This is a genomic window from Aeromonas sp. R7-5 (genome assembly GCF_040908015.1).
Lineage (GTDB): Bacteria > Pseudomonadota > Gammaproteobacteria > Enterobacterales > Aeromonadaceae > Aeromonas > Aeromonas caviae.
Window position 1 is genome coordinate 1 of sequence record NZ_JBFOCZ010000019.1, and the last position, 53060, is coordinate 53060.

Below are 53060 nucleotides of genomic sequence, written 5' to 3' on the forward strand. Positions count from 1 at the left end.
ATATGGATATTGAGGGTGCCAAGGTTGCTCTTGTCCCCGTCAAAGTCGGTGCCCTGTACTTGCAGCCCCAGGTTGACGCTGTTGGTGCTGACCGGCTGATCCAGCACGCCGTCGAGCACCACCTGGTACTTGCCATCCAGCCCCAGGGTCACGGTCAGAATGGTCTTGCCGCCCGCATCCAGCAGGGTGATGACGTTGCCATTGACCTGATAGTGGGTCGGCTGGCCGCCGCTGGTGAGGCCATTCAGGCCGGGCTGGTTCGCCTCGAAGTTGAGCGACACCAGGCGATCACTGCCCACGCTCACTGGCAGCTGGCCATCCAGGGTCTGGCCAGAAGCCCCTTCCTGCAAGGTGACCCCGCTGTCGATGCCAAGGCGGGGATCCACACCGTCACTGATGGAGACAACCAGGTCGGCGCGGGTCTCGTCGCCGTCTATCTCCTTGGCGGAAACGGTGAGCCCGAGGGAGAGCTGGTCGCTGCCCTGATGATCCAGAGGCCCATTGAGGGAGACGGTGACATTGCCGCCGATATCACTGCCCTGTTGGCTGGCGGTCAGCTCGGCCTTCAGCACCTCGACCCGCTTGCCATTGCCATCCAGGTAATACCCCGTCAGCAGGCGATCGCCGGTGAATTCGAAGGTCAAGGCGTGGCCGTCGCTGCTGATGCCGCTGCCGTTGAGACGGGCCAGGGTTGCACTCTGATCCGCGAAGACGGCACTTGTTGCCACCAAGGGATCGGACTGATGGCCCACCACGAACTGGCTCTGTCCCACCACCGCCGCCGGATTGGTGAAATCATCCTCCGTGAGGCTGATGGGGGCGATGGTGAAGTCCGGTGGTGTGCTGTCCACCAGGTTGACGGTGAGATTGGCGCTCACCCGATCCCCGTCGCTGTCGCGGTACTCCAGGGCAAAGGGCAGGCTCAGGCTATCCTGGCCGTGATCCAGGCTCTGGTTCCAGACGATGCGATAGCTGCCGTCGTTGGCCAGGGTCAGGGTGAAGACGGTCACGCCCCCCGCGCTGGCGGTGAGGGTCTGGCCGCTGACCTGGTAGGCGAGCGCCGTCCCGTGGCTGGTCAGGCCAAGCTGATTGAGGGCACCTTGATCGGCGGCAAAACTCACCTGCAGGTTGCCATCAAGCCCGGCTCCGGTGTGCAGGGATCCGGTGGCACTCACCGGCCCCTTGGCGAGATCCGCCTCGGAGAGGGTCAGGGTATCGCTCTGACCGATGAGGGGAGCCCCGTCAATAACCCGGTTGCCCGCCAGATCCGTCACCTCGGCGCGTACCTCGTAGGGGCCCTGGATGCTGGAGAGATCCAGGCCTCCCAGTTGCCAGCGGCCGTCACTGCCCACCAGGGCACTGCCGCTGAAGAGGGTCTGGCCATTCTGGCCAACCAGGGTGATGGTCACCCGCTGCCCCGCCTCCACGTCCGTGGTACTGCCGCTCAGGGTGACCTTGTCATGGCCGAGAATGCTGTCGGTATCGAGATCGTCGATGTCGATGGCGGCACGGGTATCCACCGTCACCGTCAGGGTGTCACTGGCCCGGTTGCCCGCGATGTCCAACGCATCGACGCGAAAATCATGGGCGCCATCGGCCAGGGTATCGGGGATCTGATATTGCCAGTTGCCGTTGCCATCCACGGTGAGCACGGCCATCACCTTGCCTTCCAGGGTCAGGGTAACGGTAGCGCCAGGCTCCCCCTTCCCTTGCAGAAGTGGTGTGGTGTCGCGGGTCAGATCATCGGTCTGGCTGGTGCCGGTGTCGCTCTCGTCCGCCAAATCCAGGGTAATGGTGGTGATGGTGTCGAGCAGGGTCTGGCCGGTGTCGCTGGCCCGGTTGCCGGCTGCATCTTGGGTATCGGCCTGGATGGTCAGGGGGCCGTCCACCAGCTTGCCAGTGACGTCGCCGAAGTTTGCCTCCCAGACGAAGCCGGGCAGCACCACTGTGGTGGTGGTCAGGCGATTGCCATCTTGGTCTATCAGGGTGACGGTGACGGTCTGGCCGACTTCCACGTCCTCGACAAAGCCGCGAATGATGACGCCGGTCGCCTCGTCGGCATTGATGATGTTGTCGTCGGTCTGGGGCTCTGTGATGGTGATGGCGGCCAGCAGATCCTGATCTTCGGCATAGAGCAACTCGTCGCCCGGCTGGCGCGCCTCATGGCCGGTGTCAAATCCCGCCTCGGCCAGGGTCGCATCATTGATACGATCCACCACCACGAAACCGCCGGCGCTGGAGCCGGCCACACCGCCAACCGTAGCGGCCGCCGCGTTACCGGCCGCCGTCTCTTCAAACAATTTGGTCGGGTCTGCCCCCTGGCGGATCGCCTCCTGGAGGCTCGCCAGCTCGGCATCGGCACCGGCGGGCAGTGCCGCCTCGGGCTGGGTGGGCTCGGGGCGTTCGCTGCCAGCCTCCGCCAGCTCCACCTGTCCGTCGGATTCGGTGAGCAGGCGCATCCCGGGCTCCAGTTGCATGCCAGGGGTCGCACGGCGCAAAGAGCCGTCCGCATCCATCACAAACACGGCGCCCTCCACCTTGGCAATAAGAGTCGGTTTATCGATTCGCAGCTCGGCCATATATCCTCCAACGGGTAAACACAGACTTCCCAGCACATGAAGCGTAAAGGGAAAGTCTCCGTGACAGGCTGCTATTTTACCGTCAATCACCCCCTATAACCCTTCGTCATTTTCGATAATATCGAAAGTAAATGCCGCCAACCGTCCTATTAAATTCAATAAGACGCTACCAGGCCGCGAATATGCTGGAATAAAGCCCTTAATTTCTCTTTTATAAAAATAGATGGCTCTCTTGGCACCCATTTCTACGACAGCTTCTGTCACAGAGCCCCTTGACAGGGGCCATGGGGATGGAAAACCGAAGCATCGCCCCTCCTTTTTCAAGCCAAAAATTGAATTTAAATTCAATAAAATCGGTTCGCTCTCTCCCGTCATGCGCTGTATCTGCCCGCAGCCTCTTGCCCTGCTCCCCTCGCCAGCATGATGAACATCGTTTTTACCTATTTTCATCAAAAGAGAACGGGTGGAAATAACCCTCGGATGAGGTTCAATAATTCCACCTGGATCGCACTTTTGGCATCCCTCACCCCCCTCAATTGATCTAGCGCAACTCCCACGGGGATAAATGATTATCCATTTTACCCATTTGGTATTATTCCCCCGAGCAATTGCATAAATACCAATTTATATGCAGCCATAACAATGGATCGGCCTGCCATGCCCGTCGATGATGAGCACAGATGTCCACACCAAGATGGAACGGTCAGGCCCGACATGGACTTTTTATCTGGGAGTGATGACCGTGGGTTCATATGACAAGCTATTTCGACCAGGGCTGGCGGCCCTGCTGCTGACCGTCCTGCTGGGTGCAGGCAGTCTGGCACAGGCAGACGACAATGCCCCCAAAGGGAAGATTGAGGCGCGCAGCGAGCTGTTCGCCAAGGATCACGCCGATCAGTTCACCAGCTGGAAAGGCACCAGCGAGAACCGCGAGCGCACCGATGCCCTGGCGGAAGATCCGCAGATGGTGGTGCTCTGGGCCGGCTACCCCTTCTCCAAGGATTACAACAAGCCGCGCGGCCACTTCTATGCGCTGACCGACGTGCGGGAAACCCTGCGCACCGGCGCCCCCAAGACTGCCGAAGACGGTCCGCTGCCCATGGCCTGCTGGAGCTGCAAAGGCCCGGACGTGGCCCGCGTCATCGACGAGAAGGGTGAGGATGGCTACTTCAAGGGGATGTGGGCAAAAGGCGGCCCCGAGATCGTCAACACCATCGGCTGCGCCGACTGCCACGACACCGCCTCGAAAGAGTTCAAGGAAGGGAAACCCGCCCTGCACCTCTCCCGTCCCTATGCCGACCGGGCCATGACCGCCATCGGCAAGCCGTTCAAGGAGCAGGGGCGCTTCGATCAGCAGTCTCAGGTGTGCGGCCAGTGCCACGTGGAGTACTACTTCAGCGGCCCCACCAAGGCGGTGAAATTCCCCTGGGACAAGGGTACGACTGTTGAGCAGATGGAGCAGTATTACGATGAAATCGGCTTTGCCGACTGGACCCATGCCCTCTCCAAGACCCCCATGCTCAAAGCCCAGCACCCCGAGTACGAGACCTGGCGCGCCGGCATTCACGGCCAGAACAACGTCGCCTGCGTCGACTGCCACATGCCCAAGGTGCAGAACGAACAGGGCAAGGTCTACACCGATCATAAGGTAGGCAACCCCTTCGATCGCTTCGATCAGACCTGCCGCAACTGCCACACCCAGAGCAAAGAGATGCTGCAAGGGGTGGTCAAGCAGCGCAAGGATGCCGTCACCGAGATCAAGCTCAAAGTCGAGAAGCAGCTGGTGCACGCCCACTTTGAAGCCAAGGCCGCCTGGGATGCCGGCGCCACCGAGGCCGAGATGAAGGACATTCTGCAGGACATCCGTCACGCCCAATGGCGCTGGGACTTCTCCATCGCCTCCCACGGGGTGCAGATGCACGCCCCGGAAGTGGCGCTGCGCATGCTGGGAACCGCCCTGGACAAGGCCGCCGACGCCCGCACCAAGCTGGCACGCCTGCTGGCCGCCAAGGGGATCAGCCACGAGATCGCCATTCCTGACATCTCCAGCAAGGAGAAGGCCCAGGCCGCTCTTGGCATGGACATGAAGCAGATGAACAGCGACAAGGCCCAGTTCCTCAAGACCACAGTCCCCGCCTGGGATGCCGAGGCCAAAGCGGCCGGACGGCTCGCACAATGACGAGGCATGCGGGCCTGCAGTGTCGGGCCCGCAGCCGGATGGAGGCTTCCTATGGGTGATTTAACAATGGATTTCTTACGACTGATGCTGATGGCAGCCATGCTGCTGACCAGCCTGCAGGGTCAGGCCGCCGATGCGGCGAACGCCCCTGCGGCCCTCTCTGCCACACTTGTCTCTGCCACACATGAAGTGGAATTTCTGCGCAGTGCCGACAAGGCTTGCACCGACTGCCACAAGGAGCAGGTCGAAGGCATGCACGGCAAGCACGGCCAGGCGACCAACCCCAACAACCTGGCGCCGGTCACCTGCACCAACTGTCATGGTCAGCCCTCCCCCCAGCACCGGGAAGGGGTCAAGGACGTGATGCGCTTTAGCGACAGCTTCAATAACAAACAGAGCACCGAGCGCTACCCCATCGCCGAGCAGAACGGGGTCTGCATGAGCTGTCACGAGCCCAAAGTGCTTCGCGAGGCGCTCTGGGCCCACGACGTGCACGCCACCAAGCTCACCTGCACCAGCTGCCACCAGCTGCACCCGGCCAAGGAGCCCATGGTGGCGATCCCGGAGAAGTCCCGCATCAAGCTCTGCGTCGACTGCCACAGCAAGCAGCATGAGGTCGTCAAGGCGGCCAAGGCGAACACCACCTCGGGCAAGGAGGCACAATGAGCTGCTCTCGCCGTCACTTCATGGCGGGGATGAGTGCGGGGGCCCTCATCATGATGACAGGGCCGACTCGCTCCCTTGCCACCCCCCTCGCCCACAGCCAGACCGTCGACGGGGTACGCTATGGCATGATCCACGACGAGACGGCCTGCATCGGCTGTACCGCCTGCATGGATGCCTGCCGGGAGGTGAATCAGGTGCCAGAGGGGGTCTCGCGCCTCGAGATCATCCGCTCCGGCCCCATCGGCACCTTCCCCGATGCCGAGTACCACTTCTTTCGCAAGTCCTGCCAGCACTGCGACAACGCTCCCTGCGTGCACGTCTGCCCGACCGGTGCCTCCCATATCCGCAAGGAGGATGGCATCGTCGACGTCAACCCGGATCTCTGCGTCGGCTGCATGTACTGTCTGGCCGCCTGCCCCTATCAGGTGCGCTTTATCAACCCTGTGACCAAGGTTGCCGACAAGTGCGACTTTTGCCGCAAGACCAACCTGGCGGCGGGCAAGGAGCCGGCCTGCGTGGAATCCTGCCCCACCAAGGCGCTGGTGTTCGGCAATCTGGATGACCCGGACAGCCACATCTCCAAACGGCTGGTAAAGGAGACCACCTATCGCTACAAGCAGGCACTCGGCACCTCGCCCAAGATGTACCGCGTGCCCAAAGGGGAGATAAAGTCATGACGATGCAAGAGGCATTTCACTTCCCTTCCCTTGTGTGGGGATTTGTCCGATCGCCATCTACCGCAGTAACAGAAGGAGGAATGGATCATGTTGCATGATGCATTTCACTTCCCTTCACTTGTCTGGGACTGGCCGATCGCCATCTATCTCTTTCTGCTCGGCATCTCCGCCGGGGCCACCACCCTCTCGGTGCTGCTGCGCCGCAAGGGGGCCGGCAGCGAGAGCGGCATCATCAAGGCGACCGCCATTCTGGCGCCGGTGAGCGTGGTGCTGGGGTTACTGATCCTCATCTTCCACTTGGCCCGCCCCTGGACCTTCTGGAAGCTGATGTTCCACTACCAGTTCGACTCCGTGATGTCGATGGGGGTCATGCTGTTTCAGGTCTACATGGCGGTGCTGTTCGCCTGGCTGGCGGTGGTGTTTCGGGCCGAGATCGAGACATTGCGCAGTCACCTGCTGCAAGAGAAGTTCGCCTTTGTGGATGATCTCATCGCTTGGCTTGCCCGCATCGAGCGGCTGCTGGCGCCGCTCTTGCTGCTGCTTGCCGTGCTCTTGGGGGCCTACACCGGCTTTCTGCTCTCCGCGCTCAAGACCTATCCGCTGTTGAACAACCCGGTGCTGCCGGTGCTGTTTCTCATCTCCGGCGTCAGCTCCGGCATCGCCTCCACCATCTTGCTGGCGGTGACGCTCTTCAAGGAGAACCATCACAGCCAAGGGGTGAGCTTCGTGCATCGCTTCGAGCGGCCGGTGCTGGCGGTGGAGGTGTTGCTGCTGGTCTGCTTCTTTACCGGCCTCTACTTCGGTGGCGGCCAGAAGGAGGCTGCCATGTGGGCCGCCATCGGCAGCGGCTTCTGGGCTCAGGTGTTCTGGCTCGGGGTGGTGGGCATCGGCATGCTGCTGCCCCAGTTGCTGGCTCTGCTGGCCCCCGCGCCGCTGCGGGCCAAAAACGGCTATCTGGTGCTGGTCTGCAGCCTGACCCTGGTGGGGATCCTGCTGCTGCGCTACTTCGTGCTCTATGCCGGCCAGATGACGGTAGTTTAAAGGTATGATCACCAGCGCCAGCCACCCTCGGGTGACTGGCGCTGGTTTGTTGCTGGCCCAATGGATTTCTGGTGATGCCACACCCGTTGCTTGGCAATGTGTTCCCCCAAAGGGAGACGACGCGGCGTGTGTGGCATGACATGAATGACATCAAAGATTGATCCTGGAGGTTGTGTGCTGGCGGAGCTCGGCTATCTCTCACTGTTGCTGGCGACCGGGCTCGCCCTGCTGCAAGGGCTGCTGCCCTGGCTGGGATTGCGGCTCGCCTCACGGCCGCTGCTGGGCTGCGCAAAGCCGCTGGCCATCCTGGTCGCGCTCCTGCTCGGGGCCGCCCTGCTGCTGCTCGCCAGCTGTTTTGGCCAGGATGACTTCACCCTGGTCTATGTGGCCCAGCACGCCAACAGCGCCCTGCCCCTTGGCTTCAAGCTGGCGGCCGTGTGGGGCGGCCACGAGGGCTCCATGCTGTTCTTCGTCTTTGCGCTGGGGCTGTGGGGCGCTTTGGTAGCTCTTTGCTCCAGGCGGGTCGATCCGCTGATCACAACCCGGGTATTGGCCATCATGGGGCTGATCGTCGGGCTGTTCGGTCTCTATACCCTGATCTTCTCCAGCCCGTTTGACCGCCAGTTCCCGGGGCCGCTGGAGGGGCGCGATCTCAACCCCATGCTGCAGGATATCGGCCTCATCATCCACCCGCCCCTGCTCTATCTCGGCTACGTCGGCTTTGCGGTCAACTTCGCCTTCGCCATGGCGGCGCTGCACTCCGGTCGGCTCGATGGCGCCGTGGCCCACTGGAGCCGCCCCTGGGCGCTCGGATCCTGGGTGTTTCTCACCGCCGGCATCGTGCTGGGCTCCTGGTGGGCCTACTACGAGCTCGGCTGGGGCGGCTGGTGGTTCTGGGATCCGGTGGAAAATGCCTCCCTCTTGCCCTGGCTGCTTGGCACCGCACTGCTGCACGCCCTGGTGGTGTGCGAGAAGCGCGGCGCTTACGGCCACGCCGTGCTGCTGCTATCCATCTTCACCTTTTCACTGAGCCTGCTCGGCACCTTCGTGGTGCGCTCCGGGGTGCTTACCTCGGTGCACGCCTTTGCGGTGGACCCCAGCCGCGGCCTCACCCTCTTGTTGCTGCTCGGCTTGCTATTGACCTGCGCCCTCACCCTGTTTGCCCTGCGCGCAGACATTCGCGCCCCCTACGCCCGCTTCGGCTTGCTGTCAAAAGAGGGGCTGCTCGGTGCCACCATCCTGCTGCTTTGCGTGGCCTGCGCCAGCGTGCTGCTCGGCACCTTCTACCCCATGGTGTTCCAGTCGCTCCATCTGGGCTCGCTCTCGGTGGGCGCCCCCTATTTCAATACCATCTTCGTGCCGCTGGCCCTCTGCCTGATGGCGCTGATGACCCAGCTGCCACGCCTGCGCTGGCAGCATCTGGCAGCCCAGCGCCGCATCAAGGTGCTGCTCCCATGCCTGTTCGGCCTGCTGGGGGGTACCTTGCTGAGCCTCGCCTATCCAGAGCAGCTGCGGGCAAGCTGGCTCGGGCTTGCGGCCAACGCGCTGAGCCTCTGGCTGATGGCCAGCCTGCTGCTCCCGCTCTTGCAACCGGTCGCCCTGCGCGAGCTCACCCTCAATCGGCTTGGCAGCCTGCTGGCCCACCTCGGGGTGGCGGTGTGCGCCCTCGGCATTGCGCAGGTGAGTCACCACAGTCAGGAGGGGGGCGCCGTGCTCGCCGCAGGCCAACCCTATCGGCTCGGCGCCTTCGAGTTTCGCTATGAGGGGAGCGAGCCCATCATCGGCCCCAACTACACCGCCGAGCACATCACGCTCAGCGTGCACAAGGACGGTAAAGAGGTGGCGCGGCTGACGCCGGAGCGGCGTCACTACAGCGTGCGCACCATGAACATGAACGAACCCGGCATTGCGTGGGGAATGCTCGGCGATCTCTACGTGGTGCTTGGTGAGAAGATGGGGCCCGGCGCCTATGCCATGCGGCTGCACTACAAGCCGCTGGTGCGCTGGATCTGGCTCGGTGGCCTGTTGATGATGACGGGCGGTGCCCTGCGTTTGCTGGGGCGCAAGCCATTGCTGGCAGCCCAACCGCAGACCTCTGCACATCAAGTCGCGGGCTTGCTCCCCAAGGAGGCACCATGAGAGCCCGTCTGCGCCTGTTCGTGCCACTCGTGCTCACCCTGGGGCTCGGTGCCCTGCTCTGGCTCAGCCTTGGCAACAACCCCTACAGCCAGGATGAGGCCGTCGCAGGGCGCACCCTGCCCGCGTGGCAGAGTGACGATCTGTTTGGTGGCCCCCCCATCCACACCGCGGCGCTCAAGGGGGACCCCTTCGTGCTCAACGTCTGGGCCAGCTGGTGCCCCAACTGCCGCGCCGAGCATCCGCTGCTGGGTGAGCTGGCCAGCGCCGTGCCCCTCTATGGCCTCAGCTACCGGGACAAGGGGGATGCCGCCCGCGCCTGGCTCACCGAGGCGGGCAACCCCTATCGCGCCGTGCTGGCCGACCCCGACGGTCGACTCGCACTGGAGCTAGGCGTCTACGGCACGCCGGAGACCTATCTCTTCGCCGGCGACGGCACCCTGCTGACCCGCCATACCGGCCTGCTCACCCGGGACATCTGGCAACGCCAGTTTGCCCCCTTGCTTGCAAAGGCCCGCAGCAACACCACCGGCCAGCCCGAAGTGGAAAGAGAAGTGGAGAGACAAGTGCAGGAGAGCAAGCCATGAGCCGCTTCGACCACGCCCTGATCGCGCCGCTCTTGCTGGCCTTGAGCCTCGGGACCCTTGCCAGCGGGGTCGACACCTATGAGTTTCGCCACCCCGAGCGGCAGACCCGCGCTCAGGAGCTGGCCCGCGCCCTGCGCTGCCCCCAGTGCCAGAACCAGAACCTGGTGGAGTCCAACTCCCCCATCGCCCGAGATCTGCGGCTCGAGGTCTACCGCTGGGTGGACGAGGGGCAGTCTGATGAGCAGGTGATCGCCCGCATGACGGAGCGCTTTGGCGATTTCGTGCGCTACGATCCCCCCTTCAAGCGCAGCACGGCGCTGCTGTGGGGCGGCCCCGCCCTCTTGCTGTTGCTGGCGCTCAGTCGCCTGCGCAGGAGCCTGCATCGCCGGCAACCGGCGCGGGTGCCGCTTATCGGCGACAGAGCCGAGGGGGCGCTCGCCCACGACCCCAGGGCCGAGCTGAACCGGCTGATCATGGCCGAGCAGCAGGCGGGGCTTGCCCCCCACAGCCGCCTCTACCGGGAGCTGGAACTGGCCCGCCTCGCCAACGCCACCCCACCTGCCGAGCAGGCCCTGCGCGAGCGGCTGGTAAGAGATCGCACCGCTCGTCCGCAGCTCTGGCTGCGCACCTGGATACTGCTTGGAGGCCTGCTGCTGGCGATGATGGCCGGTATTTATGCCGGCACCGGCCGCTATCAGGCGTGGCTGGCTTATCAGTCGCGCCCCGATCCGCTGGCGGGATTGAGCCCGCGGGATCTGCAGGACAAGGAGCTGGGCGCCTTGCACCAGCGCCTGCAAGCCAACCCCGCCGATCTCGACGGCTGGGCGGCGCTCGGCCAGCTCTATCTCTATCGGGACGAGTACGAGAACGCCCTGCTCGCCTACCAGCGTCTCGCCCTGCAAGAAGGGGGTGCCAGCGCCGCGACTCAAGCAGCTCAGGCTACCGTGCTCTACTACCAAGCGGGCCAGCAGCTCACCCCGGAGGCGCTGCGTCTGCTTGATAGCGCGCTCAAGCAGGACAAGGGCGAGGTGAGCGCCCTGATGCTGCTCGCCTCCGATCACTTCCTGCACGGCCGCTACTCCCAGGCCATCGCCCTCTGGCAGCAGTTGCTGGACGAGGAGCGCCCCCGCATCAATCGGGCCGCGCTGATCCAGGCCATTCAGACCGCAAGGATGATGGGAGGATGAAGCGGGGCAAAACGGCGATAATGCAGCGGGCCATCTTCCCTGCCGGGCGCCGTTTTAATCGCCATGGTCGCCATTAACGACCCCTTCATCATCCCAAGGCGCCGAAAGGTGCAAAAAGAGTCGTCATCCCGCCCCTCGCCAGCATATAGTGCGCCACCGTGGTGGCGTGTCTGGCATGGCCTGACAGGCCTATATGACTCCCTTTGTCGGGCCTAATAGCCCCGATGCGGGGGATTTCAAGGTGCGCTGGCCCATAAAATGGAAATATCCGGCCACCAGACGTTGTGAAGCGTCAATTACCGTCATATAACTTAGCCAAATGTCCCTGTGAGTCGTAGTAGAGTCAAACCATGAACCTTCGTCCTTTTCTTCCCTTGCTGCTCGGCGCCTTCCTCCTTCCCGCCAGCATGGAAAGCGCCCATGCCAACCCGTTTTCTGCGACCTCTTCTTCCACCAACAGCCTGCTCGAACCCCGCAGCAACCTGCCGCTGAGATCCGATGCCTACGTGGTCGTCAACCCGAAAACCGGCGAGACCCTGGCAGAGCGCAACGCCAACAGGGTGATGTCCATCGCCTCCATCACCAAGCTGATGACAGCGCTGGTGGTACTGGACGGCAATCAGCGCCTCAACGAGCCCCTCACCGTCACCATGGATGACGTGGACAGACTCAAGGGCACGGGGTCGCGCCTCGCGGTGGGCTCTCGCCTGAGTCGCGCCGACATGCTGCACATCGCACTGATGTCCTCTGAAAATCGCGCCGCCTCCGCCTTGGGACGGCACTACCCGGGTGGTCGCAAAGCCTTTATCGAGGCAATGAATGCCAAGGCCCGCATGCTCGGCATGTGGAGCACCCATTTCGCCGACAGCACCGGGCTCAACCCCCGCAACGTCTCCACCGCACACGATCTCGCCAAACTGGCTGCTGCCGCATCCACCTACCCGCTGATCCGCCAGTACACCGCCTCCGAGCAGCGTCTGGTACGCAACGGCAAGCGCCAGCTACACTACCTCAACTCCAACCGCCTGGTACGGGAAGGAAGCTGGCCCATTCTGGTCTCCAAGACCGGTTATATACGCGAGGCGGGGCGCTGCCTGGTGATGGGAACCCGGGTCAACAACGAGCCCGTGGTCATGGTACTGCTTCACGCCAACACCACGGATGAACGGGTCGCCGATGCCAGAAAGATCAAGAGCTGGCTGGAAACCTCGGGCCGCATGACCCTGACGGCGCAGTCTACTCCCCAGCCCAGGCTCTTCAGCAGCCAGTAACGGCTACGAGAACAAGGGCCCCCGAACCGGCAGGTGCGGGGGCCTTTTTCATGAGTGGCAATCACCGCCTGCTGCCTCTTTCTGCTCCCCCGGTGATCCCGACCGTATGGTGCTTCGTTAAGGAGGCAGAGAGAAACCAAGGGCATCAACAGGGCCGCCACATGCACCTCAAACCCCATCTACCCGAGAAGATCTGTCTCGTCTGCCTTCGTCCTTTTGCCTGGCGGCGCAAGTGGGCCCGCTGCTGGCAGGAAGTGCGCTATTGCAGCGAACGCTGCCGTCGTCGGAAGGAGCACCCCTGATGGAGCTGCGCCTCATTCTCGGGGATCAACTGAACGCAGGTCACAGCTGGTTTCGCACGCAGGATCCCGCTGTCTGCTACCTGATGGCGGAGCTGCGCCAGGAGACCGACTACTGCCGCCACCATCGCCAGAAGGTGCTCGCCTTCTTTGCCGCCATGCGCGCCTTCGCCGCCGCCCTCACCAAGGCGGGCCACCGGGTCTGCTACCTGACTCTCGATGAGAGCGCCCCCTGGCCCGATTTGCCGAGCTTGCTGGCGGCCCAGCTACAAGCGCATCAGGCCGAGCGCTTCGCCTGGCAGAGCCCGGACGAGTGGCGCCTTGCAAGCCAGCTGACCCAGTGGGCCTCAGGCCTTGCCATCCCGACCGCTGAGGTGGACAGCGAACATTTTCTCACCCCCCGCGATGGCTGGCGACGCTACCCCCACAGCCGGATGGAGTTCTTCTACCGCGCCCTGCGAAAGCAGTACCGGGTGTTGCTCGATGAGCGCGGCCAGCCCCTTGGGGGGCGCTGGAACTTCGATGCCGAGAATCGCGCCAAATTGCCGGCGAGCCAACCCATCCCGGCGCCCCTCACCTTTGCCAACGAGGTGAGCGACATCGATGCCATGCTGACCCGCCACGGCGTTGCCACCATCGGCAGTGCCGATGCCGACGCCCTGCCCTGGCCCGTCACCCGGCGCCAGAGCCGCGCACTGCTTGAACACTTCCTTGCACACTGCCTGCCCCACTTCGGTCGCTATCAGGATGCCCTGAGCGAGCGGGGCTGGAGCCTGTTCCACAGCCGCTTGTCGTTTTCCATGAACAGCAAGATGCTCCATCCCCTCGAGGTGATCCGCGCTGCGCAAGCTCACTGGCAGGCCAATCAGGCCACCATTTCCCTGGCGCAGGTGGAGGGGTTCATCCGCCAGATCCTCGGCTGGCGCGAGTTTGTCCGCGCCCTCTACTGGGAAAAGATGCCCGAGTATCGGTGCACCAACTTTCTCGGGGCCGAACGACCCCTGCCCGGTTTTTTCTGGAATGGAGAAACCAGCATGGCCTGCGTGCGTCACGCCATTCGACAATCTCTGGAGCACGCCTATGCCCACCATATCCAGCGGCTGATGGTGACCGGCAACTTCGCCTTGCTGGCGGGGCTCCACCCTGACGAGGTGGATACCTGGTATCTGGGCATCTATGTGGACGCCATTGAGTGGGTGGAGCTGCCCAACACCCGCGGCATGAGCCAGTTTGCCGATGGCGGTCTGATGGGCAGCAAGCCCTACGCCAGCAGCGGCGCCTATCTCGAGCGGATGGGCCACTACTGCAAGGGGTGTCACTATCAGGTGAAGGCCCGCAGCGGGCCGGACAGCTGCCCCTTCAACAGCCTCTATTGGCACTTTCTCTGGCGCAACCGGGACAAACTTGGCAACAACCCTCGCCTCGCCCTGCCCTATGCCAACTGGGATGGCCAAACCACAGAACAGCAGCAAGCCATCCTGACGACGGCAGAGCATCATCTGCTCCACCTGGAACGGCTCTGAATCGACCGGATTTCATGCCAGAAAGTGAGCAAATGACAACATTGAGAGCCAGTTAACAAAATGTGAATAGCGATAACCACCAATGACATCGACACCAGTTGAATATCCTGTGGCGGCTGATTAAGGTGGAGGCCCCAGTCAAGGAGAGACAAGATGGACATAGTGGTACTCGGTGGTGGCGTGGTCGGTGTGACCAGCGCCTGGTATCTGGCCAAGGCCGGTCACAAGGTGACCCTGCTGGAGCGGCGTGACGGGGTGGCCCTTGAAACCAGCCATGCCAACGCGGGTCAGATCTCCCCGGGTTATGCTTCCCCCTGGGCTGCCCCCGGCATTCCCCTCAAGGCCGCCAAATGGCTGCTGCAAAAGCACGCCCCCTTCACGGTGCGGCCCACCTCGGACCCCTTCCAGCTGCGCTGGATGCTGAAGATGTTCGCCAACTGCACGCCGGCGGCCTATGCGGTCAACAAGGGGCGCATGGTGCGGCTGGCCGAATACAGCCGCGACTGCATGAAGCAGTTGCGGGGCGAGCTCGCACTCGACTACGAAGGGCGCCAGCTCGGCACCCTGCAACTGTTTCGCAGTCAGGCGCAGCTCGATGCCAGCCAGCGCGACATCGCCGTGCTCGAGGAGTACGGCGTCCCCTATCAGTCTCTGAATGCCGACGGCTGCGAGGAGGTCGAGCCCGCCCTGGCAAGGGTACGTGGCAAGGTGGTGGGGGGCCTGCGCCTGCCGGGGGACGAGACGGGGGATTGCTTCCGCTTCACCCAGGCCCTGGCGGACGAGGCCCGCAAGCTCGGGGTGAGCTTCGTCTTCAACTGCGCCATCGACGAGGTCGAGATCGCGAAGGGACGCGCCGTGGCGGTCCGTGCCGGCGAGCAGCGCTTCCAGGCCGACGCCATCGTCTGTGCCCTCGGCAGTTATGGCACCGGCTTCCTGCGCCCCCTCGGAATTGAGCTCCCCGTCTACCCGGTCAAGGGGTACTCCCTCACCCTGCCGATGACGGATGCCGAGGGCGCCCCGCGCAGCACTGTGCTGGACGAGACCTACAAGGTCGCCATCACCCGCTTCGACGAACGGATCCGGGTGGGCGGCATGGCCGAACTCTCGGGCTTCAACCTGGCGCTCAACCCCAGACGCCACGATACCCTGGCCATGGTGGTGAGGGATCTCTTCCCCCAGGGGGGAAATCTGGAGCAGGCCACCTTCTGGACCGGGCTGCGCCCCATGACGCCGGACGGCACCCCCCTGGTGGGGCCCAGCCCCATCCCCGGGCTCTGGCTCAATACTGGCCACGGCACTCTGGGCTGGACCATGGCGGCAGGCTCTGGCCGGTTGCTCAGCGATCTCATCTCGGGCAATACCCCGGATATCAGCGACGAGGGGCTCACCCTGGCCCGCTACGGCTAGGCGTTGGCCACCCGTCTGTGCAAGTCTGCGAAAAAAGAGGGCGTGCCTGGCACGCCCTCTTTTTTCTTGCCCCCTGGCTACGACGACACCGGGGTCGCCTCCTCGCTCGTCAGTCCGGGTTTCAGGGCCAGCGTGAAGAGCGCCGCCACCATGTCGGACTGGGTGATGATGCCCACCAGCTGCTCCCCCTCCACCACCGGCATGTGGTGCAGCCCCCCGTCGGAGAAGGCCTCTACCAGATCGTAGAGAGGCTGGTAGCGCCGCGCCGTCTGCACCTCCCGGGTCATCAGATCCGCCACCTGCTGCTGCTCAAGGGCCTCCTTCGCCCTCGGCTGGTGACCCGCCCGGTCGATCATCAGGTCGTGCAGGGTGATGATGCCGACCAGCCTCTCCCCCTCATCCACCACCGGCAGCGCCTTGATCTGGTGGTGGGAGAGCAGATGCCACGCTTCCATGGCGAGCGCCTGTGGCGTCGTCACGACGAGATCCCGCGACATCACATCCTGGCAACGCACCGTCCCCACTCGCCCCCGCAGGGCGTGAAGCTGGGCCTCCTGCAGCAGCTCTTGCAGATCCTGGCGGCTGATGTCCAGCAGCTCCCCGTGTTTTTGCAGGGCAAAGTCGATGTCCTGGGTGGCGAGTCGGGCACTCGGCTGAGGATCCGCCGTCTGGTGGCGATTGGGCGCCGCCTTGCCGCCATGGGGATAACGACGCCCCAGAGCGCGGTTGTAGAGGAGCCCCAGACTCAGCAGCAACAGGGAGTTGAGCAGCACCGGCAGCAGCACGTAGCCGACCCCGAGCGCCCGGATCCCCTCGCCGCCGATGACGGCGGTCAGGGCCACGGCGCCGCCGGGCGGGTGCAGGCTGCGGGTGAGGAACATGGCGGCGATGGCCAGCATCACCGCCAGGGCCGAAGCGATAGCCATGTCCGGCACCAGGCTCGCACTCAATACCCCCATCAGGGCCGACACCCCGTTGCCCACAAGGATGGACCAGGGCTGGGCCAGGGGGCTGGCGGGCGCGGCAAACAGTAGCACGGCGGAGGCCCCCATGGGGGCGATGAGCCAGTGCACCTCGAGCCCCAGCCCCCAGCGGCACAGCAAGGCGGTGCCGAGCAAGCCGATGAGGGCGCCAAGGGCGCCGTAACAACTCTCTTTGACGCTGGTATTGGTCGATACCGGCAAAAAATCCCTGAACTGCATGGTGCTCCCGCTGGCGATAACATTTATTTCAAATGCGCAATTCTAGCCACTTTCCCCCGTCCCGCACCAGCACCCCGCTCCGCCATGGCCATCATCCGCACGCTTTTTCCCTTCTTAACATTGTCTTAAGAGTCCGCTGGCACCCTTTACGCTATCCCAACACTGGAGCCCAACGGTATGACTCACCTCAACGATGCCCTGCGCCGCTTCGACGGCCAACGCCGGGTCTGGACGGCGGGACTGGAGCGAACCCTGCTCGGCTGGCTTGCCAGTCGCAGCGCATTGCCGCCCTCTTCGCAGGCACCCCGCCGGATCCTGGTCATTCGCAGCACCCACCGCATCGGCAACAACCTCTTCCTGCTGCCCTTCCTGCACCAGCTTCATCGCGCCCATCCCCACGCCGAGCTGGAGCTGGTGTGCAGCCCCACCACCCTGCTCCCCTTCCTGGCCGATCTGCCCCTGCGGCACATTCATCAGATCCGGTTGCAGGGCAGACACCTGCCGGGCGCCCTCTCGGCACTCTCGCGTCTGCGCCGCCAACACTACGACAGGGTCTACGTCCCCTTCGCCTCCAGTACGGATCACTTCATCGCCGCCTGGGTACAGGCCCGTGAGAAATGCGGCTTCGACGATGGCCACGGGGATCTCATCTTCCCGCGTCCGCAGGCTCCGGACAGTGAGTGCCACTACGCCCACCAGCCCCTGCAACTGCTCGGCATATCGGGCAATCCGGCCGACCCCATCCCCCTTGGCAGCCTGTTGCAGGGGCCAAGCCCGACCTTGAGTGCGCTGCGACGAGCCCATCCTGGCCGTCCTCTGATCGGCTTTTTCACCGGCGCCCGCAAGGGCAAGGGGCTCTCCCTTCCCCAGTGGCAACGGTTGCTTGGGGATCTGCGCCGTCACAGCCCGGATGCCCTGCTGATCCAGCTCGCGGATCCCGCCGCCCCCCAACACCAGCTCGGGGACGTGCACGTTTCCCTTGGCAACATGGGGGAGCTGGCCCGCTTCACGGGCGGCCTCTCCCTCTTCGTCAGCGCCGACACCGGTCCCCTGCACCTGGCTGCCGCCAGCGGTGTGTCCTGTCTTGGCCTCTTTACCCAGACCGACCCCGCCCGCTACGGGTGCCTGGGTGCCCAGCACCTCAATCTGGTGATCGAGGATCGCAATGCCATCCCCCTCGACCAACAGTGGCTGGCCGAGGCGCTCGCAAGCGCCCCTCACCCGGTGACGATGTCGGTTTCCCCCACCCGCTACCAGCCCGCCTCCCGCCCCGCCCTGCTCCCCCTCTAGGGAGCGGCCATGCAAAAAAGAGGGAAGGCTGTCGCCTTCCCTCTCTCGTCTTGGTGACACTCACCGGGCGCTCGTCCGGGTGAATGGAAGCCCTCAGGCCAGCTCGGCGCGCAGCGCCCGGGTTGCATCGACCATCACCTTCAGGGCAGCGGTGGTCTCTTCCCAGCCGCGGGTCTTGAGGCCGCAGTCCGGGTTCACCCAGAGCCGGTCTGCCGGGATTTGTTGTGCAGCCTTGCGGATGAGGTCTTCAATCCAGCCCTGGCTCGGTACGTTCGGCGAGTGGATGTCGTAGACGCCCGGGCCGATCTCGTTGGGGTAGTTGAAGCGCTCGAACGCTTCGAGCAACTGCATCTGGCTGCGGCTCGTCTCGATGGTGATCACATCCGCGTCCAGCGCCGCCACCGCCTCGATGATGAGGTTGAAGTCGCTGTAACACATGTGGGTGTGGATCTGGGTGCTGTCCACCACCGGGCTTGCGCTCAGGCGGAAGGCGCGCACCGCCCAGTCGAGATAGGCCTGGTGATCCTGCTTGCGCAGGGGCAGCCCTTCGCGGATCGCCGGCTCGTCGATCTGGATGATCTTGATGCCGGCGGCTTCCAGGTCGGCCACCTCGTCGCGAATGGCCAGGCCAATCTGCAGGGCGGACTGCTCGCGGCTCACGTCTTCCCGCGGGAAGGACCAGCAGAGAATGGTCACGGGGCCGGTCAGCATGCCCTTCACCGGCTTGTCGGTCAGGCTCTGGGCAAACTTCGTCCACTCAAGGGTCATGGGGGTCGGACGGTCGATGTCACGGGTGATCACCGGCGGCTTGACGCAGCGGGAGCCATAGCTCTGTACCCAGCCAAAGCGGGTGATGGCAAAGCCGTCCAGCAGCTCCCCGAAATACTCCACCATGTCGTTGCGCTCGGCCTCGCCGTGCACCAGCACGTCCAGCCCGATGGCCTCCTGGCGCTCAATCGCATCCTTGATCTGGGCCTGGATGCCCGCCTCGTAGGCCTGGTCATCGATGCGCCCGGCACGCCAATCCTGACGCAGCACCCGGATTTCAGAGGTCTGCGGGAAGGAGCCGATGGTGGTGGTGGGCAGGAGCGGCAGCTTCAGATCCGAGCGCTGCGCGTCGGCACGCACCGGGTAGGCGCTCTGGCGATCGAAGTCACTGTTGGTCAGGCTGGCGAGTCGTGACTGCACCGCTTTCTTGTGAACCCGGCTGTCGGACTCCCGATCCACGATGGGCTGGCTGTAAGCCTCGATTTTGTCCAGGGCGCCACCGTCCAGGTAGTCGGACAGCAGCCCCAGCTCATAGCACTTTTGCAGGGCGAAGGCGAACCAGCTGCGAGTCTGGGGCTCCAGCTCGTGCTCCAGGGTCAAATCCACCGGGCTGTGCAGCAAGGAACAGGAGGAGGCCACCCAGAGGCGCTCGCCAAGCTTTTCTTTCAAGGCCTTGAGGGTCGGCGCCAGCTTGGCCAGGTTGGCACGCCAGACGTTGCGGCCGTTGATGACACCCGCCGAGAGTACCCACTGGGCCGGCAGGTGCGGGACCAGGGTCTCGAGCTGCTCGGGGGCAGCCACCAGATCCAGGTGCAGGCCGTCCACCTTCAGACTGGTGATGATGTCTCGCTGATGGGCCACGGACCCGAAGTAGGTGGTGAGCAGCAGCTTGCAGGGGCCGCTCAGGCGCTCATATGCCTTGAGGTAGGCTAGGCGCCACTCGTCCGGCAGGTCCAGCGCCAGGGCTGGCTCGTCGATTTGCACCCACTCCACCCCCTGGGCCGCCAGTTTGGCCAGGATCTCCTGGTAGACGATCAGCAGGCGATCCAGCAGTTCGAGGCGGGAGAAGCCGCTCTCTTTCTCCTTGCCAAGCCAGAGGTAGGAGACAGGGCCCAGCAACACCGCCTTGACCGGCAGCCCAAGGGCCTTGGCCTCTTCCACCTCGTCAAAGAGCTGGCTCCAGCCCAGCTTGAAGCGCTGGTCACGGTAAAATTCCGGCACCAGGTAGTGGTAGTTGGTGTTGAACCACTTGGTCATCTCGGCAGCGGCCGCCGCCGGGCCGGTCGGCGCACGGCCACGGGCCACCCGGAACAGGGTGTCGAGGTCGGTGTCGCCGTGGCGGTGACGGGCAGGCACGGCGTCCACCAGCAGGCTGGTACCCAGCACCTGATCGTACCAGGCAAAATCCCCCACCGGCAGCAGGTTGACCCCGGCGGTACGCTGGGCCTGCCAGTGGCGCTCACGCAGGCTCTTGCCCACGGCGACCAGCTCGGCCTGGGTGGTTTCGCCACGCCAGTAGGATTCGAGGGCAAATTTCAGTTCGCGCTTGGCGCCGATACGGGGAAAGCCCAGGGTGTGTGCGAAGGTCATAGGTTCCATTCCTTATGCTCGTTTATCTGATGAGGATCTGGATTGTTTGGCCATCCAGATGTTTACACATCCAAAATGACAAGATAAGGTGACCTTGGCTATTGAATCCTCTTCAACTGGCTCTCAAGAATTTCTCAACTGACGCACAAAGGAGCAGTGCCATGGTCGCGCCCACCCCATCCAGCCCCCCTCAGAGCAGCAATCTGGGCATCGATCTCAAACACCTGAAGACCATCAGCGCCCTGGCCGAGCAAGGGTCCCTGGCCGGGGCCGCGCTCACCCTCAACCTCACCCAGTCCGCCCTCTCCCACCAGCTCAAGGAGCTGGAGACCCGCCTCAATCTGGAGCTGTTTCTTCGAAAAAGCCGCCCTCTGGTGCTGACGGCGGCAGGCCAGCATCTGCTGGCCCTGGCCCGTCAGGTGCTGCCCGCCCTGGCCCAGACCGAGCGCCAGCTGGTCGCCCTGCACAGCGGCGAGGCGGGCAGGCTGCATCTGGCCCTCGATTGCCACAGCTGCATCCAGTGGTTGCTCCCGCTGTTGCCGGACTTTCGCCGCCAGTGGCCCGGCGTGGATCTGGAGGTGGAGTCGGTGCCGGGTTTCGATGCCATCAGTGCCCTGCTTGGCGGCCAGCTCGACCTGCTGCTCACCTCGGATGTGCAGGCCCGCGGGGATCTTCATTTCGAGCCGCTGTTCGCCTTCGATCTCACCCTGGTGATGGCGCCGGATCACCCCCTCTGCCAGCAGCTGCGCATCGCACCGGACGATCTGCGACCGGAGGTGCTGCTGGTCTACCCGGTGGAGCGGGCGCGGATGGACGTGTTCAGCCGTTTCCTGCAACCGGCCGGGGTGGAGCCCGCCCGCTGCAAACCGGTGGACAACACCTCGGTCATGCTGCAGATGGCCGCCGCCGGGCTCGGGCTCGCCGCCCTGCCCCGCTGGGCCAGCGAGGAGTTCGTGCGCCAGGGCCTGCTTGAGGCGCGCCCTCTCGGGGAGGGCATTCGCCGCCACATGTATGGCGCCGTGCGAGCCGCCGACAAAGATCAGGCCTGCCTGCAGAGCCTGTTCGAGCGCATCCGCACCCGGATGGCGGCCCAGTAAGCCGGACACAAAAAAGCCGCCAGGATCAGGCGGCTTTCATCACGGGTTGCCCGCGAAGACGAAGAGTCGGGCATCAGCACTCGTCACCCCTCGCCCCACCCAGCCTTCGCGGGCAGTTGCCACAAAGCTCCCCATCCCGGCGCTTGTAATGCAGGCAGCAGCGCTGGCGCACATAGCCCGGGAAGGCCTCGTCCCGGGGCAGGCCCGCCTCGCGCCAACCCGCCAGATGTGCCGACGGCAGGCCACAGGATTCAAGCCAGAGGGGGGCATGGGCCCTCACCTCCTCCCGACTCACTTCCCCGAAGAAATCGGGCACCCGCACCAGGGCCGCCAGCAGATCGTCCGCCAGGAGCGGGCGCACGAAACCGGGGCGCAGCCGCTGCGCCGTCCCAAGGAGGGTGAACAGCCCCTGCCAGTGCGCCTGGAGTCGCTCCCCGGCCGTCTTGATCAACACGCCGGCCTCCCCTCTGATCATGGGCTCGGCCGGCAGGGTAAAGCCCGACACCACGCCGGCCTCATGCACCTGTCCCAGCCTGTCGAGGGCAGGCACGGCCTGATGGCGGTAGACGGCCACCATGGCGAGATAGATGGACTGCCAGCAGAGCATGCCCCAGCTGCGGGTGAGCCAGTAGGCGGGCCCCGCCTCCGGGTGTGCCTGCTGCCAGTGCTCATGGAGGGCTGCGGCCACCGCGGCCGACGTCGCCCCGGCGGCATCCGTCAGTGGCGGGCGCACGTCACCGGCCGCCACCAGGTTCCCCTTGAGGGACGGGATCAGGCTGGCCGCCGCCGCGAACAGGGCCTGGTGATCCGAGACGAGGGCGCGTTCCGCGTCCGCTTTCTCCCGGCCAAGGCCGCGCTCCCGACTAAGGCTGTGCGGCACACCGCGCCCCCTCTCCTCGCCCATTCGTTGAAAGGGCCCCGGGCGCGTGCCGGGGCGCAAGGTCAGAATGCGTATTTGAGTCGCGCCTCCACGCTTCGTTCGGCCCCGAACCAGCAGTTGTTCTGGTCGTAGCAGGAGTAGTAGGTCTTGTTGAACAGGTTGCTGGCGCCAAGCGATACCCCCACCCCCTTCAGGCTTGCGCTGAGGGCGGCGAGATCGTAGGAGGCGGACATGTCCATCAGGAGGTAGTCCGGTACCTTGTCGGTGTTGGCGGCATCCATCTCGGCCTCTCCCACGTAGCGCAGGCCGGCGCCCACTCGCATCCCCTCGAGGTTGCCGCCGGGGTAGTAGTTGCTCCACAGCGACGCCATCTGTCTGGGGACCCAGACCGGCGTCTTGCCCTGCAGCGTGGTGGTGTCACGCGTGATCTCCATGTCCATCAGGGTGTAGTTGAGGGCCAGATCCAGCTGGCTGGTGAGATCGGCTCTCCCCTCAAGCTCGATGCCCCTGGAGACCGTCTCCCCGGTCTGCAGCTTGGGCCCGTAGACATTGTCCGGATCCGTCACCAGGGCGTTCTTCTTGGTGATGTGGAACGCCGACAGGGTCGCCGTCTTGCTCATGTCGTCGGAGAGAAACTTGACGCCCCCTTCCCACTGATGACCAGTCGCTGGTTTGAACGCCTGGCCCTGCTTGTCCGCCCCCGGCACCGGCTCGAAACTCTCGGCATAGCTCGCATAGGGGGAGAAGCCGCCATCCAGCTCATAGAGGGCGCCGACACGGAAGGAGAGGTTGTCCTGATCGATGTGGGCCAGGGACTGGCTGTCCGCCCCCTGATAGAGGGTCCGGCTGTCGGTGTCCATCCGGTAGCGGTCGTAGCGGGCGCCCCCGATGGCCACCAGCCGATCGAGGCGCACCTGATCCTGCAGATAGACGCCGGTCTGGGACTGACGGATCACCTTTTTATCCTGGTAGTTGAAAGTGAGTGCCTCTGGGACTATCTGGCTATGGTTCGGGTTGAAAATGTCGATGCTGGGCGCCGAGTAGTCGAGGGTATCCCGGTAGAGGATATGGGCATCCAGGTACTGGTAATCGACCCCGAGCAGCAGGTTGTGCTGGGCAGAGCCCGTCTGCACCTTGCCCGCCAGCTGGTTGTCGATGACAACGCCGCGAGAGTCTTCATCGGTGAGATAGGCGTTGCGGGCCAGGGTGCGGTTGTCCGCCGCCAGGGCCGCGTTGTAGGTGTTGCGCTGATAGGCGGACGCATCCATGTAGCGGGCATTTTGCAGCACCTGCCAGCGCTCGTTGAAGTCGTGGCTCAGCTTGTAGCCCAACAGGGTCACATCCCGGTTGTACTCGTTCCAGTTCTCGTCGCCAAGGAAGGTGTCGCTGCCAAGCTGCCCCAGGGGGTTGGACTTGGCCGAGCCGCTGGCGGGCACAGTGGTGTAGATGCCGGCCTCGGGATCCTTCTGGTAGTAAAGGTTGAGGTTCAGCAGGGTACGCTCGCCGAGCTGCCAGTCCAGGGACGGCGCAAAGACATAGCGCTCCTCCTTCGAGGTCACCGCCTGGCCATCCTTCTCCCGGGCCAGTCCCACCAGCCGATAGGCGAGCTGCTCGTTGATGGCACCGGTGCTGTCGAGGGTCATCTCCTTGAGGGTGCCCGTGCCGGTCGCCACGCTCACGTTGTGCTTGCTCTCCCGCTGGGGGCGCTTGGCGATGAGGTTGACCATGCCGCCGGGGGGCATGCTGCCATAGAGCACCGATGTCGGCCCCTTGAACACCTCCAGCTGCTCGATGGCCACCGGATCTATCTGGGGTTGCAGGTTCCAGTCGTTGTACTGGAGCAGCAGGCCGTCATAGAAGTTCTGGTAGTTGTCAAAGCCACGGATGTTGAACAGATCCAGCCGGTTGACCGCCCCGCCCCGCAGCTCGGTGTTGACGCCGGGCACGTAGCGCAACGCCTCGCTCACCGAGCTGACACCGCGCAGCGACAGGGTCTCCCCATCCACCACCGAGATGGCCTGGGGCGTCTCGATGGGGTCGAGCCGGGTCTTGGTCGCGGTGTTGCGATAGGTCTGGCCGAGCACGGTCAGGGTCTCGTCGGCGGTGGCCGTATCCTGGCTGTCGGGCGCGGCGGCCTGTACAGAGCCTGCAAGCAGGGTGGAGATGGTCACGGCGACCAGGGTCAAAGGGGGGTGAACACGCTGCATCAGATCCTCGATTACTTACTGCATGTGAATAGTAACAAATATCATTTGCATTTTATTGTTCTATTTTGCCCCGATATTAACAATTTGGGGCATGTTGGCGGGAAGCGGGGAAAGCGAGGGTGGCAGGCACGCCATCTGTTATCGGAGGCAACATGGCAACGCCGTCGAGCCTCTCAGGGAGGGCTCATCATGGCCGCCTGATGAAGGACACCGCCTTCACTTGCATCGTCAATCGGCAAGTAACCATCACATATTCAGAACATGGCGGCATTTTCACCACCATATTCACACTCATCAGACAAGCATGGTCGCGTTCTCCCTCCCCTTGTTGATCCTGGTCAATCGCTATTGATAAATGAGGCGATAGCATGCCCACCCTTTTATCAGGCCTGATTGAGACAATACCAAGCCATCAGCACACGCCTATGCATGAGACCGCCCACCAAAACCTGCACTGCGATACCCAGCTCAACGTCACCTTCGGAGTCATCATCCTGACCCTGCTCATCGCCCTGATGGCCGTCAGTGTCAGCATCCGCTCCTCTGCCGAGCGCAAGTATCACAAGGTGGCGGCCATGTTCGTGCACAACATGGCGACCCAGTCCATCGAGCCACAGTTCAAGTCACTGGAGCATGTCCTCAACGAGACGGGCAGTGTCATCGATGAATCAGGCCTGGATGCCTTCCTCAATGAGGGCAACACGCCACTTGGCCTCTCCCTGATGCAAACGTTGGCACTCACCCCCTATGTGAAGAGCATCCTGCTCGCCGATCCGCAGGGGCGCTTCAACGCCATTCCCCATCTGCCGGTCGAGGAGCACGTTGATGCCAGGAAGCGCCCCTGGTTTCTCTCCGCCGCCGTGCGAACCCCCTTCGTGCACTACACCGATCACTACACCAGCCAATTCGACGACAAGAGCCGCAGCGTCTCCGTCTCCCGCCCCCTGATCAACAAGGAGGGATTCTTCCTCGGTACCCTGGCCATGGACGTGGATCTCGAGCAGATGAGCTATCCCCTGCGCCAGCTCATGAGCCCTCTCAAGGGGGAGGTCTACCTGGTCGATCGGGCAGGCGACATCCTGCTGCACTCGGATGTGGGGAACCTGTTTCGCCATCGCGTGGACCGCCGGCTCATCGAGCAGATGACCAACGGCGCCGACCACCTCTTCGATGCAAAGCGCCAGACCCACCTCTACTACTACTCCTTCTCCAACCCGGACTGGTTCGTCATCTATGCCGTCAGCGATGCCAGGTTCAAGGAGGTAAGCAGCAGCGAGTCCCACCAGCTCCAGATCACCCTGGTGGGCTGCATGCTGATCTGCCTGCTCTGCTGGTGGTCCTTGCGTCATGTGCTCAGCAAGATGATCTTCGAGATCATCGCCCTGATGCGCGCCGGACGCATCCACGCGGGCAAACCGGGGGATCAGTTGCGCCAGGAGATCCAGAACGGCCATCGCCAGATGCAGGAAGCCGTGGAGGCGTCCAACACGGATGCCCTCACGGGTCTGTTCAATCGCCGCTGCTTTGACAAGGCACTCGACGACCAGCTGATCGCCGGCCGCCCTTTCTGCCTGGGGTTGATCGATCTGGACAACTTCAAATCCATCAATGACACCCACGGCCACCCGGTCGGTGACGAGGTCCTGCGGGCGGTGGCCCGGGAAGGGCGGCAGATTGCAGGCAAGGAGGCCACCCTCTACCGCTACGGCGGCGAGGAGCTGGCCATCATCATTCCCGGGGAGGACAGCGTCAGAGCACGGACGATGCTCGAGCAGTGGCGCACCCAGGTGGCACAGCGGTCATGGCGCGAACCGGAACTGGTGGTGACCTTCTCTGCCGGGCTGGGACTGTGGCGACAGGAGTCCGCCGAGCAACTGCTGGCGCGGGTCGATCAGGCGCTCTATCAGGCCAAGGATGCCGGCAAGAATCGGGTGCATCATGCCGACTGATCCCCTGGCACAGCGTCTGCGTCTGGCCATCGTGCTCGGGCTCCTCTTGCTGGTCGGCCTCACCGCCCTCAACCTCCTGCAGGCGGCCAGCGGCCTTCGCAAGGACAACGCGCGCAGCCTGAACCATGCTAGGGCCATGATAGAGAGTGCCATCAACGACAGTCAGTCCCTGGTCAAGGCCGCTGTTGCGCGCCGGGTATTTAGATCAAAAAAGGCTAGTGAATTGATCACTGGTAGCTGTGATCAATTCACTAGAAGAATGTGGGGGAAGGATTTATTTAGAAGCAAGTTGAGAAAGAGCAAGAACAATCAATGGTAATAGCTGGGAGCTGTCAACTTGCCACGGAATAAAGTCCTCATCCCCTGGCTCACCAGATCCAGGGGTAACAGCCCATGGGTAAAGCGGATGCATGCGCTGGGCTAGGACCATCGGCCGAATGTCATCAGGGGTGCTTTTAAATGCTGCCAATTGCACAGCTCCGCTACTAACCATTTGGCAAACAAGTGAAAGTGCATCACTCATTTCACCATGGGGAGTTTTCAAGCGCTCATCAGACGTGGTGTTGTATGATGTAGACGCTGCCCCCATACCGACAGAACCAATAATGCCATTCGTTGCGTTGACAAACTGCATGGGGGTATGAGAGTTGGCTGCTGCAACTACATATCTATCTTGCCCTAAACCGTTAACCCCTCGTTGCACCAGAGAACCTAATGAAGCAGGATTGGTTAGCGGAGCACCGTATTGAACTTGAGATTTCATCGTCCAAGTTCTTGGTGTGGAACCAGATGCCGCGAACTTATATTCTCCAGCATTCGATATGATGGAGATGAAAAAGAAGTTACCATCAAGGTTCTCGACAAAAACGTTGCCTTCCGTAAACGTCTTACCAGATACCGTGAAAGAAGCATCAGTAGCGAGCTGGAATCTAAGCACGGACAGGCCTGCAAACTTGCAGTAGTCGGCAGCCTGGTCCGCATCGGTTATCGTAGCGTTATTCACATCGCTTAAGCCACGGGTCATATACGCAGATCCAAGTGTCCCTGCTGGGTTTGCAGCGACATAGGACACAGGCACGTCAACAGAGGTTTTCCCTGGCAGTGTCACCCCCTCAGCGCACAGAACGAAGTTAAACCCCACGACAGTAGCGGTAATCAGACGCCCCTGATTGTCGTAAGCGCAGCCTTCTGGCTCGACCAATGGCGCGGCGATACCGGCTGCGGCGAAAGCATTGGCGAGATGATCGACTCTCACAGACACTGATGACCGTAGCACGCCAGACAGGGTGAATTGACTCACGCGAGGGTTATGCCCTTCGCCGATAGTCACATTACTGGCATACCACTGATAACCGGAGTACACAGCTAGACCATCAGGCCCTACGGCCAGCCCTTGCGGCTTGGTTACCTGTGGTTTTGGTGGAGTCAGTGCGGCTCCGGCGGGATCACCAGTGCCAACAATTCCGCTAGGCAGAGATACTGTCCCGATCGCAGTTGGGGTCGCACTGGATAGAATGTCTTGTAGGCTGAACATGCGCGTCAGCCCATATTTTACACCGCCGGCATTGTTAGCCAGGGGCGACATCACTGCCGCCAGGTCACCAAAGCTCCCCATCGCTGTCAGACAACCAACAGTGCTGGTCATCGTCACAGGGATAATTTGGAGATCCAATATGCTAGCAGTAGCGGGCAGGTTAGTTACTTTCAGCACTGTGTCACTGGTTGCACCAGAATGACCGATTTTGCGTTGCCCTGATACATACCCGATCAGCAGACCTTCAGGGAATCGACACCGAAGTCCGAACGTCTTCCCTGAATAGATAAAATCAGATGTATATACATCAACCCAACACACCTCGACATCAGATCCGCCCTCTACGATGTAGCAAACGAACCACTCACCGGTCTGCCTGTCTTGGGCAATGCCCTGCGGATAGAGGGCTGTGTAGCCGAATGCAGTCTTAAGCTCGGCGGCTCGCACGCCCTCGCGAGGAGCAGATAAGAGAACAGATTTCACCCTAGGATTAGGGGATACAGCAATAAAGTTGTTGTGAACATCTGCCTCTGTTTTATCGATAAAACCTGCAAGGTCACCTTGCGAGCCAGAAAAAACACAGCCGACAAGACTGCCACTACCTTCCGCTATTTCTTGTCGCAGACTGTCACTAGCAGAATCTGCGATCAGCTGGATCGCCTGTGCCAATTGATCGTCTTCAGTCTTGCTGGGCTCCAAGCCAGCGGTTGTCACCGCGTTCAGCAGTTCGTTGGTGATCTGGTTAAAGAAGTCACCTCCCGGCACAGTCGGCGCTTGTCCTGCACCGCCTTCAGTGAAATATTTCCTCACCATCGATGCGACAGGCTTGCGGGCAGGTTCAATGTCAACGCCAGTATTGGTATCAGGCCAGTACATGGTCACACCTCATAGTTAAAGTCGTAATAGAAACCCGCCAGTTTCAGGCGATTGAGCACGCATTCGAGCACCAGGGGGGCATTGCCGCGCAGGGGCGTCAGCACGTTATCCAGGACGGTGAAACGCTCTTCTGGCAGGTCGTAGACATCTACCCGCAGGACGAAGCGGGTAGAGGCCGGATAGATGGGATAGGTCACGCTGCGCAACACATGGTGGGGCCACTGCTCTGACACCTTGACGGTGAAGCCAAGCGCAGCGGCGATCTGCTCGATCATCCAGGTCTGCAGACCGCCCTTGCGGTGGTACTTCTCGACCACGGCCGCACGGCGCATCTCAAAGGGCTGGTTCACGGTGCCGCACTCCGGCAGGCCGAGGTATTCCTCCCACTCCGGGAGCAGCTGCACGGTCGTCTCAGGGCGCATTTCAAGCAGCAGCTGGTCGGCGCTGAGTTCAAGCTGGGCCAGGCGCTTGGCGAACCCCATGACGTACTTGGGCAGGTTGGCATCAGGATCACGCGGCCATGCGCGGCCACGGGGCATCTGCTGCAGGAGGGCATCGCCCCATTGCTCTACAGCGTGGGCCATATGATCACTCCGATGACGTTCAGTTCGTCCGGGTCGGCCGGCACATCAGCTACCAGATCCAGGGTGTAGTCTTTGATGCCTGCCGCTGACCCAATGGCCGTTCTGATGCTGCTGAGCAGCAGGGTGTTGCCCGGCTGCAGGGTGCGCTCGTAACCACTGATGTTGGCGGCAATGGCGGCCCTGATGTCAGCGGTATCCGGGATGGGGGTAATCGCCAGATCGGTGCTCTTGAGCTGGACATCGATGTCGACCGGCTCGATACCACCAGGGCGACCGACCAGCACACCGGTGGCCGGGTCGGGATGGCGGAAGAGGTACTCCATCATGGCGAGCTTGTCAGTCGGGGTCGGCAAGATGTCGCCCCGGTCATCATAAACCCAGCCGATACCCACGGTGCCGCCACCTTGCCATGCGTCATAGGCCCAGGCGCGAGTCACACCGGGCACTTCACGCATCCAGGCCACGTAATCCGCCACGGCACCGCCCATGGGCGGGTTGCGTTTGCGAAACAGCAGGCGTTCGAGCAGTTCGGCGATGGGTTCGATGTCTGCACCGCCGCTGATGTCGCCACTGACGCCGTTGGACTGCAACCCGGGGACGGGGGTTACCAATGTCAGCACCTCGCCTGCGGCCAGGTTGCCGCCAGCACCCACCTCGACGGCTTGCACCTCCACGGCGACGGTACCACTGCTGGGGCTGGCGCTGGCTGTCACGGCATACTGACGACCATCCTTGTGTTGCAGCACGGTACCGACCGGCGCAGGCACCGTGCCGTTGAGGGTGGCAGGGCCTGCGGCATAGGTGGCTTGCTTGCGGATGACCCCTTCAAACTGGGCCGTCTCGATGATGGTCTGATCGTCTGACTCGGTGGTCGGGATGATCTGGCGCACGATCCACGCCTGATGGTCGTAGAGGTCGCGAATCGCGGCACTGACCGACGCGTTCAGCGCCAGCTCGATACCGAACTTTGGCAGCACGGTGCCCAGGCTGGCTTCGAGATCCAGCGCACCGCTGGCGATGAGTTGGCGCAGGGTGGGCACGCTATACGGCATTGGCTTGCGCCTCCCAACGTTGCTTGATGCTCAGGCTCAGTTCGCTGCCATCAGGGCGAGTGATGGCGATATCGAGCTGCAGCATCTGAAATTTCGGAATAGACCCGGTGACGGTGACGAGCTTGGCGTAATCGGGCTTTAAATGGCGGTCGAGGGCGGTTTGCGCATAGGTCACTGCCTTGTTACGCACATCGGTGGTGAGCTTGGAGCGATCGAGCAGCCAGAGCTTGCTGCCCCATGGTTCGTCCGCGAAGGTATCACCTGGCCAGCCACGGCGATCGCTGGTGCCATCAGGCAGCACATCAGACTCGTCGGCACGGGCATCGGTGAAGAGGATCTGCAGGACCAGGGTTTCCAGGCCATCATCCTGACGCAAACCGGCCGAGGTGATCTCGATATCGCCTCGGCCGGTTTCGTTGTTCCAGATGATTGCTGTGGTCATCGCCCCTCACACAGGGGGAGATGTTTGGCCTCCACCCGGCAGATCATGTTTATGATCCAGGAACGACTTGCCATTGATGATCACATCGCCATCCACCAGGATGTTCAACGTGACATGAAGGGGCCCCTGAATCTCGCTATCAGGGGATATGATGGTGAGCTTTTCAGTGGCGGAGAGAGTGACGGTTTTCGCCTGCTGGAGCAGGTCACCCTCCTTGCGCAGGATGATGCGGTGGCCCTCCAGATGGTACAGGCAGTTGTCCCCCGCTTCCAAGTCTTTGGGGCGCACGCCCTTGTCTTCGACCGCGATGGCCACAAGGCCAGCACGGGCCCCACCGATGCCCAGCACGATGGCCTCAGACCCTGCTGGCGGCACGCTGGTGTGACCGTAGTTCTGGAAACGCTCGACATCAGAGGCGGCCTCGTCGGCCAGCACCTTGAGCTGCAGCCCCTGTCGGTTGAACGAGTCAGTCACGGCCGTGACGATGGCCCGGTCTGCGATCAAGCGCACCCGGCGCCAGAGCGGGGCGATAAGCTTCTGCACATCGCGCAGGGTCACCATGTGGTTACCTCCTTGGTCTGCTTCTTGACGACCTCAGCGGGGATCAGCATGGCTTCACGCGGGGTCAGGTTGAGGATGGCCTCCCGGCCGTTCTTGTCGCTTTCCATCAGGGTCACGGTGACAATCAGCCAGCTCTCGTCCAGGCCCTGGATCTCGTCCTTGATGGGGCACATGCGGTTGATGCGCCAGAGTGGCCCCTGGTCGCCTTCTATCCCCTGGATGCGCCATCCTGCGACCGTGATCTCGGTCTGGGTGCCTTCACCGATGCTGCGCTGCTTCTGCCACTGGCCGCGCTTGCTGGCCCCGGCCACGGTGGTGACATCTTCGGCGATGATGATGCGGGGGCGATAGCGGGTGACGCCAGGGTCTTTGATGACGGCCTTCTGGCCGCCGATGGTGGCGGGGGCCGCGTTATCCCAGGTCGCCCCGCCCGCATAGCTGCTGCCTTTGACGATCCATTCCGATGCCCGGTCACGCATGCTGAAGTTGCCCCGGGCGGCCATGATGTTCTCGCTCAGGATGAGGCTGGCCCCCATGGGGGTATCGCTGGCCTGGGTCAGCACCAGTTGGCCGCGTTCGTTGGTGGTGAGCAGCACCGCCCGCTGCTTGGCCAAGCGATCGAGCAGCTCGAAACAGGTCTCCCCCTGTTCGATGGTGACGCGGGGGAAGGCATCCCCAAGGTCACACTCCACCACCACCTCGATATCGAAGGGGGCGCAGATATCCCGGGCCACCTGGTCGAGTTTGACACCTGACCAGGCACCGGCTTTGAAGATGGCCGAGCAATCCACCAGATCGCTGGTCTTGCTGCGGCCACTGACCACCCAGCTCACCTCGCGGGCGTCATAGCTGGGGATGAAGTCATCGACATAACCGGTCAGCACCAGCTCATTGCCGATATGCACGGTGCAGGCGCTCAACGGCTTGATGACCATCTCACCGGCGTTTTCCCATTTGCGGGTCAGGCTCAGTTCGAAATCGCCGGCGATATCGCGCAGGCTGCGGGTGATGCGCACCTGCTGCCAACCGCCATAGATTTGACCATCGACGCGCAGGGTGATGGGCTCAGCCATTGGTCACCTCGTCGAGCACATCCACCCGGGTGCTGGGGGTGATAAAGGCTGGATCACGCAAGGCGTTGCTGCTGACCAGGCGATCGCGGTATTCGGCATCGCCATACTGCCGCCATGCCAACAGGGCTGACGGAGTGGTGGTGGCCAGCACCAACTGGCGGCGGCGAGGCAACTGGGCACCGCGCTCGCGGCTATCGTTCAGCAGCGCGAGGCGCAGATCCCGCAGGGCACGCCAGATCTCGCTCTCTTCGGCTTCCACGGCCTCGGCCGCCAGCTCGGCCAGCCGGTTGGCCCATTCATTGGCCATGCGCTCCAGATCGTCTGCCGTGAGCTGCACGTTGCGATCAGCCCCCACCACGCCGTTCATCACGACCGGGCGGCTCAGCGGGTTGTTGACCTGGTCACCGGTCAGCGACTGGCCGATTGTGACGGTGCCTGCCGGGTCGTTGGTGAAGTCGCGATCTGTGCCCAGGTTGGCGCTGGAAATGGCACTGGTGGCGGCGGTGGCCGAGGCCCGGATCACCAGCTTGGTGAACTCCGCACCATTGGCCAGGGCGGCGCTCTGTTCGGCAGCAGTATCGAGGGTTGAAACAGACGACGCGCTGCCTGCCGCGGCATCGCTGAGGATGCCGCTCGGCAGGCCACCGGTGATCGCCAGCTCTGCCCGCATCCCATCCCACCGGCGGATCACCTGGTCGTAGACAGAGAGCGCCCGGATGGGGTCGGTGACGACGCCCTTGATGTCTTCGACGATGCCTGTCACCTCGCGGGCCAGCTCGCCAGGGTAAGCCAGCAAGGTACCCACGCTGTCTTTGGCCCGCATCAGGCGATCGGTCCATTCTCGGAACTGGGTCGGCAGGCTGGGCAAGCCACGGGTCAGCTCATCCAGATCATCCAGCAGGGTATCGACCATGGGGCCCATGTTGTCGATGCCGGTCAGGAAGCTGTCCAGGAAGGATTGCTCGGTGGCGCCATTGGCGGCATCGGCGGCATTACCCAGGGTCGCGGCGGTATCGATGGCGGCAGAGGGAAAGAGCGGCTTGCCTGCCTCCCACACCGTGAAGGTGACATAGGCCACCCCATCTTCTTCGTTGTCCAGGCGGTGGCTGACATCACCGACTTGCACGGTGCGCACGCCCCACCAGGGGTGGATCATCTCGCTGGTACCCGGCTGATTCAGGGCGGCCAGCAAGGTGCGGAGTTGATCCAGGTAATCCTTTCCGACCAGCTTGCCGGTGATCTGCTCGTTGGTGATCGCCGCGCCGTTGTCTTCGGTCCAGCCGCTTTCACGCTTGGGGTATTCGCGGGGAATAGCGCGGCGGCCGCCCTTGCCGTCCACAGTGTTCAGCAGGAACTCAACGCCCCGAATGGAGGCAGTCAAACGCTCTTCAAAGCTCATGCAACGCCTCCTTACGGCATCAGTGACGGGCCGTTATCCACGCGCACCTGCATGCCGGGGGCAACGTCGCGGGAACGGACGGTGATGCGGTCATCGCTGACCTTGATGTCGATACCAAGATTGTCAGGACGCGGGGATGGCGTGATATCTCTGGTGAAAAAGGCCTTCATCTCATCGAACACATCGAGTATGCCGGGAGCAGGAGAAATGCCATCCGTACTCAGATTGAGAAGGCCGGTCCCCTTATCTGCCAGCTCCTTTGCGCGTTCTTCCGCCCTACTGAATTTCGGTAAGCCACCCAGTTCGGGGATAAGTGACACGCCATATAGAGCAGTACCTCCGGCGATCAACTTCTGAACATTGAGTGTTCCCTTGTTGCCGGACTGATTACCGGCAGCGGGCAGAGATCCATCACCGAATCCAGAACCAGGCATGTTGACTACATAGACGGGGGTAGCGCCCAGGTTGCTGATTGCATCGCCCATACCACCGGCACCACCCTTCCCTTTGCTGAAGATAGCCCCGGCGGCCCAGCCGCCAACAGACATGGCACCTTTGGCTACTGGTGCCAACAATCGACCGCCTTTGTTGAGCAGATAGATGCTGCCCAATATCTTGGCCAGATTTTCATAACCGCCGACCATCTCAGCGATACCATTGGCGGTATCACCGACAGACTTGAGCACAGGAATCAACTCTGCTCCCAGCTCCTTCGCATCACGAATTGCTTCAGCGGCAGCCTTGAAGGAATCCACAAGATTGCCGCCAATCTTTTCGACCAGTTCATCGTATTCACCGGTCTTTTTCATCTCGTCCAATTGCTTGAGTAGCGAACCAAGCTCCTGCTTGAGCACAGTAAAGGCGCCGCTATCCATCACATCAGTTTTGAACATGGTCCAGCTGTCACCCATATTGGAGATCATGCCATTCCAGCTATCCATTTGTGTTTTGGCGGCACCCTGGGATGCCTTACCCATCTGGTCAATTAAATCCTTGATGGCTTTTCTGGTTAATTGCCCCTTGCTAGCCATGTCTTGCAATTGTTGATTTGTATAACCAAGACCATTATTTTTCCCAAGCTCCTTACTTGCCTTTGCCAAATAATCCCACACAGGAACACCACGCTCCAATAATTGCAGGGCTTCTTCACCTTGAAGCTTGCCTTTTGTCCAGGCTTGACCAAGTGCCAACGCGATACCATCTAACGTTTCAGCCGTTCCCCCCATCATGGATGCCTGGTCGGCGATGGCCTGCATAGTCCCATCCATAGGGTCAAGACCAAACGCCTTGAGTCTGACAAATGAATTGGTGACTTCATCCACTGCATAAGGGGTGTCTTGAGTGAACTGCTTTATCCAGTCCATTGCCTTAGCACCACCCTCTGGACCACCTTGCAACTTGTTCAGCATGATCTGATACCGTTCAAATTGAGCAGCGGTTTTGACGAATGTTCGCTCAAATGCGATAGCAGATGCAGCACCGGCCAATACTAGCCGGTTGCCAAAGGTATCAATGCCCTGACTGGTCGCGGCCATTGTCGAGTTCATCATAGCCAGAGCACTTTTGCTCTGTGCGGCGAACTGACTCATCGATTGCCCATATTGCCGAGCCTTGGCGGCCATATTCCCGGCAAGGTTGATGACGATATCGGTAACAAGCTTATTGGCCATGATGACCTCTATTTATGGCGGGATGGCTTTGATGGCGGGCTAAGTTGATGATGGAGCTTGATGAGACGACGCAGAGAGAATTTCCTCAGCTCGCTGATGGGGAGGCGGTCCCCAACAAAGAAGAGAAACGCCTCCACCGGTTCAGCCAGCCGCTTAAACTCGCCCCCTCGCTGCCACTGCCTCCATCGTTAATTTATCCAGTTCACTGGCCTTGCTTTGCAGCAAGGCCAGATCTTCTCGATGTAATTTTTTCAACTGGCCAATCGTCAACGGACCAGGAATATCGCCAATGTACTCGACTTGGCGGCACAGCATGTTGAGCCCCATTTTTACGTCAGAAACATAGGCGGCGACCTTACCGTTAGGCAGCTCGATCACCTGCTCTGCGGCCTCCTGAGATTCAATGATGTCGCCACCAGAAAGCTCTTTCAGGCCGACCTCATATTGAAGGACAGTTTCATCATCCACCTTCATTGCATAACCATGTTTGAGTCGAAGAGTCATAACGGCCATTGTCAGATCTCCACCACTCTGTCACCGAAGAAGGTGGCGGCGATATCGCCGCTGTCTTCCCGCAGAGTAGCCGGTTCGTTGGTGCTGGCCTTGGTCATCATGTATCGAACGCCGTTGTCTCCTTCCCAGGTCATGGTGACGTCGAACATGGCATTGATCTCGATAACACTTACATCTTCGTCCGCAGCGATCACCATTTCGATGCTGGGCGGGCTGTACTTCTGGCTCTTACCCCAACTTTTCCCAGCCCCGGTGTGCTGGGTGCGGGTGTAGCCGCCCGGATTGAGCACGGCCCCCGCCTTGGTCTTGAGCTGTTTGCCGTTGGCGCGAATGGTCACTTCACCCAGGATTTGTCCCATGGTGGTCTCCTTACAGTTTGAACTGGATCAGGGCTGCGAAGACGCGCAGCTGGTTGACAACGTCCGGGTGGCAGACGCAGTTGAGGCGGTTGCGATCGCTGGTGTCGCGGGTCACCTCCAGGGTCTCTTTGAACAGGTCAAAGTTTTCCATCAGGCCCGCACTCACCCAGCCGAGCGCCACTTCCAGGATGGCTTCCTTCATCAGTTGCGGCGTCACCACCGGCTGCGCCGGGTCGAGCAGCGCCAGCACGTTGTCATCGGCCAGCTTGTGGCGCGGGTAACGGTTGGTGACCATCACCTTGATGTCATAGCGCATCTTGCCCAGGGTGGCCGGGGTGGTGATGTCCAGGTAGCTGGGGTCGGGGTCGCCATAGCTGTTGAGCTGGTACATCGAGATCTCGCGCTCGATGGCCACCACGTCGCCGGGCTGGATCTGGTGGGTAGCGATACCGGACTTGAGCAGGTTGTTGCGCTCGTCAAAGGCGAAGCGGTCTGCCTTGGCCGGGGCCAGGATGCCGGGCAGCACCAGGGTCTGCAGCGGGCGCGCCGGATCGATGGCCAGGTGATAAGCTGCGATGCCGCAATAGCTGGCGGCCCACTCCCAGACCGGGCTCGGCGACTTGCTGGTGCCGATGCAGGAGATCAGGAAGTCGTTGCGGGCCTCGCCGAACGTGATGGTCTCGCCGTAGGTACCCCGGAACGCGGTATAGGCGATGGCCTCGCTCATCTTGAGCGGGCCCCAACGTTCGAGCAGCTCGTCACGCAGGGTGTTCAGGCTGGTCGTGTCGTTGAACGGCATCATGATGTGGTTGTACCACTCATCGGGCATCGCGCTGATGACGGCGGCCATGTCGGGGGCGCCGGATCCACCGGTCATGGCCACGGTGGTGATGGTCACCCCGGGCGGCAGCTGCTCGCCGGCGTTGTAGTTGTAACGCAGGTCGATGCTGTTGCCGGTCAGGCCCTTCCATTTCGCGGTGATGTTGACCTTGGCGGTGTCGACCCCATCCACGGCGGCGGTCACCGGCAGGTTCTTGGTAGCGGTGATGGCGGCGGCCACGTTGGTGGCGATGGTGGCAGCGGTCGCGGCAGCGGCCACGCCCACCTGCAGCAGCTGGCCAGCGATCAACAGATAGAGGGTGCCTGCCTGGGTGGCGGGGCCGGTGAACTTGAACGACCCGGCAGCGGCGGCGCCGGCACTGATATCGCCGATGGGCAAGGCGAAGGTGCGGGTGTAGCTGTTGGCCTTGCGGTAGCGCTTGGCGGCCAGCGCCATCATGGAGCCGACGCCGAACAGGCTATCGATGGCCGACTCGCTGACCGGCACCTCGACCACCTGCAGCGGCGTGGCGGTACCGGCGTCGCCGCCCGCGTCAATCATCTGGCCGAACAGCATCACGTTCTGATCCTGGGCGATGTTGCCGCTCAGGGCCTGGCTGTTGTCGATCTCGATATAGACGAGCGGCACGCGCACGTCATTGGGGATGGTTCCGAGAGCCATGGTCACTCCTTCACTTGCGGTTTCTTGGTGGCCTTGGCGGCCGGTTTCACATGCTCGACATCGCCATCGGCGAGCCGCTTGAGCCAGAAGCTGGTGCGCGGTACCCGCTCACCCTCGGCGGCCAATTTGCTGCCATCCGGCTTGCGGAGGGTCAGCCCTTCTTTCGGTTTCAGGTGCAGTTCCACGGGTGCTCCTATGGGGTGGGGCCAGGCAGGTTGATCGTTGCCTCGCAGACGGGGGCGCCATCGGCCAGTTCGGCCTTGAAGTTGAAGCGCAGGAAGTCGTCCAGGGTGGCTTCGTCAATGGGGTCATCCAGTGGCCAGTCCTGGCGCCAGGTCACCGACCAGATGGCTAGCCCCAGCTTGTCGATGGCGGTGGTGTAGAGGTTGTCCGCCCGCACCGCTTCCGGTACCGAGCTGGCGCCGGTACCCACCCAGCCACCCTTGAGCATCAGCGCCTTGGCCAGACGGCAGGCGATCACCTCGGCCCGCTGGTCTTTGGCATAGGCAAACTGTTCAGCGCAGAAGACAAAGGCGACAAACTCGACGGTGCCGATCAACCGGCTGCCCTGGTTCTGCATGGCCACCACCCGCTGGGCACAGATGCGGATGCCGCCCTCCTTGCCACTCATCCAGCGCTTGATGTCGTCCGCCTCGTTGAAGCGGCCAATGTGGCGCTCCACGGTCTGGACGCGGTCAATCTTGCGATTGGCGCCGGGGCCGGTCGCTTCCAGGTAGGGCTTGAGGTACTCCACCACGGCCTCGCAGGCCGAGACGGTGCTGCCGATGGTGCCAAAATCGGGGCGGCTCATAGGCCTACCTCCTTCATCACGTCTTGCCAGAAGTCGCCGATCACGGCGAGCAGCTCGGTCTGGTTGTCACTGGAGAGCCCCAGGAACTGGCGCTGGGGGATCTCCATCTGGCGAGTGAACGACCCCACCGATTGATACACCGGGAAGGCCAACGCCTTGCCAAACGCCTGGGTGATGCGGCGGATATGGGCTGGCACCTGCACGGCACCGCTGAACCCGTCTTGATGCACCCCGGCATAGGCCAGCGCCGAGCCCACCCGCACGCTGTTGCGCTGCACCTGGTATTCGATGCTGTCGCGCAAATCGCCTACACCGCTTAACAGGCTCTGGTTACCGTGGCGGGTCTTGGCGTAGTCGGCTGCCCAGGGTGCCCAGGGTGTGCCGTCCGGGGCGGTCTTCTCGTTATCGATGCGATGCCTGGTCTGGCTTTCTGCAAATATTCCGATCGTGTCAAGAAGATCGGCCTTGTGGTCACTGCGGCCCAGGGTATCGAGCAGGCGCTGATAACGGGCCAGCTCGACGCCATGGGTTGAGACCTCGACCGAGACGGCCATCAGAGCACCCCACGCAGCGAGTCACGGGTGAACAAGCGCTCGTCCTCTTGAACCAGCTCCACTTTGCCGACCGCGCCCTCGGGCGGCATGTCGGGGGTGGGCAGGCCCAGATCCACCTTGCCGGCCGCAATCTCTTTCACCTTGGCGATGGCCCGGTCGTAGCGGTCTTGCAGCAGGTTGGTGACCTGGGGATCGCGATCACCCAGCCAGTAGAAGGCGATGACAATGGCCTGGCGCTTGAGCAGATCCGGCACGGTCGGCAGCGGCAGCACAAAGCGACGAGACAGGTAGCCGTTGATTTCGTCATCAGCGGCCGTCAGCGCCTCATCGATCCAGGTGTCGTTGAGGGTGTCGGTAGAGCGGTCGAGGGCGAAGTTGTAGAGCATGCCCTCGTCACGGTCGATCAGGTCCTGCTTCGTCGCGTAGATGGCCATGGGTTAGTCCTTGGTCATTTCACTGCCGGGTACCACGGTCAGCCAGGAGTCCTGGTGAACGCGCTGGGCTTCTTCCGGGGTCAGGTAGCAGCACGGGATCGCGCAGTCGTGGTCGTGCGGCACAGCGGCCTTGTCTTCGACCACAAACACGCGGGTGGGGCTGGAGTGCAGGAACTGCACCTTGCAGCGCCAGAAGCCAGCCGGCGACTTGGCCTTGATGTCGAACTGGCCGAGCAGCCAGTCGGGCAGATCGCTGGTTATAGCGTCGTTCAGGCTCGCCCCCGGCTCGCTGGAGGCGCCGATGGCGTTGGCGCTGCCCTGGTCACCGGCGTTCTGGGTGGTCGCTGCTGCCGCTGCAGCTTCAGCATCCAGTCGCGCGGCTTCGGCGGCCTGCTGCTCTGCTTCCAGGCGGGCGGCTTCGGCGTCCAAGTCTACCAGCACGGTCCCATCTTTTTTCTGTTCGGTTTGCGCTTGCACCAGCTCGGTACCCGCGCCCACTGCAGCATCATCCAGCTGCGCGCTTTTGTCGTCTTCCTTCTTGCGAGATGCCATGTCAATGCTCCTGTAAAGGGGTGGTAAAGGCGGCTTACACCGCCGAAATCAGGGTTTGCCTTGTGGCCTGCTCGGCGATCAGCAGGATGGAGGTTGCGGTGAACGACCCGTTATTGGAGCGGATCACCGGCTTGGTGCCGTTGGTCACGATGTTCCCGCCCGCATCGATCGAGAAGAACGTGGCCAGCGTGACCGTGTCATCGGTGACCTGCACATCACGGCTCGCCACCAGGCGGTTACCGTTGGTACCGATGAAGTCGAGCTGCATCGAACGCTGGGCCGAACCTCCGGACCAACTGCCCACCAGGTTGAGCTTGAATGAGAGGCTGGTGTCGCTGTTGAAGGCGTTCAGCTTGTCACTCACCGTATTGAAGAACGGGGCCAGGGTGCCGAACTGCGGCGCCGGCAACGCTTTGACCCAGGCAATCAGGTCGCGGTTGGTATCGGCTGCCAGCACGGCATCCGGTCCGGTCAGGCCTGACCAAAACACCTCGCTCTTCTTGCGCTTGGGCGCCAGCGAAATGAACGCCTTTCCAGTCGGCATGGCTTAGCCCTCCGTCACTACCAGCTCGCCGCTACCCGACTGGGCCATCCGCGCGTACAGGTTCTGGGGGGGATCAAAGCTCCAGGCCTCGCGCTGGTCACGGCCAAGGTGATGGCCAACCGTCACGCTCGGGGCAGGCAGCGCAGCATCGGTGCGATAGAGCACGATCTGGTTGGTCTGGTTCTCCAGGGTGCCGCTGCCGGCTGCAGAGACCAGCACCCAGGCATCAGCACTCAGCTCTTTGGTGGTCGTGGCCATGGGGTTCTCCTGGTGGCCTGGGCTTCGACGCTTGAAAGCTCCACCCAGGCCGGGTTGATAAATGCCTGGGCTTCATCGCCGTGAAGCTCTGCCCAGGCCAGCGGGGCGCCGGTTACACCAGGTAACGGGAGACCACGATCTCGACGTTGTTGTAGTAGATGTTCGACTCGCCATTTTCGAGGAACTCGCGACCGACAACCTTCCTGGCCGCCGCCTCGTTGCTCGGCCCCACCACCAGGGTGGTGGCCATGGTGCCCAGAGGAGTGCCGTTGGACTTCTTCATGCTGGCCAGCTTGGTCTTGGCCGCTTCGAAGTTGGTCGCATCCAGCACAGTCTTGGAGCCGATGGCAGTCTGCGGGAAGCCGAAGCCGTAGCCATGACGACCATCGACCCCCTGGGCCACCATATTGTTGAACCAGGCGTATTCGCTGGTCGCGCCAACGAAGTCCAGGGAAATGGGCTTGCGTTCCTGGAAGATCACGGGCAGCAGGATCTGGCTATTGTCCAACAGGAACCAGGCGGCCCCGGTATCCGTGCTCGGGGTACCGATCACGTTGGAGAAGGTAGTGGCCGGGGTGGTATCCAGCGGGTGATCGGTGTCGAAGAAGTTCTGGCCGTCATAGCAGAGGGTGGAGAAACCCGCCGCCAGCAGGGCATAGGATTTTTTGTCCGGGAACAGAGAACTTTCCTGACCCCAGGCCCGGGCCAGTACTGCGTACTTGCCGATCTTGTCATCGTCGAGATCTTCGCGCTTGATCTTGATCGAGGCTTCATAGGTGACGTTGGGGATCGCATAACCATGGGACCCCAGCTCTTTGAGCATACGATCACCGACCCATGCCTCGATACCCGGCAAGTCTTTGAGCCAGCCATAGAACTCGCTGGAGCCAGAACTCGGCACCTTGGTGGCAATCTTGTCCCACTGCGGCGTGGTACGGTTGAGCCCTTCAACGAAGGCGGCATTAGAGCCGACGGTCAGGGCTTCGATAATCTGCGCTTCAGTAAAAGCCATGGTCAGACTCTCCGATTAATAGTTGGGTTTGTGGTGGCGGTTGGCCAGCCAGGTTTCAGGACTGACGCCCATCGCACGACACAAGGCCAGTTCTTCCTTGCTCAGGGTCGCGCCCTGTTGCTGGGTGGTGGTGTTCACCTGGCTGGCGTCGGCGATGACCGGGGCGGCCTCGACGAACTTCTTGAACTGCTCGACCCCACCTTCCTGGCGGCACATGCCCAGGAACATTTCGCGGTTGGCCGGGGAAATCTTGGCCGCCTTGATAGCGTCATCGACCAGGGCGCCAAGCTTGGCCTCTTCGGTCTGCTTGACCTTGTCCTCGGCGGTGATGGCGCGGTTCAGGGCCAGCTCGTAGGTCTCTTTCGGGACGAACTTGGTCAGGTCAGGGCCAGCAGCGGCACGGTTCATGGCCAGCTGGTGATCGGCCTTGAGGGTATTGATGGCGGTGAGCGCGGACGCGGTATCCGCATCCGCTCCCAGACCCAGGGCCTGGGTCAGTTCAACGGGCAAGGGCATTGGAGTTTCCTCACGGTTCAGGGCAGGGAGTTGATCGAGGTTGGGCTCGTTGGTCAGGCCGACGCTGGCAATGCTCAGCACGGTGCCGGCGTCGTCGAAGGTGAAGGCCGGGGAGTAGAAGGCGTATTCCTTCTTCTCCAGCATCTCGCGCCCTTCGCTGTTCCAGTCCACCATGCCCCACACTTCGCCGCCGATGTTCTGCAGGGCGAGGATCCAGCCGATGGCCGGGGCCTTTTCGCCCTTGGGGCCTTTGATGTGGGTGGCATGCTCAACGTCGAACGGACGCTTCTTGGTGAACGCGGCCACCACGGCATCCGGTTTGCTGTTGTTCCAGGTGCGCCCGTCATTGCCGCTGAATACCCCGGGGGGTACCAGCGGCAGCCAGACCTGTTCGTTGCGCACGGTCTGGCGCGACAAGTCAAAGCAGAGGGCAAGGTGGATCTTGGGCATGGCTCGCTCCGTCACATAACAACCTCCCGCCGGGTGGCTGGGTTGAATGGAACACGATGTGTGTGGACGTTGAGAGCATGGCGCCACGGGTCGTGGCGATGTGAGTGACGGTTTTCGTCAGATATCAGGGTGAGGTGACAAGGAAGAAATGCCCGGCGCGAGGTGATGACCGGACATCAACAGGGTACACAGGATCCCGATGGTCGAGAAGAGGGGGCAATGCAACAGGTTGGATAAGGAGGCCACCGCGAAGGTTTGCCGCCACCTCACACCATCTTTAAACCACCTTTAAACGGCGTCAGATTCAATTCTGGCCCTTTCATGAATACGCTGGCGCCAGAAAACGCTCACAGCGGCGCTGAGAGCGTTTGGCGAAGGGTTTGCTCTTTGGCCGCCAAGTCTGTTTTCAGGGCCTGCTGACGCGCCTTGCCCGGGTTGTAGTTCCACCCCGGCTCGATGCCGCTGGGCAATACCTCCACTTCCCCGGTGCGCTTGTTCACCCACTCCCGGTTGCCATCGTTCGGGGCGGCGAACTGATAGCCCTTGGTACCTTCCAGCTTGGCGTATTCGAACTTGCTGATCTGGCGCACCCAGCAGTGACAGCCCCAGCCGTTCGGCGGCATGTGGGTTTGCCACCAGGGATCATCCACGGGCAGGGTGATGCCGTTCCAGCTCACATGCAGGGCGCGGTGCTCGCGGGCGGGCCCCAGCTGATAGACCAGGTAGGGCATGGCCCGCTTGGTGCGCTCGATGCGCTGCCACTGGCCAGCGGCGCGGGCGGTGCGCATGTTGGTGCGGTAGATGGTCTTGATGCGCCCCTCGCTGCCAAGCTGCACCCGCCGGGTTTCGCCGGTGGCCGGGTCGTCCATCTGCTGGATACCCCACCACCCGGATTTGACCAGCAGCGGCTTGATGGCGGCGGCGAACTGCTGATAGGTCTGCCCCTGCTCCAGCGCCTGTTCGACCAGCGCCCGTACTTCGACCAGCAGATCGGCGTTGAGCATCTTGGCCACGGTGAAGGCGTTGGCGTGCTCTTCCTTCCACACGTCGCGATAGTCAAAGCCGGGCTGCAACCCCTTTTTCTTGAACCAGTCCAGCGCCTCTTTGGGCGGAAAGGCGGACGCCTTGGGCTCAGGCATCTTGCACATCCCCCATGCCGCGCAAGCGGAAGGTGTAGTCGGCCAGCTGCCGGGTGAACTGCTCGGCGCTCAGCGACTCCTGCAGGGCCAGCAGGCCCGCATTGAACTCGTCGAAGCTGGCGGCCGTGGCGGCCAGTTCGATGATCGGGTTCATGAAGTCCTCGCCGCCTACCTCGACCCAGTCGCTCATCGCCTCCTCGGTCAGCTGGTCGATGGCCTGTTCGCTCGGCTGCTGGATCCGGTTGATGGCCAGGCGTTGTTGCTGCCTGTTCATGGCCAGCGGCTGCACAGCTTGCACCTGCATGGCGCTCAACGGTTGCAGGGTGACTTCATTCGGCTTTGGCGCAGCCAAGCCGAACTTGTCTTGCATGGCGCTCTCGCTCACCTTCATGCCACGGTCGATCAGCGGCATCAGGCTATCGACCATCATCTTGAGATCTTCCGGCTCCGGTACCCGGATGCAGACGCGCGGGTATACCTTCTGCACGCCCCAGTTCAGCACGATGAACGGCTTGACCAGGTACTCGTTGATGGTGGCTTCGAGCTGGCGGGCATCCCACTTGGCGATGTCCAGGCGCACCTCGTTATGCACCGTGGCCTGAGCGCGGCTGCTGCCATCGTCGGTGGTCATGGTCTGGCCCAGCACCGCCTTGCTGGTCTGCTCGTCCGCCCAGCGGGCCATGTTCTCGAACAGGGTATCGCCGCCGTTGCCCTTTGCCGTTTCGGTCAGCTCGACCATCATACTGTCGGGGATCACCGCGCCAGCGTCGCTGGCAATGGTGGCGATGGCGTTCTTGAGGGTGGCGATCTGCTCGGGGGTGGCGTTGGGGCCGTACTTGCCAACCCGGATAGGAATGCCGAACACTTCGGCGAACGCCCACCAGTCCCGCACCGTGAAGCTTTTCAGCATGTACATCACGGCGCAAAGGCGGGTCAGGCCGTTGCGCCAGATGCTGCCCGACTTGGTGCGCGGCAGGTGGACGATGAACTTGTAGGGTTCCAGCGGCTTGCCCTGGGGAGCATCGTCACTGATAAGCAGAATCTCGCTCAGGGTCTCGGCATCCGGCCGCAGATAGCGGGGGTCCACCCATTTGTAATCCTTGGGAACCCAGCGGGGTGTGGTATCACGGGCGGTATCCCATAGGATCTGGCACACCCCCATTCCCTTGCCCAGGCCATCGAGCAGGTCGAAGAACAGCTCAGGTACCTGGTCGCTCTCCATCAGCAGGCGTACTTCTTCGGCCAACTTCTTGTCAAAGGCATCATCACTGGCGGCTTCGACCGTGGGCGGCAAGGCAGCCACGGCCAGCTTACGGGTGCGCAACACCGATGCGTAGTGCAGATCCCGCTCTTCGATCTCTTCGGCCAGGGTCATGTAATCCTGGGGGTTGTTGCCATCGACCACCGAGCGCAGCAGGCCCGCCAGACGCTGGGGGGTGATGGTGCTGGCCACGCTGTTGGGTCGCGGGTTGCGCACGCTGGTGGTGTGGGCCAGCGCGATATCTTCGCCGAGCGCCGGTTTGTCTGGCTTATAGGGATTGCCCCATTTGTCGAGAATGCTGGTCACAGTAATCCGCCTCCGTTACGCAGGCCACGGGTCAGGTTCATCTGCCGTTGCCCGTCCTGGTCTTTCTGGGGGGCACCCACCTTGGCGATGCGGTGCAGTTCGTAAACATGGCTCTCGGCTCGGCTGGCCAGATAGGCCAGGAAGATAGCGACCGCCGAGTCGCCGTGGCGCTTGTTGCCATCACTGCCCTGGGTGCGGCTGTCGTCGATGCCGGGGGTGCCCCGGTAGATCTGGATCTGCCCAAGGTCGGTGATGATGTCTTCGTGACGCGGCAGCTCCAGCTCATCATCTTCAAATGCCGCCTTGAAGCGCGGCATGTTCTCGCGATAGAAGCCGACCGACAGCATCACCTGCACCACCTCTTGGCCGTAGCGATAGGCGGCCTGTTCGGCCAGGTACTGGCCATTGCCACGGGCATCGAGCCAGATGCCATCCCGGCGCGGCAGGCGATCGCAGATGAAGTAAAGGGCCTGCTCCTGCTGCTTGAATGGCACGTTCTTGAGCTCGACCAGGAACGGTACCCGGCGGCGGGTATCCGGCTTCACCATGATGGGTGCGAACGATGTCAGGTCACCGGAGCGGGCGAAGTCTTCGCCCAGGGCGTGGCGATGGCTGCGGTCCAGCTTCATCAGTTCGGGGAAGACCTCGGCCTCCAGCCACTCCTGCATTTCGGCGTTGCGCTCCGATTCGCTGGCACTGTTGAAGGCGGCCGAGCCCGTGAAGCGCAGCACCGGCCCATCAACCCGGCAGGCCCGTTCGCGCAGGCCACGGGGCAGGTAGGCCCCGCCGCCGCTCTTGGGCTCGCAGTAGTATTCCTCCCGCGCATCTTCTTCGGTGGCGGTGTCGCGCAGCAGGTTGCGCAGCCACTCGTCCTGCAGCTCTTGGGTCCATGCTTTCTTGGTGACCTGGCAGATGCGCTGATAGAGCCCCTCATTGATGGCCGTCTCGATGTCGATGCGGTGCACGCTGAACCGCTTCTTGCCAGCGCGGCTATCCATGATCAGGGTATTGAACAGGTTCTCGATGCCGTTGTGGGTCGAGATGATGCGCACCTTGCTGCCCCACATGGTCAGCGCCAGCGCCGCCTTGAGGATGGCGGCCAGGTCTTTGTGGAAGGCGCCTTCGTCAATCACCACGTTGCCCTGCATCCCCCGCAAGTTGCTGGGGTTCGAGCTGAGCGCCTTGATCTTGAAGCCGCTGGCGAAGTTGATGACATAGACGAGGACGTCTTTGTCTTCATTCCCCAGCACCTCTTCGCCCACTTCGCTGGCGGCACAGTTGTAGGCGCGGGCCCACATGGCGCAGGCGTCGATAAACTCGCGGGCCATGTCTTTGGTGGTGCCGACATAGAAGGTATCGCAGCCGCCGGCGCTGGCGGCCATCGAGCCGTTCAACGCAGCATCGGCCGCCTCTGCCCATGTGAGGCCGGTTCGCCGGCTCTTCTCGGCGATCTTGAGCGGCGAGGTGTCGGCAATCCAGCGCTTCTGATAGGGCAGTAGCACCTCGTTGGGATCGAACTGGCCGCCAATGATGGCGGCCGCGGATTGGTTGCGCAGGGCATTTTCAGCCGATGTCAGGTGGTTCATCACGCTATCCCCAGGATCTTGTTTCTGATGTCGGCGGCCGTCTCTGCAGAGACCCCTGCCTGGGTCACAATCTTCTCGGCAGCGGTGGCGGCCTCGGCGGCGAACGCGGCGCGGATCTCTTTCTCCAGCTTCTGGTTCAAGATGGATGACTGGGAGATCCTCTGATAGGCAAGGGCCAACTGGTTGAACTGCTTGATGTCGATCATCTCGCCGCCTTCCGTGGCTTCCATCAACGCCATGGAGGTTTCCCAGGCCATGGTCTTCATGTTCTCGGCCATCAGGTTGCCGATCTGACTGGTCGGGGCATCCCCCAGTTTTGACGTCAGCACTTCGGCCATTTCCCTCGCCTTGGCGATGCGGCTGCCTGCAGCCTCTACCTGCTTCGAATAACGATTTAGGCCAGTGCGGCTGATCTGCTCTTCCGGCGGCAGGCCAGCTTCCAGGATCAGCTGATTGACCTCAGCCAGAATGGCTTTCTGCGACATGTCGCCAGAGCGCAGCATGGCCGCCAGCTGGCTGCGGATGTCGGCTGGCAGCTGCTGGATCTTGCTCTTGGTGTTCTTGGTCTTTCTGTTCTGGTTATGAGCGGTCATGGTTACCCCAGCAGCTTGTCAACGAGCGGGGCCGTGCAGCCCCAAAGCGCATGGACCGGATCGCCGACGATGGGCAAGGCCAGCAGGTAACCCACGGCCATCATCGCGGCGATATCCAGCAGGCGGGCTTTCATGCGTGACCCAGCCTGCGAGCGCGGCGGGTGGCCCGTTTGGCCTTGGCCAAGCGCTGGGCCCGCTTGACGGACGGCAGCCCACCATTGAAGGCGCGGCGGTAGCGGCTGGCGCGTGTCACCTGCCGGATGATGGTGTCGATGGGAGTGATGCTGGGGTCAGTATTGGCGTTTCTCAACATCATGCTCAGGCCACCCAGCATCAGCCCCACCAGGGCGCTTTTCATTTTCATCAGCAGCTCCCTCATGGTCACACCGGACGCGGTTTTTTGACGCCATCGACCACGGCCTGGCCAGTGGCCACGTCGTCACCCCGGCCGGTCAGCTTGGCCACCAAGGTCTTGCCCACCTCATCCACCGTCAGCAGGCCCTGCTCTTCCAGCCAGCGGATGTGGTTGCGTACCACATCGCGGCTGCAGCTGTGGCCATACTCTTCCAGGCACGAATCCAGGATCGATTCGTTGGCCGAGTAGCCAGCCATTTCCCGCAAGCTGCGCAGGATCAGCAGGCGCTGATCCGACACCACAAATTCTCTCATCGACGTCATATAACCCCCGTTTATTTCTCGTTTAAACGCTGTTCGAGCAGCAGATTGATCTGGTGATTGGTGGGCTTGAGCTGGGCGGTGAGGGCCTTGATGTCCCCCCGTAACCCTTCGAGCTGAATGCCCAGCTCATAGAACTGCTCCTGGGTCGGCAGGTTGTCGACGCGACTTTCGAGGCTGGTAACGCGGGTGGTCAGCTCGTCCATGGCAGTGCTCACTTCTTTCAGTTCTTCGCGGCGGGCAAAGGTCTTGCTCAGCCACAACATGACGATGGTGGCCAGAATCGCCACCCCGGTGGTAATGACGCCCCACCACTTCGGGATCCAGTCAAACTCCATGGCGATGCCTCCCCTCGCGCTCACGCCAGCTCTGGCAAGGGACGCAGCGCACGGCGTCTGGCGCTGCCTCCAGCCGTTCACTGGCAATCTGTTCCCCACAGCTCAGGCAGAAGCGGTTGCCGGCGGCGTCCTGGTCTGGGGTTTCGGTAACGCGCCGGGCAAGCTGGTTGGCCAGGTCGCGGTCGCGGGTCTCTTGCTCGTTTTTCTGGGCACGGTCAAACAGGTCGGTCATCAGCGCCTCGTCAGCAGTTTGGAGACGGTGCCAGTGATGGCGGATTGCACCTTCTGGCCGCTGCTCTTGGGATGGGGGGCGAAGCCGTCCAGGGTGCGCAGGCCGAGATAGGCCCAGGCGGGGGTGCTCAACATGGCGGCCATGCTCCAGTCCGCGCCATCACCCAAGCCCGCGACCTTGAGCCCCTCGAACGCCAGCACATAGAACGCGGTGGCATACCAGGATTGCCGCGCCATCAGCGGCCGGGTATTGCGCACATAGGTGTCGGTGGCGCCGTCGCCGCTGCGGATAGTCTCTTGGGTTTCGTGCTGCTCGCTCTGCTTGTCGGCCAGTTGCAGCTCCATGCGGCGGGTCTGCTCCTTCTCCATCTCGGCCCTGAGCTTATCCAGCTCCAGCAACACGACCGGATCGGTGATGCGGCCGAGCTGCTCTTCGATGCTGGCCTGCTGCTGGGCGGCCGTCAGGCTGATGCCGGAGACCTGCTCAACCATGTCGGCCACCTTGTTGGCAGTGGCGCTGCCGCCAAACATGCCGGCGATACCTCGGATCAACGCGGGGCCCTGCTGCACCGCGAGCGCGGCCAGGGCGGGGATTAACGGGAGCATGGGGATTCCTTATTGGCGGGATCAGCGAACAGGGCACGCAGCCGGGCGCAGTGCTCGGCCACTTTGTCGTTGCCAGTGGTGAGGATGTTGAAACGATGCCGGTGACGGGCATCGTAGATTTCGGATGGAGTGACCGAGCGCCAGCCCTTGGCGAACTGGGATTGCATGGTGCCATCGCGGCTATGCAGCGGCACGGTGCGATCGACATCGCACTCGGCGATGCCCTGCTCGGCGGCCTCGCGCTCGCGCTCCAGGCGCCTGGCGTGGCCATGGTCGAAACTCCACTGCCAGTTGCGGCCCATGTCAGCCACCGTAAACCGGTGCCCAGATGCCGGTGCGCATCTGCTGGGCGTGGCGTTTGGCACGATCGGGGGTCTGCCTGGCCCAGCGGCTGTTGAGCATGCCGGCGGCGGCATCGTTCCAACGGCGCTCGATCACTGCCTGCAGGGTGTTCTTGAAGGCCGCCAGCCCTTTCACGCCCATCTGGTAGGCCATCGACTGCAGTACCGCCAGACGGGCGGGATCTGCCGCACAGATCTGCAGCGCCATGGCGAGCTGCGGCTCGCGGCGCATCTCCACTTCCAGATTGGCGATCAGAGAATCGAGCCAGGCTTCACCGGCCTGCATCGGCAAGGTGAATTGATAGAGCGTGATGTCGGCGCCCTGGGGCCCGATGCGAAAACCGAACCCGACCGTGGGGTATTTCTCGGTGCAGAGATAGGGCTTTGAACGCCAACCCTCCTCGAATTTGATAAGGGCATAGATGGAAGACATGACACACCTGAATAGGTTGGGGATTTAATTCAGTGTGCGTGTGCGGTGGGAAGGGTTGAGAGTGACGGATTTCGCCATGAAATAACAAAGGGCCAACGGGCCCTTTGTCTATTTCAATATGGTGTGGGGTGATATGCGGGTCATATTGCCGTGAATTTCACTAACGTCAAATTAATATAAACGCCCGTGCTTTTTGATTAATGCCGGGGCGGCTTGTTCCGTGCCAGCAAACAGATCCCGCTGGCGGGAACGGGCTTCGAGTTTGCGCATCCTGGCCAGGATATATTGAATCTCCCGCATCGATACCTTGAACTGGCGCGACAGCTCATAGGTGTTGTTGCCGGTGAAGGCCTTCCAGACCATCATGCTGCGCACCATCACCTCGATGCTCTTGCCCCGGGGCAGGTAGAAGCGGGCACCGCCGAAGGTCTGGACGATTTCCGACAGCAGGATCACCGACAGGGATTCATCATTCCGGTGCTGTTCGATGGTGCGCTCGATCAGGGTGTAAAGATCCCGCAGGGTTTCTGGCCAGGCGGCCTCCGCATCTTCATCCAGCAGGCGGTCGAGGTGATGGCTCACCTCGTTCTTGCCCACTGCTTCACCAAACATCTCGATCTGCTCTTCGCGATGGCTCATGGCCGCTCCCTCCCGGATAAAACAACACCCAGCATGGCTGGGTGTTGAGATCATAACCTCCCGGATCGGGGCGCCCAAGGGGCGGGATTTCACTCCAGGGTGACGATGATCTGGTCCTTGTCGCTGCTGTACCAGGTGACCCGATAGGGTTGGATACGGTCCGCCACAGTGGCATTGCACTGGCGAACGTCACCGAAGTCGGCGCTTTCCAGGCGCTGCGCCGGGTTGGAGATCGCCATACCGGGCAACAGGCGGCCCAGCACCTCGGTCACTTCTGGCGAGGCACATGCGGGCAAGGCTTCCTGCCGCATGGCATTGAAGGTGGTAGCACCAACCAGCACAACCACAAGCGCCAACCCGACCCAGCGATTGCTCGGCGCGGGGGCCTTGTCAGCGGGGGCCAGCTTGTTGCGCTTATAGAGGTAGAACGGAAACGCGATGAACCAGATCACCGCCACGAACACCGCCCACCCTGCCGGATTGCGGGCCCCTTTCTTGTATGAATCGAACAGCACCCAGACCGCGCAGGCCAGCACCACCAAACCGATCAATAACGTCATAACGCCTCCAAAATAAAGGCCCATTATTGGGCCTGGTTGTGCAATTCGTCTATGGTCTTGTTTCCATCCAGCACCATCATCCTCGGTGGCCGTTTGCCCGGGTTTTCGAAGGCATCCCGGATCAGGTCATAGCCCGGCTTGGCATCGTGCCGGTGGCTCAGGGTCTCCGGTACCGAGTCACCCCGGGCGAGGATGGCATCGGTCATCAGCCGAATATGCCACTTTTTCAGCGCCTCCAACACCCGTTCAGCTTGCACTGATGTGAGCCATTCTGCCCGGTTGATGCCTGCACCGCCATTGGCATTGGCGGTCATCCGGCGGATGAAATTGCCCAGGGCATCCTCAGACCCGTCATGCAGCAGGCCGTCATTCTTCATGGTGATCCAGATGGCCCGCAGCTTGCGCACCTCGGGGGCCTGCACATGGGCAGCGCTGGGCGGCGAACGGCGGCCCGTCGCGTTGCCCTTCACCTTGAACCCCAGCCCCTTCATGACGGTGATCACAGCCTCCAGCTGGGTGGCCTTGAGCCCCTTGGCAGAGCGGGATCCGGTGACCGACTCCAGCAGGGCCCGATAGTCCTCGTCATCCAGCCCCAATTCGCGGCGGCCAACGTGAACCAGGGTCAACAGGCGTTTGGCATCAGGCTGCATGGCGGCCTCCATTCATCTGGCAAAGGCTGACGAATGCAGCAAGGTGGTCTGGGTCAACCTTTGACATCGGGATATAACTCAGGGTCATCCTCTTCTGACTTATCTTTCCTGAGCATGGGGTCTCGCTGAATATGCGAGCTTCATGGGGGACAGGAAATCCAGCATGCTTGCAATCAGCGATCAGCTCACGCAGCTGGCAGCGGCGTGACGTGGCGCGATATCTTCCGTCTTGGCCATAGATTTGGATGACCAGACTATCGATATGGTGATCGCCACGCGGGTTTTCCAACAGCTTGTTCAGCTTGTGGTAGCGGCGGATCTTGAGCAGCGTGATAGGGCTTGCTACCTCAAGCTCCCCACGGGCACGCAGTTCAGCAACCGCGCTGGAGACATACTGCTCGTTGTAACCAAGCTCGTTAGCCAGTTCTCTCCCGCTCATGTGGTTCCATAGCGGCACCGCCATGATCTCTTT

Annotated in this window: 57 protein-coding genes (1 of these 57 running past the window's edge); 15 read left to right on the plus strand and 42 right to left on the minus strand. The window is 62.3% G+C overall.

The window, feature by feature from the left end:
- Positions 1-2579: retention module-containing protein (locus AB5Y53_RS06420; protein WP_368181372.1), on the minus strand; the 2579-nt coding region annotated here is incomplete at its 3' end.
- A 93-nt stretch (positions 2580-2672) separates the two neighbouring features.
- A complete protein-coding gene (locus tag AB5Y53_RS06425) occupies positions 2673-3029 on the minus strand; it encodes a hypothetical protein (RefSeq protein WP_323910229.1) in 357 nt (118 codons plus the stop codon).
- A gap of 286 nt (positions 3030-3315) precedes the next feature.
- Here AB5Y53_RS06425 and nrfA point away from each other — a divergent pair, with 286 nt between their 5' ends.
- The 11 genes from nrfA to AB5Y53_RS06480 all read left to right on the plus strand — a co-directional run bounded on the left by nrfA (position 3316) and on the right by AB5Y53_RS06480 (position 15552).
- Complete coding sequence (nrfA, locus tag AB5Y53_RS06430; protein ID WP_368181374.1) at positions 3316-4758, plus strand: ammonia-forming nitrite reductase cytochrome c552 subunit; 1443 nt, start codon at positions 3316-3318, stop codon at positions 4756-4758.
- A gap of 51 nt (positions 4759-4809) precedes the next feature.
- A complete protein-coding gene (gene nrfB, locus AB5Y53_RS06435) occupies positions 4810-5424 on the plus strand; it encodes a cytochrome c nitrite reductase pentaheme subunit (RefSeq protein WP_368181375.1) in 615 nt (204 codons plus the stop codon).
- On the plus strand, positions 5421-6101 hold the full coding sequence (gene nrfC / locus AB5Y53_RS06440; protein WP_368181376.1) for a cytochrome c nitrite reductase Fe-S protein: 681 nt from the start codon (positions 5421-5423) through the stop codon (positions 6099-6101). The genes nrfB and nrfC overlap by 4 nt, the downstream gene beginning before the upstream one ends.
- An 87-nt stretch (positions 6102-6188) precedes the next feature.
- Positions 6189-7142, plus strand: coding sequence for a cytochrome c nitrite reductase subunit NrfD (gene nrfD / locus AB5Y53_RS06445; RefSeq protein WP_368181377.1), 954 nt, complete (start codon positions 6189-6191; stop codon positions 7140-7142).
- Between the two features lie 174 nt (positions 7143-7316).
- The gene (gene nrfE / locus AB5Y53_RS06450; protein WP_368181446.1) at positions 7317-9281 is read left to right on the plus strand and encodes a heme lyase NrfEFG subunit NrfE; all 1965 of its coding nucleotides are present in this window, start codon (positions 7317-7319) and stop codon (positions 9279-9281) included.
- Complete coding sequence (locus tag AB5Y53_RS06455) at positions 9278-9865, plus strand: DsbE family thiol:disulfide interchange protein (protein ID WP_368181378.1); 588 nt, start codon at positions 9278-9280, stop codon at positions 9863-9865. Before nrfE ends, AB5Y53_RS06455 begins: the two co-directional genes overlap by 4 nt.
- Positions 9862-11052 (plus strand): heme lyase NrfEFG subunit NrfF, encoded by a 1191-nt coding sequence (nrfF, locus tag AB5Y53_RS06460; protein WP_368181379.1) that lies wholly within the window; start codon positions 9862-9864, stop codon positions 11050-11052. The genes AB5Y53_RS06455 and nrfF overlap by 4 nt, the downstream gene beginning before the upstream one ends.
- A 350-nt stretch (positions 11053-11402) precedes the next feature.
- Complete coding sequence (locus AB5Y53_RS06465; protein ID WP_368181380.1) at positions 11403-12323, plus strand: serine hydrolase; 921 nt, start codon at positions 11403-11405, stop codon at positions 12321-12323.
- Positions 12324-12484: 161 nt separating this feature from the next.
- Positions 12485-12625 carry a DUF2256 domain-containing protein gene (locus tag AB5Y53_RS06470; protein ID WP_368181381.1) on the plus strand — a complete coding sequence of 47 codons (141 nt, stop codon included), beginning with the start codon at positions 12485-12487 and terminating at the stop codon, positions 12623-12625.
- Entirely contained in the window at positions 12625-14145 is a 1521-nt protein-coding gene (locus AB5Y53_RS06475; protein ID WP_368181382.1) for a cryptochrome/photolyase family protein, read from the plus strand. Before AB5Y53_RS06470 ends, AB5Y53_RS06475 begins: the two co-directional genes overlap by 1 nt.
- 153 nt (positions 14146-14298) lie before the next feature.
- Positions 14299-15552, plus strand: a complete 1254-nt coding sequence (locus tag AB5Y53_RS06480; protein WP_368181383.1) for a D-amino acid dehydrogenase — start codon at positions 14299-14301, stop codon at positions 15550-15552.
- A 77-nt stretch (positions 15553-15629) separates the two neighbouring features.
- Here AB5Y53_RS06480 and AB5Y53_RS06485 read toward each other — a convergent pair whose 3' ends face one another.
- Entirely contained in the window at positions 15630-16754 is a 1125-nt protein-coding gene (locus tag AB5Y53_RS06485) for an HPP family protein (protein ID WP_042016596.1), read from the minus strand.
- Positions 16755-16931: 177 nt separating this feature from the next.
- Here AB5Y53_RS06485 and AB5Y53_RS06490 point away from each other — a divergent pair, with 177 nt between their 5' ends.
- A complete protein-coding gene (locus AB5Y53_RS06490; protein WP_368181384.1) occupies positions 16932-18044 on the plus strand; it encodes a glycosyltransferase family 9 protein in 1113 nt (370 codons plus the stop codon).
- Positions 18045-18137: 93 nt separating this feature from the next.
- Here the strand turns inward: AB5Y53_RS06490 and metE are convergent, their stop codons facing one another.
- On the minus strand, positions 18138-20402 hold the full coding sequence (metE, locus tag AB5Y53_RS06495) for a 5-methyltetrahydropteroyltriglutamate--homocysteine S-methyltransferase (protein WP_368181385.1): 2265 nt from the start codon (positions 20400-20402) through the stop codon (positions 18138-18140).
- 161 nt (positions 20403-20563) lie between these two features.
- On the opposite strand from metE, the gene AB5Y53_RS06500 reads away from it, so the two are divergent.
- Complete coding sequence (locus AB5Y53_RS06500) at positions 20564-21499, plus strand: LysR substrate-binding domain-containing protein (RefSeq protein WP_368181386.1); 936 nt, start codon at positions 20564-20566, stop codon at positions 21497-21499.
- A 73-nt stretch (positions 21500-21572) separates the two neighbouring features.
- Here AB5Y53_RS06500 and AB5Y53_RS06505 read toward each other — a convergent pair whose 3' ends face one another.
- Positions 21573-22295 (minus strand): siderophore ferric iron reductase, encoded by a 723-nt coding sequence (locus AB5Y53_RS06505; RefSeq protein ID WP_368181447.1) that lies wholly within the window; start codon positions 22293-22295, stop codon positions 21573-21575.
- A gap of 146 nt (positions 22296-22441) precedes the next feature.
- On the minus strand, positions 22442-24586 hold the full coding sequence (locus AB5Y53_RS06510) for a TonB-dependent siderophore receptor (RefSeq protein WP_368181387.1): 2145 nt from the start codon (positions 24584-24586) through the stop codon (positions 22442-22444).
- 425 nt (positions 24587-25011) lie between these two features.
- Here AB5Y53_RS06510 and AB5Y53_RS06515 point away from each other — a divergent pair, with 425 nt between their 5' ends.
- Together AB5Y53_RS06515 and AB5Y53_RS06520 are read left to right on the plus strand one after the other, a co-directional pair.
- Positions 25012-26535 carry a diguanylate cyclase gene (locus AB5Y53_RS06515; RefSeq protein ID WP_368181388.1) on the plus strand — a complete coding sequence of 508 codons (1524 nt, stop codon included), beginning with the start codon at positions 25012-25014 and terminating at the stop codon, positions 26533-26535.
- The gene (locus tag AB5Y53_RS06520; RefSeq protein WP_368181389.1) at positions 26525-26854 is read left to right on the plus strand and encodes a hypothetical protein; all 330 of its coding nucleotides are present in this window, start codon (positions 26525-26527) and stop codon (positions 26852-26854) included. Before AB5Y53_RS06515 ends, AB5Y53_RS06520 begins: the two co-directional genes overlap by 11 nt.
- Here AB5Y53_RS06520 and AB5Y53_RS06525 read toward each other — a convergent pair.
- The 36 genes from AB5Y53_RS06525 to AB5Y53_RS06700 all read right to left on the minus strand — a co-directional run.
- The gene (locus AB5Y53_RS06525) at positions 26810-28945 is read right to left on the minus strand and encodes a hypothetical protein (RefSeq protein ID WP_368181390.1); all 2136 of its coding nucleotides are present in this window, start codon (positions 28943-28945) and stop codon (positions 26810-26812) included. The genes AB5Y53_RS06520 and AB5Y53_RS06525 overlap by 45 nt on opposite strands.
- 2 nt (positions 28946-28947) lie before the next feature.
- The gene (locus tag AB5Y53_RS06530; protein WP_302354776.1) at positions 28948-29529 is read right to left on the minus strand and encodes a YmfQ family protein; all 582 of its coding nucleotides are present in this window, start codon (positions 29527-29529) and stop codon (positions 28948-28950) included.
- Positions 29514-30581, minus strand: coding sequence for a baseplate J/gp47 family protein (locus AB5Y53_RS06535; RefSeq protein ID WP_368181392.1), 1068 nt, complete (start codon positions 30579-30581; stop codon positions 29514-29516). Before AB5Y53_RS06535 ends, AB5Y53_RS06530 begins: the two co-directional genes overlap by 16 nt.
- On the minus strand, positions 30571-31023 hold the full coding sequence (locus tag AB5Y53_RS06540; RefSeq protein ID WP_368181393.1) for a phage GP46 family protein: 453 nt from the start codon (positions 31021-31023) through the stop codon (positions 30571-30573). Before AB5Y53_RS06540 ends, AB5Y53_RS06535 begins: the two co-directional genes overlap by 11 nt.
- A gap of 6 nt (positions 31024-31029) precedes the next feature.
- Complete coding sequence (locus AB5Y53_RS06545) at positions 31030-31584, minus strand: phage baseplate assembly protein V (RefSeq protein WP_275059378.1); 555 nt, start codon at positions 31582-31584, stop codon at positions 31030-31032.
- The gene (locus AB5Y53_RS06550) at positions 31578-32657 is read right to left on the minus strand and encodes a phage baseplate assembly protein (protein WP_368181394.1); all 1080 of its coding nucleotides are present in this window, start codon (positions 32655-32657) and stop codon (positions 31578-31580) included. Before AB5Y53_RS06550 ends, AB5Y53_RS06545 begins: the two co-directional genes overlap by 7 nt.
- Positions 32650-34056 carry a DNA circularization protein gene (locus AB5Y53_RS06555; protein ID WP_368181395.1) on the minus strand — a complete coding sequence of 469 codons (1407 nt, stop codon included), beginning with the start codon at positions 34054-34056 and terminating at the stop codon, positions 32650-32652. The genes AB5Y53_RS06550 and AB5Y53_RS06555 overlap by 8 nt, the downstream gene beginning before the upstream one ends.
- Before the next feature lie 11 nt (positions 34057-34067).
- Positions 34068-35726: a tape measure protein gene (locus tag AB5Y53_RS06560; protein WP_368181396.1), complete on the minus strand. Its 1659-nt coding sequence runs from the start codon at positions 35724-35726 to the stop codon at positions 34068-34070.
- 153 nt (positions 35727-35879) lie between these two features.
- Positions 35880-36239 (minus strand): phage tail assembly protein, encoded by a 360-nt coding sequence (locus tag AB5Y53_RS06565; protein ID WP_368181397.1) that lies wholly within the window; start codon positions 36237-36239, stop codon positions 35880-35882.
- A 2-nt stretch (positions 36240-36241) separates the two neighbouring features.
- Positions 36242-36598 carry a phage tail tube protein gene (locus AB5Y53_RS06570; RefSeq protein ID WP_368181398.1) on the minus strand — a complete coding sequence of 119 codons (357 nt, stop codon included), beginning with the start codon at positions 36596-36598 and terminating at the stop codon, positions 36242-36244.
- A gap of 10 nt (positions 36599-36608) precedes the next feature.
- Entirely contained in the window at positions 36609-38099 is a 1491-nt protein-coding gene (locus AB5Y53_RS06575; RefSeq protein WP_336574325.1) for a phage tail sheath subtilisin-like domain-containing protein, read from the minus strand.
- A 2-nt stretch (positions 38100-38101) separates the two neighbouring features.
- On the minus strand, positions 38102-38284 hold the full coding sequence (locus AB5Y53_RS06580; protein WP_223954557.1) for a DUF2635 domain-containing protein: 183 nt from the start codon (positions 38282-38284) through the stop codon (positions 38102-38104).
- A gap of 8 nt (positions 38285-38292) precedes the next feature.
- A complete protein-coding gene (locus AB5Y53_RS06585) occupies positions 38293-38910 on the minus strand; it encodes a hypothetical protein (protein ID WP_368181399.1) in 618 nt (205 codons plus the stop codon).
- A complete protein-coding gene (locus tag AB5Y53_RS06590) occupies positions 38907-39464 on the minus strand; it encodes a phage virion morphogenesis protein (protein ID WP_368181401.1) in 558 nt (185 codons plus the stop codon). Before AB5Y53_RS06590 ends, AB5Y53_RS06585 begins: the two co-directional genes overlap by 4 nt.
- Entirely contained in the window at positions 39464-39898 is a 435-nt protein-coding gene (locus AB5Y53_RS06595) for a gp436 family protein (protein WP_368181402.1), read from the minus strand. Before AB5Y53_RS06595 ends, AB5Y53_RS06590 begins: the two co-directional genes overlap by 1 nt.
- A gap of 3 nt (positions 39899-39901) precedes the next feature.
- On the minus strand, positions 39902-40450 hold the full coding sequence (locus AB5Y53_RS06600; RefSeq protein WP_368181403.1) for a hypothetical protein: 549 nt from the start codon (positions 40448-40450) through the stop codon (positions 39902-39904).
- A gap of 34 nt (positions 40451-40484) precedes the next feature.
- Positions 40485-40994: a tail needle knob protein gene (locus AB5Y53_RS06605; protein WP_323929108.1), complete on the minus strand. Its 510-nt coding sequence runs from the start codon at positions 40992-40994 to the stop codon at positions 40485-40487.
- A gap of 3 nt (positions 40995-40997) precedes the next feature.
- Complete coding sequence (locus AB5Y53_RS06610; protein ID WP_368181404.1) at positions 40998-41252, minus strand: hypothetical protein; 255 nt, start codon at positions 41250-41252, stop codon at positions 40998-41000.
- A 112-nt stretch (positions 41253-41364) separates the two neighbouring features.
- Entirely contained in the window at positions 41365-42264 is a 900-nt protein-coding gene (locus AB5Y53_RS06615) for a Mu-like prophage major head subunit gpT family protein (protein WP_368181405.1), read from the minus strand.
- 15 nt (positions 42265-42279) lie between these two features.
- The gene (locus AB5Y53_RS06620; RefSeq protein ID WP_368181406.1) at positions 42280-43230 is read right to left on the minus strand and encodes a phage protease; all 951 of its coding nucleotides are present in this window, start codon (positions 43228-43230) and stop codon (positions 42280-42282) included.
- Positions 43231-43577: 347 nt separating this feature from the next.
- On the minus strand, positions 43578-44369 hold the full coding sequence (locus tag AB5Y53_RS06625; RefSeq protein WP_368181407.1) for a phage minor head protein: 792 nt from the start codon (positions 44367-44369) through the stop codon (positions 43578-43580).
- Positions 44362-45936 carry a DUF935 domain-containing protein gene (locus tag AB5Y53_RS06630; protein WP_368181409.1) on the minus strand — a complete coding sequence of 525 codons (1575 nt, stop codon included), beginning with the start codon at positions 45934-45936 and terminating at the stop codon, positions 44362-44364. Before AB5Y53_RS06630 ends, AB5Y53_RS06625 begins: the two co-directional genes overlap by 8 nt.
- A complete protein-coding gene (locus AB5Y53_RS06635; protein ID WP_368181411.1) occupies positions 45933-47522 on the minus strand; it encodes a terminase family protein in 1590 nt (529 codons plus the stop codon). The genes AB5Y53_RS06630 and AB5Y53_RS06635 overlap by 4 nt, the downstream gene beginning before the upstream one ends.
- A complete protein-coding gene (locus AB5Y53_RS06640) occupies positions 47522-48115 on the minus strand; it encodes a DUF3486 family protein (RefSeq protein ID WP_368181412.1) in 594 nt (197 codons plus the stop codon). The genes AB5Y53_RS06635 and AB5Y53_RS06640 overlap by 1 nt, the downstream gene beginning before the upstream one ends.
- Positions 48116-48117: 2 nt before the next feature.
- On the minus strand, positions 48118-48249 hold the full coding sequence (locus AB5Y53_RS06645; RefSeq protein WP_265344171.1) for a hypothetical protein: 132 nt from the start codon (positions 48247-48249) through the stop codon (positions 48118-48120).
- On the minus strand, positions 48246-48479 hold the full coding sequence (locus AB5Y53_RS06650; protein WP_368181413.1) for a hypothetical protein: 234 nt from the start codon (positions 48477-48479) through the stop codon (positions 48246-48248). Before AB5Y53_RS06650 ends, AB5Y53_RS06645 begins: the two co-directional genes overlap by 4 nt.
- Positions 48480-48496: 17 nt before the next feature.
- Positions 48497-48793, minus strand: coding sequence for a hypothetical protein (locus AB5Y53_RS06655; protein WP_005301742.1), 297 nt, complete (start codon positions 48791-48793; stop codon positions 48497-48499).
- 11 nt (positions 48794-48804) lie between these two features.
- The gene (locus AB5Y53_RS06660; protein ID WP_005301745.1) at positions 48805-49128 is read right to left on the minus strand and encodes a DUF2730 family protein; all 324 of its coding nucleotides are present in this window, start codon (positions 49126-49128) and stop codon (positions 48805-48807) included.
- Entirely contained in the window at positions 49118-49360 is a 243-nt protein-coding gene (locus tag AB5Y53_RS06665; protein WP_368181414.1) for a TraR/DksA C4-type zinc finger protein, read from the minus strand. The genes AB5Y53_RS06660 and AB5Y53_RS06665 overlap by 11 nt, the downstream gene beginning before the upstream one ends.
- Entirely contained in the window at positions 49360-49965 is a 606-nt protein-coding gene (locus tag AB5Y53_RS06670; protein WP_368181415.1) for a hypothetical protein, read from the minus strand. Before AB5Y53_RS06670 ends, AB5Y53_RS06665 begins: the two co-directional genes overlap by 1 nt.
- Positions 49953-50267, minus strand: coding sequence for a hypothetical protein (locus AB5Y53_RS06675; protein WP_368181416.1), 315 nt, complete (start codon positions 50265-50267; stop codon positions 49953-49955). The genes AB5Y53_RS06670 and AB5Y53_RS06675 overlap by 13 nt, the downstream gene beginning before the upstream one ends.
- Position 50268: 1 nt before the next feature.
- Positions 50269-50739: a lysozyme gene (locus AB5Y53_RS06680; protein ID WP_326510961.1), complete on the minus strand. Its 471-nt coding sequence runs from the start codon at positions 50737-50739 to the stop codon at positions 50269-50271.
- A 171-nt stretch (positions 50740-50910) separates the two neighbouring features.
- A complete protein-coding gene (locus tag AB5Y53_RS06685) occupies positions 50911-51378 on the minus strand; it encodes a Mor transcription activator family protein (RefSeq protein WP_368181417.1) in 468 nt (155 codons plus the stop codon).
- 89 nt (positions 51379-51467) lie between these two features.
- The gene (locus AB5Y53_RS06690) at positions 51468-51938 is read right to left on the minus strand and encodes a hypothetical protein (RefSeq protein ID WP_368181418.1); all 471 of its coding nucleotides are present in this window, start codon (positions 51936-51938) and stop codon (positions 51468-51470) included.
- 23 nt (positions 51939-51961) lie between these two features.
- Positions 51962-52588 (minus strand): gp16 family protein, encoded by a 627-nt coding sequence (locus AB5Y53_RS06695; RefSeq protein ID WP_368181419.1) that lies wholly within the window; start codon positions 52586-52588, stop codon positions 51962-51964.
- Positions 52578-53060, minus strand: partial view of a hypothetical protein gene (locus AB5Y53_RS06700; RefSeq protein WP_368181421.1) — the 3' portion only. The gene runs 54 nt beyond the window's last position; 483 of the gene's 537 nt are visible here — the last part of the coding sequence; its start codon lies off the right edge, out of view — the gene reads right to left on this strand; its stop codon occupies positions 52578-52580. The genes AB5Y53_RS06695 and AB5Y53_RS06700 overlap by 11 nt, the downstream gene beginning before the upstream one ends.

Excerpts from the sequence above, each read along its gene's own strand:
- AB5Y53_RS06425 (WP_323910229.1), bottom strand. The coding sequence starts at position 3,029 with ATGAAAATAGGTAAAAACGATGTTCATCATGCTGGCGAGGGGAGCAGG.
- nrfA (WP_368181374.1), top strand. The coding sequence starts at position 3,316 with ATGACCGTGGGTTCATATGACAAGCTATTTCGACCAGGGCTGGCGGCC.
- nrfB (WP_368181375.1), top strand. The coding sequence starts at position 4,810 with ATGGGTGATTTAACAATGGATTTCTTACGACTGATGCTGATGGCAGCC.
- nrfC (WP_368181376.1), top strand. The coding sequence starts at position 5,421 with ATGAGCTGCTCTCGCCGTCACTTCATGGCGGGGATGAGTGCGGGGGCC.
- nrfD (WP_368181377.1), top strand. The coding sequence starts at position 6,189 with ATGTTGCATGATGCATTTCACTTCCCTTCACTTGTCTGGGACTGGCCG.
- AB5Y53_RS06455 (WP_368181378.1), top strand. The coding sequence starts at position 9,278 with ATGAGAGCCCGTCTGCGCCTGTTCGTGCCACTCGTGCTCACCCTGGGG.
- nrfF (WP_368181379.1), top strand. The coding sequence starts at position 9,862 with ATGAGCCGCTTCGACCACGCCCTGATCGCGCCGCTCTTGCTGGCCTTG.
- AB5Y53_RS06465 (WP_368181380.1), top strand. The coding sequence starts at position 11,403 with ATGAACCTTCGTCCTTTTCTTCCCTTGCTGCTCGGCGCCTTCCTCCTT.
- AB5Y53_RS06470 (WP_368181381.1), top strand. The coding sequence starts at position 12,485 with ATGCACCTCAAACCCCATCTACCCGAGAAGATCTGTCTCGTCTGCCTT.
- AB5Y53_RS06475 (WP_368181382.1), top strand. The coding sequence starts at position 12,625 with ATGGAGCTGCGCCTCATTCTCGGGGATCAACTGAACGCAGGTCACAGC.
- AB5Y53_RS06480 (WP_368181383.1), top strand. The coding sequence starts at position 14,299 with ATGGACATAGTGGTACTCGGTGGTGGCGTGGTCGGTGTGACCAGCGCC.
- AB5Y53_RS06485 (WP_042016596.1), bottom strand. The coding sequence starts at position 16,754 with ATGCAGTTCAGGGATTTTTTGCCGGTATCGACCAATACCAGCGTCAAA.
- AB5Y53_RS06490 (WP_368181384.1), top strand. The coding sequence starts at position 16,932 with ATGACTCACCTCAACGATGCCCTGCGCCGCTTCGACGGCCAACGCCGG.
- metE (WP_368181385.1), bottom strand. The coding sequence starts at position 20,402 with ATGACCTTCGCACACACCCTGGGCTTTCCCCGTATCGGCGCCAAGCGC.
- AB5Y53_RS06500 (WP_368181386.1), top strand. The coding sequence starts at position 20,564 with ATGGTCGCGCCCACCCCATCCAGCCCCCCTCAGAGCAGCAATCTGGGC.
- AB5Y53_RS06510 (WP_368181387.1), bottom strand. The coding sequence starts at position 24,586 with ATGCAGCGTGTTCACCCCCCTTTGACCCTGGTCGCCGTGACCATCTCC.
- AB5Y53_RS06515 (WP_368181388.1), top strand. The coding sequence starts at position 25,012 with ATGCATGAGACCGCCCACCAAAACCTGCACTGCGATACCCAGCTCAAC.
- AB5Y53_RS06520 (WP_368181389.1), top strand. The coding sequence starts at position 26,525 with ATGCCGACTGATCCCCTGGCACAGCGTCTGCGTCTGGCCATCGTGCTC.
- AB5Y53_RS06525 (WP_368181390.1), bottom strand. The coding sequence starts at position 28,945 with ATGTACTGGCCTGATACCAATACTGGCGTTGACATTGAACCTGCCCGC.
- AB5Y53_RS06530 (WP_302354776.1), bottom strand. The coding sequence starts at position 29,529 with ATGGCCCACGCTGTAGAGCAATGGGGCGATGCCCTCCTGCAGCAGATG.
- AB5Y53_RS06535 (WP_368181392.1), bottom strand. The coding sequence starts at position 30,581 with ATGCCGTATAGCGTGCCCACCCTGCGCCAACTCATCGCCAGCGGTGCG.
- AB5Y53_RS06540 (WP_368181393.1), bottom strand. The coding sequence starts at position 31,023 with ATGACCACAGCAATCATCTGGAACAACGAAACCGGCCGAGGCGATATC.
- AB5Y53_RS06545 (WP_275059378.1), bottom strand. The coding sequence starts at position 31,584 with ATGGTGACCCTGCGCGATGTGCAGAAGCTTATCGCCCCGCTCTGGCGC.
- AB5Y53_RS06550 (WP_368181394.1), bottom strand. The coding sequence starts at position 32,657 with ATGGCTGAGCCCATCACCCTGCGCGTCGATGGTCAAATCTATGGCGGT.
- AB5Y53_RS06555 (WP_368181395.1), bottom strand. The coding sequence starts at position 34,056 with ATGAGCTTTGAAGAGCGTTTGACTGCCTCCATTCGGGGCGTTGAGTTC.
- AB5Y53_RS06560 (WP_368181396.1), bottom strand. The coding sequence starts at position 35,726 with ATGGCCAATAAGCTTGTTACCGATATCGTCATCAACCTTGCCGGGAAT.
- AB5Y53_RS06565 (WP_368181397.1), bottom strand. The coding sequence starts at position 36,239 with ATGGCCGTTATGACTCTTCGACTCAAACATGGTTATGCAATGAAGGTG.
- AB5Y53_RS06570 (WP_368181398.1), bottom strand. The coding sequence starts at position 36,598 with ATGGGACAAATCCTGGGTGAAGTGACCATTCGCGCCAACGGCAAACAG.
- AB5Y53_RS06575 (WP_336574325.1), bottom strand. The coding sequence starts at position 38,099 with ATGGCTCTCGGAACCATCCCCAATGACGTGCGCGTGCCGCTCGTCTAT.
- AB5Y53_RS06585 (WP_368181399.1), bottom strand. The coding sequence starts at position 38,910 with ATGAGCCGCCCCGATTTTGGCACCATCGGCAGCACCGTCTCGGCCTGC.
- AB5Y53_RS06590 (WP_368181401.1), bottom strand. The coding sequence starts at position 39,464 with ATGGCCGTCTCGGTCGAGGTCTCAACCCATGGCGTCGAGCTGGCCCGT.
- AB5Y53_RS06595 (WP_368181402.1), bottom strand. The coding sequence starts at position 39,898 with ATGGCCATCTACGCGACGAAGCAGGACCTGATCGACCGTGACGAGGGC.
- AB5Y53_RS06600 (WP_368181403.1), bottom strand. The coding sequence starts at position 40,450 with ATGGCATCTCGCAAGAAGGAAGACGACAAAAGCGCGCAGCTGGATGAT.
- AB5Y53_RS06605 (WP_323929108.1), bottom strand. The coding sequence starts at position 40,994 with ATGCCGACTGGAAAGGCGTTCATTTCGCTGGCGCCCAAGCGCAAGAAG.
- AB5Y53_RS06610 (WP_368181404.1), bottom strand. The coding sequence starts at position 41,252 with ATGGCCACGACCACCAAAGAGCTGAGTGCTGATGCCTGGGTGCTGGTC.
- AB5Y53_RS06615 (WP_368181405.1), bottom strand. The coding sequence starts at position 42,264 with ATGGCTTTTACTGAAGCGCAGATTATCGAAGCCCTGACCGTCGGCTCT.
- AB5Y53_RS06620 (WP_368181406.1), bottom strand. The coding sequence starts at position 43,230 with ATGCCCAAGATCCACCTTGCCCTCTGCTTTGACTTGTCGCGCCAGACC.
- AB5Y53_RS06625 (WP_368181407.1), bottom strand. The coding sequence starts at position 44,369 with ATGCCTGAGCCCAAGGCGTCCGCCTTTCCGCCCAAAGAGGCGCTGGAC.
- AB5Y53_RS06635 (WP_368181411.1), bottom strand. The coding sequence starts at position 47,522 with ATGAACCACCTGACATCGGCTGAAAATGCCCTGCGCAACCAATCCGCG.
- AB5Y53_RS06640 (WP_368181412.1), bottom strand. The coding sequence starts at position 48,115 with ATGACCGCTCATAACCAGAACAGAAAGACCAAGAACACCAAGAGCAAG.
- AB5Y53_RS06645 (WP_265344171.1), bottom strand. The coding sequence starts at position 48,249 with ATGAAAGCCCGCCTGCTGGATATCGCCGCGATGATGGCCGTGGGTTAC.
- AB5Y53_RS06650 (WP_368181413.1), bottom strand. The coding sequence starts at position 48,479 with ATGAAAATGAAAAGCGCCCTGGTGGGGCTGATGCTGGGTGGCCTGAGC.
- AB5Y53_RS06655 (WP_005301742.1), bottom strand. The coding sequence starts at position 48,793 with ATGACGTCGATGAGAGAATTTGTGGTGTCGGATCAGCGCCTGCTGATC.
- AB5Y53_RS06660 (WP_005301745.1), bottom strand. The coding sequence starts at position 49,128 with ATGGAGTTTGACTGGATCCCGAAGTGGTGGGGCGTCATTACCACCGGG.
- AB5Y53_RS06665 (WP_368181414.1), bottom strand. The coding sequence starts at position 49,360 with ATGACCGACCTGTTTGACCGTGCCCAGAAAAACGAGCAAGAGACCCGC.
- AB5Y53_RS06670 (WP_368181415.1), bottom strand. The coding sequence starts at position 49,965 with ATGCTCCCGTTAATCCCCGCCCTGGCCGCGCTCGCGGTGCAGCAGGGC.
- AB5Y53_RS06675 (WP_368181416.1), bottom strand. The coding sequence starts at position 50,267 with ATGGGCCGCAACTGGCAGTGGAGTTTCGACCATGGCCACGCCAGGCGC.
- AB5Y53_RS06680 (WP_326510961.1), bottom strand. The coding sequence starts at position 50,739 with ATGTCTTCCATCTATGCCCTTATCAAATTCGAGGAGGGTTGGCGTTCA.
- AB5Y53_RS06685 (WP_368181417.1), bottom strand. The coding sequence starts at position 51,378 with ATGAGCCATCGCGAAGAGCAGATCGAGATGTTTGGTGAAGCAGTGGGC.
- AB5Y53_RS06690 (WP_368181418.1), bottom strand. The coding sequence starts at position 51,938 with ATGACGTTATTGATCGGTTTGGTGGTGCTGGCCTGCGCGGTCTGGGTG.
- AB5Y53_RS06695 (WP_368181419.1), bottom strand. The coding sequence starts at position 52,588 with ATGCAGCCTGATGCCAAACGCCTGTTGACCCTGGTTCACGTTGGCCGC.